The organism is Kribbella sp. NPDC048837, assembly GCF_055586945.1.
In genome coordinates this window covers 164,135-221,805 of the sequence record NZ_JBVJHF010000002.1, presented here as the reverse complement: position 1 = coordinate 221,805, position 57,671 = coordinate 164,135, and the positions used below count along the sequence as shown (strand labels likewise).

Genomic DNA, 57,671 nt, shown 5'->3' with positions numbered 1-57,671 from the left:
GCGGATGATCAGCGAGACCGAGACCCCGGCCGGCAGCCGCAGTTCGCCGATCTCGACGCCGGCCAGGCGGGACTCGCTGGGCACGTACACCTGGAGCATGTCGGCGCCCAGGGACTCCAGCGGCGCCACGTCGATGTCGACCTCGTGCGCGGCGTTGTCGTCGAGCACGTTCAGCCGGCGCGCCAGCCAGGGCAGCGACGGCCCCTGCAGCAGCGTGAAGAGCAGCACCAGCACGAACACCACGTCGAAGATCCGGTCCGCCTGCGGCACGCCCTCGGCGAGCGGGATGGTCGCCAGCACGATCGGCACCGCCCCGCGCAGCCCCGCCCAGGAGATGAACGCCTGCTCACGCCACGGCACCCGGAACGGCGTCGTCGACACCGCGACCGACAAGAACCGGCCGACCACGGTCACCGCGATCCCGATCACCAGCGCGAGCAGTACGTCGTTCAGCCGGAAGCGGCCCGGCGACGCGAGCAGCCCGAGCATCACGAACAGCCCGATCTGCGCCAGCCACGCCAGCCCGTCCACGAACGACCGGGTGGCCATCCGGTGCGGCAGTTCCGCCCGCCCGAGGACCAGCGAGGTCACGTAGACCGAGGCGAACCCCGACACGTGCAGCAGCACCGAGCCACCGGCGTACGAGATGATCGCCAGCGACAGCACCGCCAGCGGGTAGAGACCGGCGGAGCCGAGCGCCATCCGGCGGATCAGGCCGACGCTGATCCACCCGATCACGAACCCGAACAGCGCGCCGACGACGAGCTCGTAGATCACCAGGCCGCTGAAGTGGAGCAGGCCCTTCTCGCTGACCTCGCCGGTGCTGACCAGGGTGACCAGCAACACGGTCGGGGCGTCGTTCAGACCGGACTCGGACTCCAGCACACCCCGCAACCGCGGCCGGATCGGGACTCTGCGCAGGACCGAGAACACCGCGGCCGCGTCGGTCGGCGACGTGACGGCCCCGAGCAGTACGGCGATCTGCCAGTCCAGGCCGAGGACGTAGTGCGCCACGCAGGCGACCACCCCGACGCTGATCGCGACCCCGACGGTCGCCAGGACGACGCCCAGCGGCATCACCGGGCGGACCTCGTTCCACCGGGTGGTCAGACCACCCTCGGTCAGGATCACCACCAGCGCGGCGAACCCGAGCGCGTGCGCCAGCTGCGCGTCCTCGAAGTGGATGTGCCCCGGCCCCGACTCGCCGAGCACGAGCCCCATCCCCAGGTAGATCAACAGCGACGGGAGCCCGAGCCGCCCGCTCAGCCGGACCGCGACGATGGCGACCAGCAGCACCGCCGCCCCGGCGAGCAGGATCCGATCGAGCTCCGAAACGTCCAACGGTGGGCCCCCTCGTCGCGGTCAGGTCCCGAGCAAGGTCCAGAGAGACGAAAACCCTGACGCATCACACAGCATCAGGGTCTCCGGCTATCTTCCACCCTCGAGGGGCGGTTGGCGGTGGCGGAGGGATTTGAACCCTCGGACGGGGGTTGCCCGTCACGCGCTTTCGAGGCGCGCTCCTTCGGCCGCTCGGACACGCCACCGCCGCAGAGGCTATCAAGGTCTGTGCCCGATAAAGAAATCGCGGAGCCGCGCGCCCGCCTCGTCGGCCATCACGCCGCCCACGACTTCCGGCCGGTGGTTGAGCCGCCGGTCCCGGACGACGTCCCACAACGACCCGACGGCGCCCGCCTTCTCGTCGTACGCCGCGAAGATCAGCCGCTCCAGCCGGGACAGCACGATCGCGCCCGCGCACATCGTGCACGGCTCCAGCGTGACGACCAGCGTGCAGCCGGTCAGCCGCCACTCGCCGACGTGCCGGGCGGCCTCCCGGATCGCCAGCACCTCGGCGTGCGCGGTCGGATCGCCGGTCAGCTCCCGCTCGTTGTGCCCGCGCCCGATCACCTCGCCGTCGGCGTCCACCACGACCGCCCCGATCGGTACGTCGGGCAGCGCCTTCTCGCCCTCCGCCAGCGCGAGGGTCATCAACCGCGCCCACTCGCGCCGCAGCGCCGGACTAACCAATGGCCTCGATCGCCTCGTGGAACTGGTTGCCGAACCCCAGCGCCTCGGCGATCTCCTCGAGCATCTCCTCCGGGTAGAGGTCGACGTCGTCGCACAGCGCGCCCAGGTCCATCGCGCTCAGGCCGAGATCCGCGATGATCGCGAGGTCGCCGGCCGGGACCTGCTCGTCGTCGTCATCGGCGAGCGGGATGTCGAGCTCGTCGACCACCTGCCGGGCCAGCGGCCACTCGGTCGCGGCGGTCACGTCGGAGATCAGCAGCCGGGCCCGGCCACCGAGCACGCGGAGCAGGATGAAGAAGTCCTCGTCGACCGAGATCATCCCCAGCACCCCGGCCTCGCCCGGGTAGCGCCGCAGGGCCGACACCAGCGTGGACAGGTCGGGCTCACCGCGCAGCACCAGCGGTGTGACGGTCCAGACCCCGTCCTCGGTGTAAGCGGCGACCGCGAAGTCGAGATCGGTGGTCATCGGCCCAGCCGTGGCATCAGACACCGGTTCATCGTCGCAGACTCCCGCCGGACACGGGAGGTATTCGTGATCTCGACGCGGTATCGGTACCACCAACGATCAGTGATGGTACGTCGCTCTCCGCATCGCCTCGCGGAGCTGCCGGACCCGGGCCCGTCGGGGTGCGATCCGGTCCCGGAGGGCGCGGGCCTCCTCGAGCTCCCGCAGGAACGCGGCCCTGCGGCGGAGGCGGTCGAGCTGCTCGGGCGTCTTGGCCGCGTTCTCGGTCATCGGCGTACTCCCTGGTGGGCTAGGCAGGGCAGATTCCGGTGCACCTTCGAGTCTGGCAGCGAGCGCGCTTCCCCGCGCCGAATCGCCGACGGTACCGTTCGGGCTTATGCAGATCCTCGTCGTGGACCACCCGCTCGTCGCCCACAAGCTCACCGCGCTGCGGGACGAGCGCACGGACTCACCCACGTTCCGTCGGCTGACCGAGGAGCTCGTCACGCTGCTCGCCTACGAGGCGACCCGGGACGTCCGGACCGGTCCGGTCACCGTCCAGACCCCGGTCGCCGAGGCCCAGGGCGTGAAGCTGACCGCGCCGAAGCCGCTGGTCGTGCCGATCCTGCGGGCCGGCCTCGGAATGCTCGAAGGCATGTCCCGGCTGCTGCCGACCGCGGAGGTCGGGTTCCTCGGCATGGTTCGCAACGAGGAGACGCTGACGGCCTCGACGTACGCCGAACGGCTGCCGGAGGATCTGTCCGGACGGCAGTGCTACGTGCTCGACCCGATGCTGGCGACCGGCGGGACGCTGGCCGTGGCGATCCAGTTCCTGGTCGAGCGCGGCGCCGACCACATCACCGCGATCTGCCTGCTCGCCGCGCCGGAAGGGGTCGAGCGGGTCGAGCGCGAGCTCACCGATCTCGACGTACCGTGCAACCTGGTCATCGCCGGCATGGACTCGCACCTGAACGAGAAGGGCTACATCGTGCCCGGCCTGGGCGACGCCGGAGACCGCTTGTACGGCGTCGCCCAGTAACTCGCCTACACCAGTCCCGGTACGCCGGGAGCCCGAAAAAACTTCTGCGAACTACTCATCGATTGATGTTAGAAGCTGCCCGGGAGGTCGGCCGACTCGAGCGAGACGAGCTGCGCGGGGGTCGGGGAGGTGAGCTCGGACAGCCGGTGGGCCTGGCGCTCGGTCATCGCCTGGAAGATCTGGCGGGCCGAGCGGCCGTTGCCGAAGCCCTCGCCGCGGGGCAGTTGCTCGAACAGCTCCGACAACGCCGTCCGCGCGTCGCCCGACAGCTCGTACTGGTGCTCGCGTGCCTGGTACTCGACGATCGCGACCAGCTCGGCGGCGGTGTAGTCGTCGAACAGCAACGTCCGGGTGAACCGGGACGAGAGACCGGGGTTGGAGCCGATGAACCGGGACATGTCGTTGACGTACCCGGCCACGATCACCACGAGGTCGTCGCGGTGGTCCTCCATCAGCTTCACCAGCGTCGCGATCGCCTCGGCGCCGAAGTCGTTGCCGATGCCAACCGGTGCCAGCGAGTACGCCTCGTCGATGAACAGGACGCCGCCGAGCGCCTGGGTCACCGCCGCGGTGGTCTTCGGTCCGGTGTGGCCGACGTACTCGCCGACGAGGGCGGTCCGGTCGACCTCGACCAGATGGCCGCGGCGCAGCAGGCCGAGCGCCTTGAGCACCCGGCCGTACAGCCGGGCCACGGTGGTCTTGCCGGTGCCGGGGTTGCCGGCGAAGACGAGGTGCCGGCTCAGCGGCGGCGCGGGCAGTCCGGCCTCCTGCCGCATCCGGACCGCCTGCATCAGCTTCACCATCGACTGGACGTCGCGCTTCACCCGGTCCAGCCCGACCTGCTCCTCGAGCTCGGCCAACACGTCCTCGAGCGTCTCGTCCTCGGGCGGCATGCTCTCGTCAAGCATCCCGACCGGGGTGACCGCGGGTGCACCGGCAGCGGCCACAGCCTGGCCGACCATCGGTACGCCGTCGACTGTGCAGTCCTCGAAGACCGGATTCGCCCCGTCCTCCTGACCGATCGACTCGACGCAGTCGCGGATCCGCAGATGCTGGAAGACCGGTGCGGACGCCTTGCTCAGATGGAGCGCCGGGTACTTCGTCCCGGTGACGTCGCAGTCGGCGTACGTACCGGCGGCCCTCTCGGCCAGGAAGATCCCGTTCTTGGCGACCGCGGACACCCGCAGCGCCCGCACGGCCGGCGCGGCGCCCGACCAGACCACGAGGCCGGAGCCGTCGCAGTCCACGATCGTCGTCGCACCGATCTCGGCCGAGCCGCCGGCGCCCACCACGATCCCGGCCGCCTTCGAGCCACTGACCCGGACCGCCTCGATGCTGGCGAGTCCCTCACCCGCCACCTCGATCCCGGTCCCCACGGTTCCGCTGACCGACGAGGCCCGGAAGCCCGTGGCCGCGGTGGACTTCAGGTGGACCCCGGTGCCGCCGCCGCTGATCCGGCAGTCCTCCGCTTCCGCGGTCGCCGCATCGACCACGGACACCGCGGTCAGTCCGACGTCGCTGATCCCGCACCTGGTCAGCTCGACCCGCGACGAGGCCGTTGCGTGGACGCCGTGCTCCGCGCCCTCGCGGACGAGACAGTCCGTCAACCGGGCGATCGCCGTACCGGTCAGATGGACGGCGCTGTACGCGGGGCGGTCGAAGCGACTGTCCGTCAGGGTCGCGGTCGCGGAATCCGAGACCAGCAAGGCGTTCGCGCCCGCGTCCGCGACGATGCAGCCGGCCGCGGTCAGGTCTGCCTGGTCCTGGGCGACGAGCCCACTGGCCCGCGCGTTCCGGACCCGGCAGTCGGTCAACTCGGCCTTCGCCGTCCCCGCCGCATGGACCCCCGGCCCACCGGCCTGCTCGATGCGTACGTCGGTCAGCGCGGCGGTCGACGCGTCCTCGAGAAGCACCCCGGCCAGGCCGGTCTGCCGGATCACCCCTTCGGTCGCTTCGAGCCGGCTCGCACCACGCAACCGGAAGCCGTACCCCGAGGTCGCGGTCAGCCGCAGCCGGGACGCCTCGAGAAAGGCGGCCCCGGAGAGGACGACGCCGATCCCGTCGATCGTGTCGATGACGGTGTCCTCGAGCTTGGCCCGGACCCGGCCGGACAGGTGGACCGCGGCCAGCCGGCCCTTCTCCAGTCGCGACCGGCGCAGCATCAGCGTGGTCACGCCGTACCCGGTCAGGTCGGAGCCCTGCTCGGTCCCTTCGTTGCCTCGGGCATGGATCCGGCCGGTCACGACGCAGTCGTCGAGCAGCAGCCCGGCGCCGGGGGCCACCCCGATGGCCGGCGTACTGCCGTCGTCGCCGGCAGCGCGAACCACCAGACCCCGGAGGGAGCACTCGAGCCCCTCTGCCACCACCGCGGGCTCGCCCGGTCCGCCGGTCAGGGTGACACTGCCCTGCCCTTGCTCGGCGATCACCGCGACCGAGCGGTCCAGCCGGACCTGTTCGGCGTACTCGCCGGGGCTGACGACGATCACGTCGCCGGGCGATGCGGCCCGGACCGCCTCGGAGATCCGGCGGAACGTTCCCCGGCCCTTCGGGGCCACGTAGCGATTGGTCATGCTGCTCCTTGCGGGCCCGGGGGCACCAACAGCCCGGACGTCGTCGTCACCGGCTGCGGAACCGTGATGTTGCCCGGCAGCACCAGCGGTGACGTGGGCGACTGGTACCAGGACGGGTTGATCGAGGCTCGGTAGGCACTGGTCAGGAACGAGCTCTGGATCGACTTCTCGAAGACCCGGAACGGCAGCTGCAACCAGAAGTCCGCGAACCCCTGCCGGTGGAAGAACCTGGTCCCGCCGATGCCGGTGGCGAGGTTCTTCACCAGTGCCGTGCTCACACCGGTCGTCAGCGTGGCCACGGCGTTGATGCCGCCGTCGCCGACCGCTTCCCAGCCGGTCAGCTTGACCGTCGTACCGTCGGCGTTCGAGACGCCGAAGATCGCCGCGTTCATCGTCCCGTTCACGAAACCGGACAGCACCGACGGCGCGAGGTTGAACGCGAAGTCGAAGGTGCCACCGCGCCAGCGGGTCGGCCCCTCGTTGCCGCCCCACTCGTTCGACCAGAACTTGTCGTGGTTCATCGGCCGGCGGTTCCAGTGCTTACCGCTGTCGACGTTGGTCAGCCCGAGCTTGAGGTTGCGCAGCGACCCGCCGAGCTTGGTCTCGGTCAGCGCGGTCCCGACGCCGGTCTTGATCGTCGAGCTGACCGCCGCGTTCATCAGTGACTTGAGCGCGTCCTTGCCGGTGAACGGCTTGTTCTGCGCGGCCGAGACGATCGCGTTCACGATCAGGTTCGCGGTGAACTCGAGGACGAAGTCCTGGGCGAACTCCAGCATCGCCTTCTGCGCGACGACCTTCCAGTACGGCGTGTATCGCGCCTCGCGGAAGGCGGCTCCACCCGGCGGCGTGATCGTGGTCCCGTGCACGGTCCATTCGGTGTTGTTCAGCCACGGCATCCGCTGGGCCTCACGGACCCGCCGGCCCCAGCCGCGCAGCTCGGTCAGCGCCCCGCGGAAGTCGTACTCGTTGCCGGTCAGGTGCAGCCGGCCGTCCCGCAGTTCGAAGACCAGCCCGTTGTCCGCGCGCTCGCCGAGCAGGTTCCCGTTCCGGTCGTAGAGCTTCCACTGCCCGCGCCACGCGTCGGTCTCCAGGAAGTTGTTGCCGGACGGCTTCCGGTCCCGCACGACGGAGCCGTGGTCGAACTCCTTCCAGCGCCGCAGGTCTGTGATGCCGTTGTCCAGGTGGTACTCACGGATCCGGATCGGCCCGCCCTCGACGTGCAGTGGCGTTTCCCGGACGACCTGGCCGGTCCCGGGCAACTGGTCCCGGCTGTAGACGGCGCCCCGGGCCCAGTCCGCCTGCCAGCCACCCTCACCAGTGCTCCACACCCGGTGCAGCGATCCGCCCACCTGGTTTCCGAACTTGTCGAACTCGCCGCTCCGCCAGCCGTTCGCGGTCCACCACGACTCGACGTACCGGCCGCCGTCCAGCATCCGCCGATCGCGGACGAGGTTGCCGGCGGCATCGAAATCACGGAACGAGTCGTCCCAGGACAGCGAGTCGTCGGTCGACCCGCGGAAGTACTGCCGGTCGCCCCCACGACCGCCGATCGCGGTGCCGTTCACATCGACCTCTCGCCAGGTCCAGCGGGCCGAGTCGGACGCGCCGGTGCCCTGGACGAAGACGCCGTCGCGGTCCGGGCTCCTGCTGGACAACCCGGTCAGGTTACCGTGGGCGTCACGCTCGTTCCAGACCGTCCGGATCGCCGGATCGGGGTACTCGCGAACCACACCGGCCGGCCCGCTCTCCCGGACCACGACCCAGTTCCCGTTGACGTGCTGGACGTCCTCCCAGCCCTGCGCGGTGTTCACCCGCCAGCCACGGTTCGCCCCGGCCTCCCAGGGCATGCCGCCACCCGGGTGCGGGACCGCCGGCTGTCCGGCGTGGTCCCCGACCTTGATCTTCGTCCCGTCGCCGAGCGTCCCGGACGATCGCACGAAGTTGCCGTGCGCATCGATATCCACGGAAGCGCCGTCCATCCCGACGTACCGGGTGCCGTGCTGGTTGCCCTTCGACCAGCTGTAGACCTGGAAGCGGCCGTCGTCGGCGAAGTGGGCGGCCGATCCGCCCGGGCGCGGATTGTCGAAGATCCGGCCGTCCCGGATCCAGACCGGCGGCCGCTGCTCGCCCTGGCGGATGACGGTCAGCAGCTCGTTGCCAAGGTTGACCGCACTGCCGGAGTCCTTGCCCTGCCGGGCGTGCTGCACCCAGGTGTCGGCCCTGGTCACCGTGTTGTCCGCGGCGCGAGTCACCGTGTACTCGCGGTACTGGCCGGCCGTCTCGGGCAGGTGCCAGGAACCCCACTTCTGCTGCGCGACCACGGTCTCGGCACGGCCTCCGACGGTTCTGGTGAACGTGTCGGTCCAGCCGTCCCCGATGCGCTCCAAGGTCCGGTTGCCCTGGGCAATCACCGACGCGTGGTCGTCGTACCGGTGCCACTGCCAACTGCCGTCGGCCTGCTTGGTCCCCAGCACATGCCCGGTCCCGCTGTGGTACTTCTGCAGACCGTCCCGGTACTCGCGGACCGTGTGGTACGAGCGGTCGACGTCACGCCAGCCGGAGCCGGCGGTGTCGAAGTGCCGCGTTCCCCAGCCACTGACAGCGCCGGCCTGGTCGTACGTCGTCCATCCCGTACTGCGGTCGAACCGGCCGAAGCCGAGCGTGTCGGTCTTCCGGAAACTGTCCAGGACCGACCCGTCCGGCAACCATCGCCGTTCGAACACCTCGACCGGCTTCCCGGTCGAGCTGAGCAACTTGATCCGACCCTTCCCCGCTCCCGACACATCCACCCGGCCGTGGTGGAAGGCACCGTCGCCGACCGCATTGGTGCCGTCGACTCGGGTCCAGGTGTTGTCGGCCCGGTTGACGACGTACGTGAACCCCGTCGGGCGGTTGCCACGGACAACCGGGAAACCCTGCTCGGTGAGTTGGCCGGTGCGCGAGAACTGGTGGTACTCGCCGTTGCGCGGACTACCGGGCAGGTTCAGTTCGAGCCGGACCAGGCCGTTCGCATCCATCGTGACGTGATGCGGTGCTGCGTTGGCCGCCGTCCAGGTGACGGCGCCGTTCTGGTCGCGGGTCACCCGGCCGCCGGCGATGCCGAGCGCGTGACCGTCGAGGTCGGTGACCTCCCGGAGCACCTGGCCCTGCAGGTCGAAGACATCATGTCCGCCCGGCCGGGCAACGATGACCTCGCCGGCCACGATGTTCGCGGGCCGGGCGGCGATCGGCTGGAAGTTCCCATCCAGCCGCTGGGCCGTGGTCGCGGCGATCTCCAGGAAGCCTGTCTCGCCGGGCAGGTTGACGGTGTGCCCGTGAGCCCGGAAGGCGCCGTCCCCGTTGTAGAGCTGATAGTTGCCGTTGTCCATGACTCGGTAGCCGCCGCCATGGCCGTGCTGCACCACCGGACCCGGCGTACCGGCCGGGTCGTGCAGCGTGAGGTTGTTGTTGACGTCGTGGATGACGAGCCGCTGCGCCGGGTTCCCCGGATCCGCGAGGGGAATCCGGCGATCCAGGTAGCTGCCGTGCTCGTCGAAGGTCCGGGCGATCCCGTTGGCCTCGGTGATCCGGAAGCCGTCGTCGAGGGTGGTAATGGTCCCCGACAGCTGCGCGCCGGCGTTGTCGGTCAAAACCGGGTGCATGCCGTTCCCACGGAACAGGAAGACCTGCTGCCCCGGGTACGCCGGATCGGTCGCCCGGACCCCGGTTCCGGTCTGGACTCCGTTGCGTCCGTACCAGGTGACGCCGACGCCGTCCTCGCTGATCCGGATCTGCCCGTTGGTCAGCAGGTCGGCCCGGGTGTTCGGGATCGGCGTACCCTGCAGGTCGACCAGGCGGATCCCACCGTTGCCGTCGCCTTCGGTGAACAGGGTGCCGCGCGGGTGGATCGGGTCGGTGAGGGCGCGTCCGTCACCGAGATGTGCGCCGTCGACGCCGTACCGCTGCATCTGTCCGTTCGGCCCGGTGACGCGGAAGCCGCCGTCGCTCAGGTCCTGGACCCTGTACTGCGTTGCGTTCGGTCCGGCCACATGGGTCTGACCACCCGCCGGCCGGACCACGGTGTGTTCGCCGAAGGCACCGGCCAGCGGGTGCTGCTGGACGACCGGCGCGTGTACCGGGTTGACGACGACCGGCTCGCGGGCCCAGGACGGTGGTTGCGGGAGGCGGACGAACAGGTCGCTGTCGTTGAGGACCTTGCCGCGGAGCTGGGCGGCGAGATCCCCGAGCTCGGTGCTCTTCCACGGGCCCTTGCTGAACTCGGTCCGACCGCCGTCGATCTTGACCGACACGGTGCCCGCGTCCAGATCCTTGCTGACGTGGACGTTGAGCTGGTCGGCGTACCCCGGCTTCGTCACCGTCAGCGTGGTGAGGTTGCCGTCGGCACTCTTCGTGCTCGTGACGGTGACCTTGTCGAAGCCGTCCCAGCGGTTGATCGACCCCTGACCGAACGCGTCGACGAAGTCGTCGTACGCCGTGGTGATCGGCAGGCCTGGTGACGGTTCGGACAGGAACTCGCCGATCCGTCCGGGTGGAATCTGCTCGGCCTTCACCGGGATGAGCGTCAGGCCGTCTTGGACCCGGTTCGGGCCGGTCCGCCGCAGGACGGTGGGCGCCAGGGTGACTTCCCACTGTCCCTGGTTCCAGGCCCGCGCCTCGTCCGGGCCCGGGTGGTAGCCGTCGGGGTAGGACATCGCCAGCTTGCCGTGCCCCGCCGGTACGTCGATCTCCAGCACGAACCGGTTGCTCGCGGCACTGTTCTGGGCCCACTCGTGCTGGAAGGCCAGATTGTTCGAGGTCGAGCTGGGCAGCCGCTCGATGAACTCGTCCGCCTGCGCCGCGTGCGGATCCAGCGCCACTCCGCGGTAGAGCGTGGTCTCGCCGTCCGGTCCCTTCAGCAACAGGTCCCGCGTGACCTCGTTGAAGGTGTTGACCTTCGCGGCCAGGTCACCGTCGGCCAGGGCGGACGGCTTGACGTAGCCACCGAACCCGCGCTTCGACGTGAAGACCGCGTCGTCCGTCACGTCCATCAGCAGTTGCTCGACCCGCTTGTCCTGCGCCGCCGCGGTGAGGTGTGCGCGGGACAGGTCGACCTGTGCGTGCCAGCGGGTCAACTGGTCGCCGGTCAGGTGCGGCGGTGGCACCGGCGTACCGAGGTCCCGGGTGGCAGTTGAGGCCAGGCCCTGGAAGTTGCCGCTGCGGTCGTAGTGCAGCGGCCCGCCGGGACAGGCGATGATCAGGTCGTCACCGCTCGCCCGCATCGGCCAGGATCTACCCGCATCGTCCAGTACGCCGTCCAGTTGACCGGCGGCACCCCGGAGGTCGACGAAGTGGCCGGCCAGCGGGCCATCGGCCAGCGTGAAGGTCTCGCCGACCACCGACGGCCGGAACCCGGGCCGAACCGTCCAGGTGTGGATGACGTCGCCGCCGGGCGCGCTGAGCCTCTCGACCACCACCAGCCCGTCCGCCGGCGGCTGCATCCGGAACAGGTCCGAGGCCTCGCTGAGCTGGAGGTTCTGGCCTTGCCGGACGACCTGCAGGCCGTCCGCGCCGGGCAGGTCGAGCCCGCGGCCCGGACGTCCCGAGCCGCCGAGCAGGCCGCGGTGGTTGCTCAGGTCGATCGAGCGCAACTGCCCGATCGAGGCCGCGGTCGCGTCGGCGTTCAGCCCGTGCTTGGCCTCGAAGACCGCCTTGACCTCGTCGAGCTGCTGCTGCGCGAGGTGGATCTCGTGACGCGCGAACTCACCGGCCGACGGCCCGGTCGACGGCCCGTCCGTCCGGCCGACGTCGGACCCGAACTCGCGCTTGACCGCGTCAAGCTCGAGCTGTGCCTTCTCGACGTGAGCCCAGTCATCCATCCGCTGGAAGGCGACCGCGTCGCTCACCGCGTCGGCCTTGAACACCTGTGCCTTCGTCCACGACCATGGCTGCTGCATCGCTGCCGGGGCCGGCTCGGGCTTCACCGGGATGGCCCGCGGAGGCTCGCTGGGCTTGTGGAAGACGCCGGCCTTCCCCGCGAGGTCGCTGTTCCAGGACGCTACGGCCGACTGGTTCTCCAGCTTGCCCTGCGCGTTGTAGTGCCACTGCGTGCCGTCCTTGCCGAGCACCTGGACCCCGCCGGTGTCGAGCTGACGGACGGCCAATTGCTCGGGTACGACGTTCCCATCGAGTGACGTGATCCGGAACTGGCCATCGGGCTGCTTGACCAGCACCCGGTCGTCGATCCGCGGCAGCCCGTCGGCCTTGGTCAGCCGTACGCCGTGGTCGATGGCCACACCACTGCTGTCGAACCGGGTCGTCGTACCGGTCGAGGTGTCGGTGAACCGCACCGCACCACCGTTCAACGGATCCAGCCGGCCGTTCGGACCGCCGCCGTGCAGGTTGAAGGTGGTCATCCCGCCGTCGAGCCGCTCGATCTTGACCACCGCCCCTGGGTGATCCGGCAACCCGGTCAGCGGGATCTCGGTCTTGCCAGGGCTACTGCTGCTGAACGAGTGCCCACCAGCCTGACCGTTCGTGTGCACCGTCGTCGGCTGGATCGGTACGTCGGCTCTGGGCACGGTCACCGGCTGGACGTGAACCGCCGGCGGGCTGCCGTGGAGCAGGTCGAGGGCGGCGTTCACCCGGTCGACGGTCGGCGCCGCGACGGAATGGACCGAGCCGTGCGCCGACCCGGCGGGCAGGTTCACGATCTCGTCGATCGACAGCCGGATGTGGTTGGCCTGGAAGCCGTGCGAGACGCCTTCGCCGATCGAGGTCGCGAAGTGCGGGGACACCGCCGGGGCGTTGTTCCGCAGGCCGCTCCCGACCAGGTCGCTGATGTTCGTCGACTGCGGTGCCGCGACGTGCAGCGAGCCGATGGTGGTCGCCGGCTGCGACACGTGCACGGTCCCGTTCAGGCCGTTGGGTGACGGCTGGCCGACATGCGGGGAGGGGATACCGGTGACCACGTTGCCGACGGTGCCCGGCGTACCGGTGACCACGTTGCCGACGGTGCCCGGCGTACCGGCGGTGGACGGGACGTGCACGCCGCCGGTCGTCACCGTGGTCGGGGTGTGCACGCTGATGCCGATGTTCTGCGTGCCGAGGTTGTTCATCGGCGCCAGGTGAATCTCGTCGATCGCGGTGAAGGCCTGGCCGGCGTGGAAACCGGATCCGGTCGCCATGCCGAGATTGTTGATATGGACCGACGGGATCCGGACCTCGGGCGCGGTCAACTGCTGCAGGAAGGCCTTGCCGATCGACGTGCCGGCGCCGGTGTCGATCGGGATCGCGCCGATCCCGCGGCCGATCGCGCTGACCGTCGGCAGGCCGAACACGTTCTGGGCAAACACCCCGCGGCCGAACACCCCGACCTTCAGCGCCTTGGCGAACGCCTCGAAGTTCGTCATCCCGAGGGCCCTGAAGGCGCGGATCTCGTCCGCCGCGACCGGCAGGAAGATCCGGGTCCACTGCAGCCCACCGAAGTGCGCACTGATGAACTGCCCGACCGGGGACCTGGTGAAGCCGTTCCACGCCGACTTGAAGCCGGTGATGATCGAGCCCGGCCGGAACCCGGTGAGTCCGGCCTTGAACGAGGTGAACGCGCCGAGCGAGATCCTGCCGAAGTTGTTGACGAAGTTCCCGGCCGCGATCGAGAAGTTCCGGATGTTCTGGACCACGAACAGGCCGGTCTCGCGGATCGCGATCGTGGCCAGCATCGGCATCGCCTTCAGCCCCGCCAGCAGGCCGTTGATCAGGAAGTCCCTGCTGAAGACGGTCTTGAAGGTGTTCACCAGGCCCTTGACCCCGGCGACGATGCCCTTGGCGATGCCCTTGAGGATGCTGAAGATCGGCAGCGCCTTCGTGGTCGGCGCGATCAGGCCGAGCCCGGCCAGGAACAGGTCGAGGAAGGTGGCGTCGCCGTTCGCGACGTCGACGATGGTCTTGATGAACAGGGCCAGGTTCACGCCGAGGGCGAGCAACGCGATCGGGCCGCCGAAGATCAGCGCCGGGATGATCAGGATGATCGCCAGCCACTTGAACGCTTCCCAGAACGCCTCGCACTCGGAGATCGGCAACTGGATGTCCGAGACACCGTTGATCCGGCCCGCGTACGTCGACGCCTGCTCGGACTGGTCCCGGCCGGCCTGCTCCGCGATGCCCTTCTGCCGCTCCCGCTCGGGGTCGTCCTCGGCCAGCCCGCGCCCGGCCGCCAGGGCGGCGTCCGCCGTACGCTGCTTCTCCTCGACCACACCGCGCCAGTCGCGCAGCGCCTGCGCCGAGGTCTCGAAGGCGTTCGCCACGTCCTCGACGTGCCCGCGCAACCGGCCGTCCACCTTGCCGCGCAGGGCGTCCGCGGTGGCACCGACGAACACGCTGTCGTTGTTGGTGTTCATCACCGTCTCGATGGCGGTGAAGATCTCCCGGGCCTTGCCGCCGAGCTTCTGCAGCACCTCGGCGAGCTGACCGATGGTCTCGGGCTCCCCCGGAGTCGGGTCCCCGCCCAGCCCGATCGCGTTCCAGTCGCCCGGCCGTGGCATGCATCCCCTCCCAGAGTGATCCGGCGCCTCCGTACTGACCACGCCGGACCTGCCCTCCGGGTTCAGATCGGAGTGAACCCGATCGGGAGCTGCGGCGTGGTCAGTACGGAACCGTCCACCGTCAGGAGGGGTTGTGCCGGACAGACTGAAGATGGACTACAACCTGCTCAACGACGCCAAGCGGGACCTGGAAGAACTCGCGGGCGACATCAAGCCGACGCTGGACGACAGCCTGTTCAGCACCCTCGCCTACCAGGGCAACAGCTCCGACGTCCTCGGCAGCGCCGACATCGCGACCGCGATCACCGACCTGCACACCAACGCCGAAGGGACGATGACCAAGGCCGAGAAGGGCCTGAAGGAGCTGGCCAACTCGTTCGGCTCGGTCGGCGAGGCGTTCCTGCAGTTCGACGCCGAGATCTCCCAGGGGATGAACGCGACCAACAGCAACCTGGCGCTGTCGAACTACTACCGGGACAAGTCCCAGTGGGACTACTACCTGAACCACAAGAAGGACTGCGAGGGTCCGGGCGAGAAGCCGGACTTCTGCAGCGCCACCAACCCCGGTGACCCGCCGCTCGACCAGGTGATCAAGACCGACCGGGGCACCATCCACACCCATCTGACCGTCGACAAGGACGGCAACGTGACCCAGGAAGACACCACGGTCACGTACGACGGCAAGACCTACACCTCGGTCACGACGTACGGGGACAACCGGCACCACATCGTCACCGACAGCACGTATCCCGACGGCAGCACGGTGCACAACGACACCCAGCTGCAGAACGACGGCAGCGGCACGATGAAGACCACCAACAGCGACGGCACCTGGAGCGAGTTCACCCGGGGCCCGACGAAGTCCGACGGCTCCCCGGCCGACTGGGTCGAGACCCCGGCCAGCGTGGCAGCCAACGCCGATGACGACGACGACGAATAAGGAGCCCACCTGATGGCCTACGACGGCATCAACCTCGACTACGGCAAGATCGTCGAGGTCACCAACCTGATGACGAATGCGCACGACCAGATCTCGCCGATGATCGAGAACCTGCGGACCCGCGTCAACACGCTGGTCGACGACGGCATGGTGTTCAAGCAGTCCAGCGAGGTCATCCGGAACACCTACAACAACTTCGACACCAGCCTGAAGGCCGCGGTCAAGGGCATCCAGGACTTCTCGGACATGTTCACCAGCATCAAGAAGAACGCCGAGGACTTCGACCAGGGCATCAGCAACAGCCTCAACCAGGCCAAGTAGCACCCCGGTCAGGGCCCCAGGCAGTTGCCTGGGGCCCTTTTTCTATTCGGGCCGCAGCACGGTGAGCGGCACCTGCACCGCGATCGGCTGCGCGCCCGGCCCGGTGGTCCAGGCCCGGCCGACCCGCGGAACCGCGCGGATGATGTTCGGACCGAGGCGGACACCGATCAGCTCGCCGTCGCTGAGGGACCGGGCCTCGAGCAACAGACCGCGCCGGGCCCGCCGCGCCGCCGACGCCCAGCCGCTCATCCCGGACTGGAAGCCGTCCGTGGTGGCACCGACGACGAGTGCGACGCCCTGGTCGCGGCCGGAGACGACGATCTCCTTCAGCAGCTTGTCCGCGGCCGCCGTCAGCACCAGGTCGGCATCGTCGATCATCACGACCTTCGGCCCGGGCAGCTGCTCCAGCGTGGCGCGCAGCACGTCCTCGGCCGGGTCGGCCTGGCTCATCAGGACCGCCTGGGGATGCCGCTGCAACATCCGCAGCGGCGACTCGCGCGGGGTGATGACGACCAGGGACGAACCACCCGCGAGCAACGAGACCGCCAAGCAGGACAGGGCATTGCTCCGTCCCGTCCCCGGTGCGCCGAGGACGGCGTACGACGAACCCACGCCGGCGAGGTCGACTCCGACCGCACCGCCTTCGTCCCCACCGAGGCCGATCAGGCCCCACTGCGCACGACGGTCCGGCTCGAGCACACGCTCGTACGCCTCCGCGAACTCGATCGACGCGGGCAGCTCGGCAACGGTGAACGGCCGTCGCGCGGCCGCGACCTTGGCGTCGCGTTGGCGCGCCTCGGCGGCGATCGCCCTGATCGCGTCGACCTGGTCGGATCCGCCGCCGGCCGCGAGGACCGCGACCTGCGTCTCGGTCGCGGTCAGCACATGCCACCCGCGACCCGGCTGCACCATCGCCGGCACCTTGGTCAGCCGCAGCCCGGCCGCCTGGTAGTCGGTCCGATCGGCCTGCCGCAGCAGCAGCTTGTGGTCGTTGTGCGAGGCCAGCCGGCCGCCGAGCAGGGACCGCTCCGAGGTGGCGATCAGATGGATACCCAGACCACCACCCTCGCGCAGCAACCGCATCACGTCTTGCAGCAGCTGACCGTGGTCGTGCTCGTCGAGCATCACCGACAGCGCGTCCCAACCGTCGATGAACACCAGCACGTGCGCCGGGCGCTCGGCCTTCGGCAGCACCTTGCGCAGCTCGTTCAGGCCAGTGGCGTTGTGCTTGCCGGCCAGCTCCTGCCGTTCACTCAGCTCCTGGTTCAGCCGCCGCAGCAGCCGGCTCAACCGCTCCATGTCGTGCCGCGAGACGACCGCACCGCAGTGGGGCAACGTCTCGAGCGGAGCGAGGCCACCACCGGCGGCGTCGATGCCATAGATGTGTACGTCGGCGACGCTGAGCCGCTTCGCCGCCGACCCGGCCATCGTCCGCAGGGCCTGCGTGCGCCCCGACCGCGGCGCGCCGATCACATACAGGTGCCCGAAGGTGTCGAAGTCGAGCCCCGCGACCCGCCGCTGCTGCAGCGCCGGGATGTCCTCGAGCGCGTAGGGCACGAACATCTCCGTGTCGCTGGTGTCCGGCAGGTCGTCCAGCAGGATCTGCGGTTCCAACGCCGGCTGCCACGGCTGCGGCTGGGCGGCGAAGTCGTCCAGTTGATCGGCCGCCGTCCGCAACGCTTCCACCAGCACCTGCAGATCGGTGGCCGCGAGCTCAGCAGCGGCCTCCTCGGCCGGCTCCGGGGCGGCCGCACGATCGACCGGGCGACCGAGTTCGGTCCACGGCAGTTCGGTCACGTGCACACCGGCCGGATCGACCGGGCCGGTCGGCACGGCCGCGTTGACCCGCTCGGCCCCGACCCAGGCCGTCTGGAACAGGTCCGCCAACCGCGGACCCCGCCGGATCAGCGCCCGCCCCGGGTTCGACGGGCTGATCGACGCGGCTTCGTTCACGTCCACGACGTCCTGGCTCTCGGACTGGTCGGTGACGCGCAGGGCGATCCGCAGGTTCGTGTTGGCCCGGATATCCGCGGTGACCACACCGGCCGGGCGCTGGGTGGCCAGAATCAGGTGGATCCCGAGCGATCGGCCCCGCTGCGCGATCCCGATCAGACCGGGGACGAACTCCGGAATCTCCTGCACCATCGCGGCGAACTCGTCGATCACCAGCAGCAGGCGCGGCAGCCTGGCCATGCCGGGATCGACCGCCCGCTTGGCCTGGTAGTCGAGCAGATCCTTCGCGTCCACAGCAGCCAGGATCCGCTCCCGCCGACGTAGCTCGGCCTCCAGCGACTCGAGGACGCGCTCGACCAGATGCGCGTCGAGGTCGGTGACCATGCCCAGCGTGTGCGGGAGCCCGGCGCACTCCTTGAACGCGCTGCCGCCCTTGTAGTCGACCAGTACGAACGTCAGCTCGTCCGGCCGGTTCACGACCGCCAGTGACGCGACCAGCGTCTGCAACAACTCCGACTTCCCGGATCCCGTCGTACCGGCGATCAGGCCGTGCGGGCCGTCGGCAACCAGGTCGATGGTGAACTTCCCGTCGAAGTCGGTGCCGAGGACGAACGACGTACTCGCGGGCCGGCGCCGCCACCGGGTGACCGGCTCCTCGGCGGTCGGCGGCTCGAGGTCGAGTTCGTCGAGCAACTTCACCAGCTTCGGCAGACCGGCGTCGTGGTCCGGGCTGATATCGCGGACCGGCGCCAGCGCGCGGGCGATCTGCTCACACCACTGTGGCGTGACCAGGTCCGCGCGGACAGCCTTCTGGTCCGGGATCCCGGGCCGGCGGACGGTCAGCGTCTCGGCTTCGGCAGCGACCACCGCGCTGCACTCCTGCGGCAGGAGTCGCTCGTCACGGTCGAGGCAGACGGCGTACACACCGACCGCGGGTCCCTGGTTCAGCACCTGGACGAAGCCGGGTACGTCGCGCAGCCGCCGCGAACCGTCCGCGATCACGACGATCTCGGTCTCGACGGGCTCCGGGGTGCTCGACGCCGACGCGCGCCGGTGCCGGCCCTGGACCTGCGAGACCAGCTCACCGATCCGCGCCGCGGTGGTCGCGTCGTCGTTGGCGATCAGCACCGCCGCCGGCGCCTTGTCCGGCCGCAGGTGCGGCAGCCATCGCACCCAGTCCCAGTCCGCCGCGGTGTCCGGCTCGGCCAGCACGACGATCCGCAACGCCTGCGGCGAATGCAGTACGGCCGCCTGCACGGTCAGCCAGCGCGCCAGCCCGCGGATCGTGTCCGCCGGTCCGGCGAGACCGAGGACGCCGTGCCCGCGCAGCGGCACCGCGATCGGCGCGTCCGGGATGGTCCAGCGAATCGTCCGGTGGTTGTCCTCGCGGCCCTGGTCGTCGAGCTCCTTCAGCGACGACTGGTCCGCGGTACCGACGCGCAGCAGCAGGTAGTCCGGATCACTGCGCCGGCGCTCCCACAGCCGGCTCCCGGGCCTGGTCGCCAGCTGGGCGATCCGCACCGGGTCCGGCGCGGTCAGGTTGCGGATCAGGCGCTCCCGGGTGACCGCCTCGGAGATCTCCTCCTCCAGCGCCGCCTTGCGGGCGAAGTACCGCCGGCGGGCCTCGATGTGGTCGGCCCGGTTGGTCCGCCGGCTGGTGAAGAAGTTCATCCCCATCATCATCGGGCTGAGCATCGTGAAGACGAGGAAGTAGTACGAGTTGAACAGCCCGACCATGACGAGTCCGAGCACGACCGGCGCGAGGACGACGGGCCACGGGAAGGGACGCTTCTGCGGCGGCGAGGGCGGCGGTGGCAGCCGGACCCTCTCCTCGTCCAGGTGCGGCGCGAGGCGCGGCGGCCGGTTGTAGTCGAGCGTGAACCCGTCGTCGGCCAGTCGTACGGCGGCCATCGGCTCGAGCGAACCGCCGCAGCGCAGCAGCACCGGTCCGACCGCGAGATCCTCGTCCGGCGGCCACTCGTTCACCTGACCGATCGGGACGTCACCGGGATCGACCACCGCCGGCTCGTGCGCGGTCTCGTCGTCGCGAACCCGGATCGCGCTGGTCGCCGCATCGTCCTCCGGCGGACCGATCCGCCGACTGGTGACCGCACCGGCCACCTCCTCGGTCCGATGCCAGTACGCCTCACCACTCGGCCCCACGGTGACCCACAACCCACGCGCCGGTACGCCGATGCCTTCGAGCCGGATCGCACACAGCGGATCCGCACCGATCTCGTGGCTCCCCGGACCGACCCGCCATACACGTCCGGCCTGCGGCCCGGAGACCGCGTGCAGTTCCACCACGACCGGCGCAGTCCCGGTCGGAGCACCTTGCAGCAGATCGGGTACGTCGACCGGTCCGCCGACCCCGATCACGCCGCCCTCACGAACTCCCGACTGGGCGAGTGGTGCTCCCGCGTCCAGGCGCCGGCGTCCGAGGAAGAGCGTCGTACCCGGTTTGCCCAGGCCGTCGGCGAGGCCGGCGACCGACAGGCCGCGCGGGATCCGGACGAGCCGGTCGGAGCGACCTCCGGAACGGGAGTCGACCGTGGTCAGGTTCAGCTCCATGACGCCGCCTCACCTTGCTTGACCGCGGAGACACCGATCGGGCCGGCCGGTAGCTCCAGATCGCTCAGGTCATCGGTACTCACGGTCGGGATCCCGCTCTCGAACTCATGCGGTGGCAGCCGGCGGATCGACCGGGCCACAGCCTTTGCTAACGGCAACGGATCGATCCGTAGCCAGGACGCGCCACCGTGCAGCCGCAGGCTCTGGTCCGGCAGCGCCTCCAGCAACCGGCTGCTGCCGCGGGCGACGCCGAGGCTCAGCATCCGGCGCCCGGCCGGCAGCGGCCCGGGCAACGGTCCGGCGCCGACCACGAACCAGGCCCCCAACCGTCGCGCAGCCTCGTCCAGCGGCATCCCGTCGTGCCGGGAATGGATGCCTTCGGCAACTTCGATCGCGCCGACCGGCAGCCGGACGTCGAGCTGGGCGGCGATCGCCTGGACGACCGCGCGCGCCGTCCGGTCCACGCCGTACACCGAGAGGATGCGTGGCCCGGTGAGCAGGTCGAGCATGACGACGGTAGCGCCGGCGCTGTCCGCGCCGAGGCAGACCAGCAGTGGGCTCTCTTGAGCTTCAGCGCTCTCCGGAAGCTCGGCGCGATCGATCCACCACAACCGTGGGTCCTGCGCGTCCGCGGTCCAGGGCTCGGGCGGCTCGAGATCGGAGGCACCTGCGACCAGCACACCGATCCGGTGCTTGGCCAGGGCAACGGCGTACGGCGCCATGCCCGGGCTGATGTCCGCCGCGGCGATCATCGCGCGCTCGGCCTCGGCCCAGCCCGCGCTGTCGCGCAGGACTTGCGTGAGCAGGCGCAGACGGCGGCGATACCGCTGACGGGCCGCGATGGGTTCGGCGAACGCGCGAGCGGTTCGCTTGATTTCGCGGCCGATCCGGCCGAGCAGCTTCCGCCAGCCGCCGAGCCGCCGGACCAGCAGGTTGATCAGGATGATCAGCAGCAGGGCGAGACCTGCGTACCCGATGAAGGCCCGGACACCGCCGCCACCGAAGCCTGTGGTCATGCGGCGGCTCCGGCCCAGTCGCCCCGGTCGAGCTCGGCCCGGATCAGCCGGACCGCGTTGTGGGCGCGCGACTTCACGGTGCCGACCGGAACGCCGAGCAGCGCCGCGACCTCCTCGCCCGGATGCCCGAGCAGGTGCACGCGGGCCACCACCTCGCGGTGCGCCGGGGACAGCCGGCGCAGCACCTCGACCAGGACGCGCCGGTCGATCACCAGCTCGGCCGGATCGGGCTGGCTGATCGCCTGCTCGAGCTCGGTCGCGCCGAGGCCGACCGGTACGGACCGGCCGGCCCGGCGGTGGTGGTCGACGACCAGGTTGCGGGCGACCCGGAACAGCCACATCCGGACCGGCCGGTCCTGCCAGTCGATCCGGTCGGACAGCTGCCAGGCCCGCAGCAGGGTCTCCTGGACCACGTCCTCGACGGCATGGCTGTCGCGGCCGAGGATGCTGGTGACATACCGGCGAAGACTGTCCCGTTCGGCCAGACAGAGCTCGATGACGGTCGTCCGGCGAGCGCGCTCGTCGATGATGGATCCCCTCGTTGGGCGACTCGGCAGGAGGTCAAAATAGATTGGGAACGCTCTCATCACGAGAACGCCGAGTGAACACCGCGCAACAGTGCGGTCTCATTCGGTGATCGGGACCCGGCGCGCGGGCGCGGTTTGACGAGGGCGGTGCGGCCGGGTGATTCTCTGCCTCGGACCCGCTCTGCCGTCCCCCTTCCGTCCCGAGCACAGGAGCTGACGTGCGGTCACCCCGAACCCCCGGCCGGCCGGTTTCGTCGACCCGCTTCGCGGAGACGTTCGCGCGGCGGCCCGGCGTCCCCAGGATCACCCGGCTGCCCGACCGGCGGGCCTGGTCCACCACCGCGATCGTGGCGGCTTTGGCCGGCGGGATCGTCCTCGGCGCCTCGGCGATCACGGGCGGCGGCGGATCGGAGCCGACGTACGCCGCCGACGTCGCTCTGGGTACGCCGAGCCGGCCGACCGCGACGCCGACGGTCACGGTGACTCCTGCGCCGGTCTCCGGTCCGACGAAGACCACGACGGTCAAGCCGGGCCAGGTGGTGAAGACAGTGGTCATGCCCGGAGTGACCGTCACCGTGCCGCCGGCCACGGTGACCGGGAAACCACCGCTGGTCCCGAAGCCGCCGAACTCGACGGTCACCGCGACCACGACGACGAAGACGACTGCTCGGACGACGACCACCACAACGGCGACCGCGAAGCCGCCGCTCACGACGACCTCCGCGCCGCCGCGAGTGGCGACCACCAACGGGCCACCACCCGAGGCCGCCGCCGGCGCGGTTCCGGTGCAGAACTACGGATCCAACCGCTGCATCGACGTTCAGAATGCGACCGACGGCGTCGGCCGGGACGGAACGCCTTTGCAGCTCTGGGATTGCGCAACGACGGCGAACCAGCAGTGGACCTTCCAGCCCGACGGCACGATCCGGTCGATGGGCCTGTGCATGGACCTCGCCTGGGCGTCGACCGCCGAAGGCACTCAGGTCCAGCTCGTCAACTGCAACGGCGGCTGGGCCCAGAAGTTTGCCCTCAACAACAACCACGACCTGGTCAATCCGACCGCCGGCAAGTGCGTCACCGCCGACACCACCGCGAACGGCGGCCGGCTGACCCTGCGCTCCTGCAACGGCGCCACCAACCAGAAGTGGCACAAATCCTAAGAACTAAAAGGCATACGGGTACGGCGACCAGTCGGCCGGGCGCTTCTCCAGGAACGAATCGCGACCCTCGGCGGCCTCGTCCGTACCGTAGGCCAGGCGAGTCGCCTCACCGGCGAACAACTGCTGCCCGACCAGCCCGTCGTCGATCAGGTTGAAGGCGTACTTCAGCATCCGTTGCGCGGTCGGCGACTTCGCGCAGATCTTCTTGCCCCACTCGAGCGCGACCGCCTCGAGCTCCGCGTGCGGCACGACCTTGTTCACCATGCCCATCCGGTACGCGTCCTCGGCGGAGTACTCGTCGCCGAGGAAGAAGATCTCCCGCGCGAACTTCTGCCCGACCTGCCGGGCCAGGTACGCCGATCCGAAACCGCCGTCGAACGACGCCACATCGGCGTCCGTCTGCTTGAACCGCGCGTGCTCCGCGGATGCCAGGGTCAGGTCCGCGACCACGTGCAGGCTGTGCCCGCCACCCGCGGCCCAGCCCGGGACGACGCAGATCACGACCTTCGACATGAAGCGGATCAGCCGCTGCACCTCGAGGATGTGCAGCCGGCCGGCCTTCGCCGGGTCGATGCTCTCCGCCGTCGTGCCTTCGGCGTACTTGTAACCGTCCTTGCCCCGGATCCGCTGGTCGCCACCCGAGCAGAACGCCCATCCGCCGTCCTTCGGTGACGGGCCGTTGCCGGTCAGCAGCACACAGCCGACATCGGTCGACATCCGCGCGTGGTCCAGCACCCGGTACAGCTCGTCCACCGTGTGCGGCCGGAACGCGTTGCGCACCTCGGGCCGGTTGAACGCGATCCGCACCACCCCGGCGTCGACCGCCCGGTGATAGGTGATGTCGGTCAGGTCGAACCCGTCCACCTGTTTCCAGGCCGACGCGTCGAAGATCTCGGAGACAGTCACCCCGCGAGCATATTTCAGGGCTTCGCGGTGCTCTCCCGCAGGACGACCTCGGCCTTGAAGGTCTCGGTCGTCGGCTCGCCGCCCTCGATCGCGAGCTCGAGCGCTCGCCGGCCCATCTGCTCCAGCGGCAGCCGGACCGTCGTGAGCCCCGGCCACACGTCCCGCAGCGTCGCGATGTCGTCGAACCCGGCCACACCCAACTGGCCCGGTACGTCGACCCCGCGCGCCCGCAGTGCGGACATCGCACCGACCGCCATCACGTCGTTCACCGCGAACACACAGTCAACATCGGCGTGGCGATCGAGCATCACCTCGGCCGCGGCGTACCCACCATCACGGGTGAACTCGCCGGCCTCGATGTCCACCGGCTCCAGCCCCGCCTCGGCCAGACCCTCGACGAATCCGATCCGCCGGTCGCGCGCCGTCGCCAGCGTGTCCGGTCCACTCAGTACGGCGAACTTCCGCCAGCCGAGCGCGACGAGTTCGCGGGCCAGCGCGGCCGCGCCGGAACGGTTGTCCGGCTCGATCGTGTGGGCCGGCATCCCGGACTGGCTGACCAGCGCCAGACCGGCGCCGGAATTGAGGAACGTGTCGACCTCGGTCGCGGTCCGGGCCAGGCTCTCGGCGTCGGTCCGCCGGCTGCCGATCATCACCGCGGCCCGCGCCCGCTGCGCCCGTAACGACGACAGGTAAGCGATCTCGCGCTCCGAGTCCCGGAACGTGCTGGCCATCATCACCAGGAGATGGCGTTCGTCGGCGGCGCGCATCACGCCGTTCGCGATCGCCGCGAAGTACGGGTCCTCGATGTCGTGGACCAGGATGCCGACCACGTTCGTCGACGACTTCGCCAACGCCTGCGCCTGCGCGTTCGGCGTGTACCCGAGCTCGTCGGCGGCGGCCTTGACCCGCTCCTGCAACTCGGGACGGGGAACCCGGTCCCCGCCGTTGAGCACGCGTGAAGCGGTCGCGACCGACACGCCCGCGCGCTGTGCCACGTCCAGCAATGTCACCGGTGCTCGCAGATTCACTGGCCTACCCTTTCCTGCTCTCCCCCCGGGGGTGGTGGCGGTCACCTTATCGGAATCAGTGTCTCGTCACGCTGCGTACTGGGGAAGTGCTTGCCAATCTCGGCAGAACCTGGCTTTGCGGCGCGGGAGTGACTAGCCTTCCCAGCCATGACGACCGTCCGCGCCAGGGTGACGATCCTGGTCTCGTCCACCGTGCTCAGCCTCGCGACCGTGACCGGTCCCGCCGTGGCTGCCCCGATCCCGGACGACCCCTCCGGCGTGCCCGTTCCGGCCGCCGCACCGAGCGTGCCGGCGCACGTGGATCCGGCGACCAGGAGCACCCAGCCGGTGTACGACTACTCGGCCGCGATCCGCGAGTCCGTGTACGTCGACACGACGATGGACACCGACTCCGACGGCAAGGACGACGTGATCGCGGTCGACATCGTCCGGCCGGTCGAGACCGCGCTGAACGGCGTCCGCATCCCGGTGATCATGGACGCGTCGCCGTACTACTCCTGCTGCGGACGCGGCAACGAGAGCGAGAAGAAGACCTACGACGAGAACGGCGTCATCCAGAAGATGCCGCTCTACTACGACAACTACTTCGTCCCGCGCGGCTACGCGATGGTCGGCGTGGACATCGTCGGCACCGGCCGTTCGACCGGCTGCGGCGATGTCGGCGGCAAGGACGAGATCGACTCCGTTGTCGACGTCATCGATTGGCTCAACGGCCGCAACACCGCACACACCGCCGACGGGCGGCCGGTGAAGGCGACCTGGACGACCGGCGCGGTCGGCATGATCGGCAAGTCGTACGACGGAACGCTCGCCAACGGGGTCGCCGCCACCGGGGTCAAGGGCCTGAAGACGATCGTGCCGATCTCGGCGATCTCCTCGTGGTACGACTACACCCGCTCCGGCGGCGTGCCGTACTCCGACGACTACATGCCGTGGCTCGGCGGCTACGTCGGCCACGACAGCCCCGCGTGTGAAGAGGTCCGCGCCGAGCTCGGTGACAACGACGATGACGACACCGGCGACTACACGGCGTTCTGGGCCGAGCGCGACTACCTGAAGAACGCGAGCAAGGTGAAGGCGTCCGTCTTCATGACGCACGGCCTGAGCGACTACAACGTGCAGACCAACCACTTCTCGCAGTGGTGGGCCGCACTCGCCAAGAACAACGTGCCCCGCAAGCTGTGGCTCGGCATGGAGGATCACGTCGATCCCTTCGAGTTCCGCCGCGACGCGTGGGTGGACGAGCTGCACAAGTGGTTCGACTATTGGCTGCAGGGTCTGCAGAACGGCGTGATGAAGGAGCCGATGGCCTCGGTCGAGACCTCGCCCGACGTCTGGCGCGACTACAAGACCTGGCCGGCCGTGAACCGCCCCGTCTCCGTCCCGCTCGCCGCCGGCAAACTAGGGGCCCCGGGCAAGGGATCCGTCACGATCACCGACGACCCCGACCTGACCGAGGACGACATCGTCGCCGACCCGACCGACGTGATCGCCGGCCGGCAGATGTTCCTGTCCGCGCCGCTCCCGGTTCCGGTCCGGATCAGCGGTACGTCGTCGGTCACCCTGCGGATCAAGTCCGACTCGGTCACCACCCCGGTCACGGCCCGCCTGATCGAGTACGGCGAGGCCGAGCGGTACTCCGGCATCCGCCGTACGGACGAGAGCACCTGCGAAGGCTCCAGTACCGACTACGACGACAGCTGCTACTACACGGTCGAGAAACTCACCCAGCAGAGCGACCACGGCATCGTCAGCCGCGGCTGGATCGACGCCGCCCACTCGAAGTCGCTGAGCACGCCGACACCGCTCACCCCCGGCAAGTGGACGACGGTGACCGTCCCCCTCCGCGCCCAGGACGAGATCATCCCCAAGGGCCGCATCATCGGCCTCGCCATCACCCTCTCCGACACCGAGTGGACCAGCCCCAACGACACCGGCGCCACCATCGACATCGACCTGGCCGGCAGCAAACTCAACCTCCCCCTCACCTCCGGCAAACTCACCGCCCCCACCAAACTCACCCCCATCACCGTAGACATCACCACCCCCACCCAACGCCCCGACCTCCACGACCCCACCAACTGATTCCTTCCCACGCGACGGCTATCCTCGCTGTCGCTCGCCGCCGCCGCTCCACCCACCCGACGTTGCGCGCTGATCGCGCTTCGCCGAGAACACCGTGCTGACGTCGATTCGCAGCCGGTGAGTCGACCCTGGCCCCACGGCCCCGAGTGCCGGCGGGAGGCGACGATGGACCACATGGCCGAGGTGGTTCATGGAAAGCACCCAGCAAGTCGGCCTGCGAACTACCGAGCGACTGGTCGAGGTGTGAGCCCTACTTGGTTTCGGCTACATAGTGCATGGGGTCGCCGAAGCCCAGGTCGGTGATGCCGGCGGTGTAGAAGGCGCCGATCAGGAGTGAGCGGCGGTGGGCGGCGAAGGTGAGGACGTGGGCGACCATGCCGCCGTACGTGAAGACGCGGGGTGGTTCGCACGTCGTGTCCACGAAGCTCTCGTCGAAGCGGCCGTCCTCGTTCAACTGGTTGACCAGGGCAACGAAGCGGGAGCCGGCGAGCGCGTGCCGGTCGCGCAGTTCGGGGATCGGCGTGACCACCTGCCGCCCGCACTCCGGCACCTGGAACGGCCGGTCCTCCACCGACGCCAGCCACATCTCCTCCTGCCAGACCAGCCGGTCCAGCAGGTACCGGATCGAGATGTCGTCGTCGATCCCTTCCACCGACAGCTCGATCGGCCGGTCCAGCGTCGCCGCGTCCAGCCGGGCGCCGCGCTCGATCATCTCGCCGGTCAACCAGACGTGATGCTCGACCATCCTGACCAGTACGTCCATCCCTCGCACCTCTCTCCGTGCCGGCAGGCGCAAGCCCGCCGGTGGCTGAAAATGAACCCCGCTCGGCGCCGCCAGGAAGAACACCCGCGACGCTTCCCGCCGCCACTCCCGTGGCGACATCCCGTAAGCCCTGGCGAACGCCCGCGTGAACGCCTCGTGCGACCCGTACCCGGCCTCCACCGCGACATCCAGTACGGCGACCTGCTCGGCCAGCAACCGGTACGCCGCCCGCTCCAGCAGCACCCGCCGCCGGAACGCGAACGGCGACTCTCCCGCCGCCGCCCCGATCACCCGATCGAAATGAAACCGCGACAGGTGCACCCGCCCCGCCAGCCCGGCCCCGTTCACCCGCTCGTCCCCCGCCAGCCCCTCGGCCACCACGGCAACGAACTCCTCGAACACATCCGCCATACCCCCACTGTGCCCCGCCCAGCCCCCACCGCACTTGATCGAAATTGCTGAACCCCGCTCGCGCCGCCGATCCACGCCCCTCCGGCCCCGGCCAGCACCTCGACCTGTCGGTCCCCACCTCGCGCATGACCCGGATCACGGTGTGCCTCGGGTATCCGGACCGGCGGGACCACGGTGCAGTCACGCGGGCGGCAGCCCGCACACCGACGGGGGATGGGAGCGGCTAGCGGCAGGACCCTCCCCCAACCAGTTGCTCGCGCTCGCGATCCCGCCTTGCGCAGATGCCGGAGCGCGGTGGGCTCATGTGTCACGGATCGGCGGGACCACGGTGCAGTCACGCGGGCGGCAGCCCGCACACCCAGGGGCGGGTGGGAGCGGCCGGCGCAGCACGCGACGGAGGAGCGCGCGTAGCGGGCGCGTGGGCGAACCACATCCGCCGGGACCACCTTGCCCGTGATGTGTTGTGGAGTACTCCGCAGTGTGCAGTAGTGTGGTCGGTAGAGCACCGGGAGGGCGGTCTGAGGGGTCCGGCCTTCCGGTGCGCCGAGGGAGGTCCGATGGACACGAGCCAGTTGCTCAAAGGCGTGCTGGATCTGGCGGTGCTCGCGGTGCTGCGGGACGCCGACGGATACGGGTACGACGTGCTCCGGCGACTGCGGGCCGCCGGTCTGGAGGACGTTGCGGACGCCTCGGTGTACGGGACGTTGCGGCGGCTGTTCGCGGCCGGCGCGCTGACGTCGTATGTGCAGCCGAGCGAGGAAGGCCCGCACCGGAAGTACTACGGGCTGAACAAAACCGGCCGCGAGCTGCTCCAACAGTCCACCAAGACCTGGAACCACTTCGCCGACACCATGTCGGTGTTGCTGCTGGAGAAGGAGGCCGCGTGAACAGCACTCTGACCGGAGCGGTCGCGATCTACCTGGCCCAGGTGCGGGCCGAGCTCAGCGATCTGCCGCCGGGCGAGCTGGCGGACGTGCTCGACGACGTCAGCGGTCACCTCACCGAGGTGGCCGCCGAGTTCGAGGGCGAGCCGACGATCACGGCCCTGCAGGAGCGACTCGGCACCCCGCAGCAGTACGCCGACGAACTGCGGACCGCGGCCGGCTATCCGCCCCGCACCCAACCGGTCGGCGCCGCCCACCTCGAGGCCGGCTGGAAGGCATTGCGCTGGGGCCTGATCGCGGCCACCGCCGGACCGTTCTTCATTGCCATCGGCATCTTCGCCTGGGACGAGAACGCGACCGCGTTCTTCGGCCTGCTCGGCTTCGCGGTGCTGTTCGGCGGTGCGTTCCTCGGCGTCCGGGCGTTGCGCGGCCACGACCCGCGGATCGTCCTGGACACCCCGCGCGGCACCAAGGGCGCGGCCGCCATCCGCAGCTGGATCGACCAGATCCCGCCGCACGCCCGCCGCGAGCTGGTCAGCATCGGCCAGCCGGTCTGGTGGGTCGCCCGCGGCGTGATCGGCGCCGGTGGGTTCTTCGCGCTCTTCGGCGCCGCCTCGGTCACCGTGGTCGGCTCGATCGCCGGTGCCGCGATCTCGATCTGGATCGGCCGCAAGACCCAGCAGGACCGCCGCTGGCTCTGGTACGTCGTACCGCTCAACGTCGTCGCGACCATCGCGGTCCCGGCCTTCCTCGCCGCGGCGTACGTCGGGACCTCGTTCACCGTGTTCGGCCACTACAACGACTACCGGGGCAGCGAATCGCGATACAACCCGCCGTCGAACGGCCTCACGCTGAACGGGAACCAGATCACGAACATCTACCCGTTCGATGCCCAGGGCAAGCAGGTCGACGTCCGCCTGTACGACCAGGACGGCAACCCGATCAGCCTGGACCTCCAGGACTGCGCGGCGAACTACGGGTCCACCACGCGCGACACCACCAGCAACCTGTTCCCGCAGGCCGTGGTCAGCCCCGACGAGAACGGCAACGCCGACCCGGAGAACTGCAAGGACACCACCAAGGCCCCGTTCGTCGCCCCGCCGGCCCCGGCGATCCGGACGACCCCGACGCCGGCACCCAGCTCGGGCCCGACCGACAAGCCGGCGGCGCCGACCGCGAAGCCGACTCCGCCCATCGCCAAGCCGTCGACCCCTGGCGTAACCCTCACCGTCGCGCCCAGTCGTTAGAGGTGCGCGGCGGCGACGGGTCGGTAGGTGTAGCCGAGTTTGTGGTAGACCGCGATGGCGGCGGGATTGTCGGCGTCGACCATCAACGCGGCGCGGCCGTGGCGCTCGACCAGGTCGGCGGTGACGAAACCGCAGACCCGCCGGGACAATCCTTTGCCTCGGGCAACGGGATGCGTGGCGACGCCGGCCAGGAACCCGACCTCCGGCGCGCTCCAGGCATCCGCCGCGACGCTGAGCAGTTGCCCGCCGTCGCCGGTGATTGCGGCCCAGCGACGTACGCCGGTCCGACCGGGCCACGCGTAGGACTCCGGGGACGCCTCGGTCAACAGGTCTTCCACGCCGGCGTCGCCATCAAGCCAGGCCGGACCTCCCGCACTCATCAAGTCACCGGATGACGACCGATCGTCCGGCGGCGACACCGAGGGACGTTGGTGAGTCGGGGACGTCCGCGTCTCCATCCAGCCGAAGGCGGCCGAGAACTGCAGCCCCGGCACCCGATCGGCGAGTTCACGCACCAGCTTCTCGTCACCGAACGGGCGGAAGCTCGAACCCACCTCCGCGAGTACGCCGGTGGCGAGGTGGGCAGCGAGTTCCGGCGGCCCGGCGACCGCGAGCCGGTCGCGCTTCGAGAGGTCTGGTGACGCGACGGCCACCGCGTCCCCGTCGTACCAGGCTCGGACGCCTCGGCCGAAGCCCTGAGCGGCCCAGACGATCAGCGGATCGTCTCCACTGGCTTGGATCAGGTCGGCAGTGGTTTGGATCTCGCGCACCGGGTCATTGTCGCTCAGCCCGTTGGAGGGCGTACGGGGCGAGGTGGTGGTAACCGCGGACCGAGACGCGGCGGAGGCGGCGGAGGCGGTACTCGGGATGGCCGTCGAGGGCGGCGGCCAGCTCGCGATCGGCGAGGACGCGGCCGGGTTTGCATTCCGAGGTGAGCCGGGCGGCGAGGTTGACGACTTCGCCGTACACGTCGCCGAGGCGGATCAGGATGGTGCCGTAGGAGAGGCCGATCCGCAGGTCGGGCAGGTCCTCGGCCGCGGTGACCGCGTCCTGCAGTGCCAGGGCGACGGCCGCGCCCTGAGCCGCGGTGTCGGTGACGAACAGCACCTCGTCACCGATCGACTTGATCACGCGGCCGCCGTTCAACGCGACGACATCCGCCGCCATCCCTTCGAACCGCTCGATCAGCTGACCGAGCTCGGCCTCCGTCAGCCGCCGGGTCAACCGGGTGAAACTGACGATGTCGGCGAACCCGACGGCGCGTACGCCGCGTGCCAGCTCATCCGATCCGGCGACCGCTCTCCCGGCCGCCGCAGCTAAGTGTCGCCGCCACACGTAGGTCTGCAGCCGCTCCATCGCCGGCAACAGCAGACCGGCGACCTCGATCGCCTCGTCCGCGGACAGCTTCGAACTCGCCAGAAACTCCAAGAACATCGAGGACTGCCAGGACGCCAGCCGGGACTGCGTCTGGCCCAGCTTGCGAGCCAGCGACGACTCCATCTCCGGATCAATGAAGTCGTCGTCCTCGAGCGCCGCCACCAACCGCAGCGCCTCGACATCATCATCCGTGAACGCAACCTCGTCATCCGGCACCGTCGCGAACCCCAGCGCATGCCACATCCGCTCAGCCCGCGCGATCGAGATCCCCGCCCGCTCCGACACCTGAACCCGCGTGAACTTCCGCTCCCCACCCAGCAAAGCCCGCTCGAACGCCCGCTGCAGCGGCCCCAGATCCACCTGCCGACCGTCCGCTGTCTCGCGGGTGGGTGGGTGGTGGGGCGTGACCGATCGGGGGTTGGCCGGGGCCGGGGCGGGGGAGCTGGGGGAGGGCTCGGGCGGGCCGGGCGGCCGGGGGTCAGGAACCACCGCGGCGCTCGGCGATGGTGGCGTCGATGGCGTCGCGGAACGCGGGCAGGCGACGGGTCAGGTCGTCGAACTTCTCCCGGGTGAAATGCAGCAGCTGCAGCCGCGACTTGGCCGTGACGGTTGCCGTCCGCAACGTGTTCTTCCGGACCGCGACCTCGCCGGCGATGTCACCGGGGCCGAGCTCGGCGATCTCCTCGCCCTTCACCCGGACCGCCGCCGTACCGCTCAGGATCAGGTACGCCGCGTCCGGTGGGGTCTGCTCCAGGATCAGCGACCAGCCGGCCGGCACCGAGACCTCTTCGCCGGCCCGGAAAACGTCCCTGATGTCGCGTCCGGACAGATCCGCGAACAGCGGCAGGTCCCGCGGGGATGTCCTACCCAGTGCCACGTCGATCCTCCGAGCCCGCCGGGCCACCCCGGCGATCAGCCGATGTTTCCAGTCAGTAACTCTAACGGCTGACCACCGCCGGGGTCACCCGCACCCACCGAACCGCCGTCCTCGTCATCCGTTGCCCAGTGCACGTACCCGCCCTGCCGCACCCCGGTGGTGGCGGAGATGAGGAGGAGTGGCGGGTGGTGGCGGTGGGGGGCCAGGTGGGGGTGGCGGGTTACTTGGGCGCGGGTGGGGAGGGGTTCGTCGAGTCGGGTCAGGCGGAAGGCGTGGTGGTGGAGGGTTCTGAGGATCGAAGCGATGGTGCGGTGGTACTTGATGACGTGACGCGAGGCGGACGGCGAGTGCGCCCTCGCCGCAGCCCAGGTCCACTGCCCGGAGGCCGGTGACCGGTGGCAGAGCGGCGTTCATCGCGGGGATCTCGAGTTCGTCGTTGATCCCGAGCCCGGTCCGGCGCAGTTCGCGGTAGCCGCGGAGGAACGAAGGATCGTCGTACAGCTCCGCGCCCTTCACAGCCATCGCTCCAGATCGTGGATGTCGATCATCGGAAGCTCCCACCGGAGCGCGAACTGCTCCAGGTCGGCCGCACCAGCCATCACCCCGTCCGGACGCATCACCTCGCAGCACACCCCGACCGGCGCGAGCCCCGCCGCGACGCACAACGCGACCGTCGCCTCGGTGTGCCCCTGACGCTCGGCCAGCAACCCCGGCCGAGCCGCCAGCGGAAACACATGACCCGGCCGGAGGAAGTCGCTCGGTACGGCGTCCGCCGACGCGAGCCGGCGGATCGTCGCAGCCCGTTCCGCCGCGGCCACCCCGGTCCCCGGCGACGACGCGAGATCCACCGGCACATGCATCGCCGTACCCTGCCGGTCCCCCTCCCCCGGGATCGGCAAGATCTCCAGCCGCTCCAGTACGTCGGCCGCACACGGGACCGTCGTATGCCCACAAGCCTGCGTGAGCAGGAACCTCATCGCCTCCGGCCGGAACCGCTCACCGGCGAAGACCACATCACCCTCCCCCTCGGCGGTCGGGTCCCAGACAACGACCCCGCCACCGGCCGCGATCTGCGCGACAACCTTCTGTACGCCGACCTCGCCGCTGAGCTGCCCAGCCCACGGCAACTCCGCGACCGCCCGCAGCAGCGAGGGACCATGACCATCGCGCGCCATCCGGACGAGCAGGTCGGATTCGAGATTCACCCGGTCGCCCGCAGCCAGGTCGCCGAGCTTCGTCTTCTGCAGCGTGTTCGGCACGAGTACGAAGGAGAACCGGTCCTTCAGCACCTCGGCGATCGTGATGCTGACGCCGTCGATCCCGACCGACGTCTTCGCCACCAGCCGGGCCAGCAGTCGTTCGGACGGTTTGATCCAGACCCGGTGCCCGGTGGGCTCCAGGTCGACCCGCACGACCTTCCCGACGGCTTCGACGTGGCCTTGGAGGAGGTGGCCGTCTATGCGGTCGCCGGCGGCCACCGGCAGCTCGACGTGCATCGTGGTTCCGGGGATCAGCCGGTCGAGGGTGGTACGGCGCCGAGTCTCGTCGGTGACGGTGACCCGGAGTTCGCCCGCGGGCGCCGGCTCCGCGGTGAATCTGACCCCGTCGAGACAGACCGCGCCGCCTGGCAGGACCGCCAGGTCGGTCTTGATCCGCAGTACGTCGCCGTCGGTCTCGACAACCGTGGCCGTGTGCTCGATTCGTCCTGTGAACATGCTTCGCTCTCCGTGGCTCGTGTCGCGGCCAGGGACCGGGGTGGTCCGAGCTGAAGCGGGGTATCACCGCATGGCCCCGGTCGCAGCCGGGTCACTCCGCCGCCCGGCGGAGCCGACGGGCCCGGGATCGCTCCCGACCGTCACACCGTGGAATCGCACCAATCGGCAGTAAACCACACCCCGGTGCCCGAGCTCGGGGGCTAGACCTCCGCCGAGCGACGTCTGCGGGTACGACGAGGCCCGGTACGACGGCGTACCGGGCGCCGCGGTCCGACGAGGCGAGGGCCGGCCAGGCGGTCCTCGAGCCGGCGGGCCTCGCGGCGGATCGGCTGAGCGACGTACTCGCCGAGAATGACGCCGGAGGCAAGAGCTACTCCGATGGCAACCGCGGTCGCGAGGCTCACGATGCCGAGCAGATCGCCGAGGCTCATCAGCTCGTACAGGCCCTTGTAGATCGTGAGTCCCGGCAGCAACGGAATCGTCCCCGACACGACGACGACCAGCGGCGGCACCCCGGACCGCCGGCCGAGCGAGTAGCTGCCGAGCCCCACGACGAAGGCCGCCGCCGCGGTCGACCAGGCCGGACCGAACGACGCCCGCGTCATCAGCGTGAACACCAAGGAGCCGAGCCCGCCCATCACGGCGACCGGCAGCAACGCCCGCAGCGGTGCGTACGACGCGTAGGCGAAAGCAACCGCCATCAGCGCACCGGAGCCGACCATGATCGGCAGGTTGGCCAGCTGGATCGTCTGCGCCTCGATCCCGACGTGCAGACCGAGCTTGAGCCCGATCGCGAGACCGAGCGAGACGCCGGCGATGATCCCGCCGGTGAGCAGCATCGCCTCGAGGCTGCGGGCCGCCGCGGTCACGTAGTACCCGGTGATCGCGTCCTGGACCGCACCGGTCAGGGCGATCCCGGCCAGCAGCATGATGATGCCTGCGGCAACGACCAGGGACGGTTTCACCGGTGCGTGCACGGCGTACAGGATCACCGCGACCGCGGTGGCGACGAACGCGCCGGCCACCTGCTGGTAGAACGTGGGCAGCCGCTGCCGGCTGAACCACCGGTTGTTCAGGTCGATCACGACCGCGGTGACGACCGCGACCAACGTGATCAGCCAGCCGCCACCGAGCAACAGCGTGGCGCCGCCGGCCATCACGCCCCAAGCCAGTACCGCGCTCCAGCGCGGGTACGGCGGACCCGCGGATGTCAGCCGGGCCAGCTCACGGCTCGCCTCGTCGCGGGTCACCTCGCCCTGGGCGAACCGCCGGACCAGCCGGTCGACGTCGGTCAGCCGGGAGAAGTCCTGCGACCGGTACCGGACCACGCGCATGTGAGTCTCGGGCGCGACGTCCGGCGCGGCCTGGTACGAGATCGCCATCGAGGTGAAGGTGATGTCGACCTCGCACCCGCGCAACCCGCCGGCCGCGGTGACACCGAGCATGGTCGCGGTCGCGTCCGCCGTCCCGGCGCCACTCGACAGCAGCACCTCCCCGACCCGCAGGGCCAGGTCGATGGTCCGGTAGACCTCCCGCTGCTCGTCAGGCTCCATCTACGCGCCGAGCAGGCGGTGGGCCATTGCGAGGTCGGTGATCAGGATGTTGACCCAACCGCCGAGCAGGGCGGCCCGGATCGCGGAGAACTTCCGCTCACCGCCCGCGACGCCGATCCGGCGCGGCACCGCCAGCAGCTCCTTCGCGGTCACGCCGATGACTCGCTGGTCGAAGTTCGAACGCACGTGCTTTCCCTCTTCGTCGAAGAACCGGAAACAGACGTCCCCGACCGCGCCGAGCCGGCGGAGCTCGTCCTGGTCGGCCTCGGCGACCGCGTTCCCGCTGCGCTGCAGCAGCGGCGAAGGTTCGAGGCTGCCGATTCCGACCAGTGCGTCGGTGAGCTGTCCCCACGTGCCCAGAACGTCCTGAACGGACACGTCGTTCATCATCGCGCGCCGCACCGCGGGCGTCCCGACCAGGCCCGGCGCGGGCAGGTAGACCGGCATCGCACCGGTCAGCTCGGCGAACCGCGCGGTCAGCCGGGTGGCCTGCATCTGCACCGCCGCGTCACCGAGACCGCCGACGATCTGGACCACTTTGTCCACCACCGGCACGCTCTTGCGTGGCATCCGGTCGACCGCGCTGATCAGCGTCTCGCTCCAGGACGAGATCCCGATCACGTGCCCGCCGGTCAGCGTCATGTCGATGTACGCCGCCGCCCCCGAGCCCAGCGCCGGCAGCACCTCGTCGCCGACCCCGAGCGTGTCGACCACGACCGCGTCCCGCAGGCCGTACCGGGCCTGCAACTCGTCCTCGAGATCGCTGTGCACGCCGCTCGGCATGGTCACCACGGTGTGCACGATGCCGACCTCGACCGCCTGTTTCAGCATCCGGGACACCCGCGCCTGGGAGAGGTTCAGCTCGGTGGCGATCCGCGGCTGCCGGATGCCCTTCTCGTGGTACATCCGGGCCACCTTGGCCAGCAGCCGCAGCTCGTCCAGCCCCGGCTGACGCACCGAGCGGTTGCCGTTCGCCACGAGAACCCCCTTCGACAGAACCAGATCTGGACTATAGGTCAGGCAGGTCGTGTCTGATGCACAGGTAGACCCGCGGACTACCGCCCGGATCGGGGATCACCGCCGACGGCGAGTCGCGTTTGCCGGTCGCCACCACCGAGCCGTCGCGGGGATCCACGATCGTGTAGTTCAGCGGCACCGTGTCGTCGAAGACCGGCACCGTCCCGCCGTGCTCGCGGTAGATGATCAGCAGACCGTCGGCCCCGCGCAGCGCCCGGCCCGAGATCACCCGGGTCCAGTCCGGCACCAGGTCCGTCGTCGGCAGCCCGGCCAGGATCTTCCCGAGCAGACCGACGTACGTCGATCCCTCGAAGCCGATCGCCTCCCGCCAGCCCGCGCCCGGGGCGAGGAAGAAGTCGGAGTGACCGGGCTCGTCGGGATGCAACCGCCACTGCCACAGACTGCCGGCACCGTAGACGACGCCCATCGTCCCGCCCGCGCACAGGTTGCTCCACGCCTCGTGCCCCTGCCACCAGCCGGCTCCCACGCCGGTCCGGCCGGTGTTCTCGTACGTCGGTTCGCCGTTCGCGACCGCCCGTACGGGTTCGTTCCGCCACATGTCCGCCACGCGTTCCGGCACGTGTTCACCCGTGTGTCCGGTCTGGCACCACTGGAAGTCCAGCCAGTCCGCGTCCTGGTGAGCCCGCGCGTGGATGTGTGGCCGGTAGTGGATGCCCGTCGGCTGGCCGTAGCAGTCCGCCGCGTGGACCTCGGCGCCACCCGCGGCGACCTGCGGCTCGAACCCCGTCCCGTCCCCGCCGACCAGGTAGATCGCGGGCTGAGCGCCGTACCGGGCGACGAGGTAGCGGCAGTACGCGGCGTACTCAGCCGGCGGTACGACGGTGCCGGCGACGTCGAGGCCCTTCCACCCGAAGCCCTGGAACACGGGCTGCAGGACCGGGACCAGCCCGTGCTCGACCAGGATCGTGAGCAGCTCGTCGAGGTACTGGAAGTACGCGAAGTTCGGCTCCCGCAGATGCCCGTCGGCGAGATCCTCGAAGGCCACGTCGAAGCCCTCGTCCTGGGTCCGGTCGCGCGGCCCGACCGCGCGCATGTCCGGCTGGACGGTCATCAGCAGGACCGCGTTGAACCCCTTGGCCTGCCGGTCGGCGGCGTACTCGCGGACCTGCTCGGGCGTCGCCCGCCACGGCAGCGCCCACGCGGTGTCCGCGACCAGGATCGCGGGCGTCCCGTCGGCGTGCACCAGGCTGCGGCCGCCGGGCGCCATCCGCCAGAACCCGTGCCGGTAGAACGGATTCGGCTCGTCCTCGGCGACCCCGACCGTGAACTCACCGCCCGACCAGGTCCAGCGACCGGGTTCGGGGGCCGCGAAGCGGACCTTCCAGGTATCGCCGCCGTCGGCGAACACCGGACGCCGCAACCGGAGGCCGCTCTCGTGCTCGAACTCCACCCACTCCTCCGCGGAAGTCAGCGAGAGTTCGATCGGACGCCAGACGACTGAGATGGACATGACACTCCCGAGGGGGGTTCGGACCGATAAACTGACCGCTGAATCTGCAAGACCACACGTGCTCTGGGGTCGGTGAAATTCCGAGCCGGCGGTGACAGTCCGCGACCCGTGCACCCGCGAGGGTGTCCGGTTGACCTGGTGGAACTCCGGGACCGACGGTGAAAGTCCGGATGGGAAGACGCACGTGGCAGTCTTCGCGGTGCCCGTGCGACGCCTGCCGTCGTGCGGTCTCGTGGAGCTTGTCGTTGCCCCGGAGTGCCATGCCATGTCACGCCGAGAGGACAGCGACCGTGAGCACCGCGACCACTTTGGACACCATTCAGCGAGCGATCGACGAGATCGCCCTCGGGCGACCCGTCGTGGTCGTCGACGACGAGGACCGCGAGAACGAGGGCGACCTGACCTTCGCCGCGAGCCTGGCCACCCCCGAACTGATGGCGCTGCTCGTCCGCCACACCAGCGGGTACGTCTGCGCGCCGTCCGCGGCCGAGATCCTCGACAAGCTCGAGCTGCCGCTGATGGTGCCGCACAACCAGGACAGCCTGCGGACGGCCTACACCGTCTCGATCGACGCGAGCACCGGCGTCGGCACCGGCATCTCGGCCGCCGACCGGGCCCGGACCGTCCGCGTGCTGGCCGACCCGGCGGCCCGGCCCGCGGATCTGATCCGGCCCGGTCACATCCTGCCGCTGCGCGCGGTCGACGGCGGGGTCCGGCAGCGGCCCGGTCACACCGAGGCCACCGTCGAGCTCGTCCGGCTCGCCGGACTGCCACCGGTCGGCGTGATCGGCGAGCTGATGAACGACGACGGCACTCTGATGACCGGCGCCGACCTGCGCACGTTCGCCGATACCCATGGCTTCGCGATGATCTCGATCGCCGACCTGGTCACTTACCTGTCGTGACCAGCCGCCGGGCGGCGTCCGCGATGCCGTCCGGCGAGAGCCCGTACCGGTCCAGCAGGTAGCCGGCCGAGCCCGTGGGGGCGAACTCGGGGAACCCGAGGATCGACACCCTGGCCGGATGATGCTGGACGACGGTCTCCGCGACGGCCCCGCCGAGGCCGCCACCGGACACCGCCTCCTCGGCGGTCACGATTCCGGCCGTCTCCCGCGCGGCCGCGACCACGGCGTCGATGTCCAGCGGCTTCACCGTCGGCATCGACAGCACCCGGGCCGAGATCCCCTCCTCGGCGAGCCGTTCGGCCGCGGCGATCGCCCGCCACAGCACGGTCCCGTTGCTGATCAGCGTCACGTCGCCACCATCGCGAACCGTGATCGCCCTGCCCAGCTGGAACTCGTAGTCGTCGGCGTACACCTTGGGCACGCTCATCCGGCTGACCCGGATGAACACCGGCCCGTCCGAGGCGGCCGCCCACCGCAGCGCCGCCGCGGTCTCGATCGGGTCGGCCGGCACGATCACGGTCATGTTGGCGATCGCCCGCAACCAGGCGATGTCCTCGACCGAGTGGTGCGTCGGGCCGAGTTCGCCGTACGCGACGCCCGGGCTCATGCCGCAGAGCTTCACGTTGGTGTTCGAGTAGGCGACATCGGCCTTGATCTGCTCCAGCGCGCGGCCGGTCAGAAAGCACGACGCGGCCGAGACGAACGGGATGCGGCCTCCGTTGGCCAGGCCGGAGGCGACCCCGACCATGTCCTGCTCGGCGATGCCGACGTTGATCAGCCGGTCCGGGAACGCCTTGCGGAAACTGTTCAGCTTGCTCGACCCGACCGAGTCGTTCACCACGCCGACGATCCGGTGGTCCGCGTGCGCGAGCTCCGCCAGGGTGTCGACGTACGCGTCCCGGCAGTCGTACCGCGGCTGGTCGGCGATCGAGGGGCTGTGGACGACGGTCATGCCGGCTCCTTGGCATATCTGGGAACAACAGCTTCCAGCTCGGCCAACGCCTGCTGGTACTCCGCCTCGTTCGGCACGCGGTGGTGCCAGGCGACGTTGTTGCTCATGTACGAGATCGGGTGGCCCTTGTGCGTGTGGGCGATCACGAACGTCGGCTTGCCCGGCCGGAACGGTACGGCGGACAGCACGTCGAGCAGCTCACCGTGGTCGTGGCCGTTCACCTCGACCACCGCGAACCCGAACGCGGTCGCCTTCTCGGGCAGCGGATCGAGGTCGTTGGTCTCCTTGGTGGTCGCACCCTGCTGCAGCCGGTTCCGGTCGACGATCACGGTCAGCCGGTCCAGCTGATACTGCGAGGCCGCCATCATCGCCTCCCAGTTGCTGCCCTCCTGCAGCTCGCCGTCCCCGACCAGCACATACGTACGGCGCAGCGAGACGTCGAGCTTGGCCGACAAGGCGTGCCCGACCGCGATCGGCAGCCCGTGACCGAGCGGACCGGTGTTGGCCTCGACGCCGGCCACCTTGTTCCGGTTCGGGTGCCCGTTGAGCGCCGACAGCGGCTTGAGGAACGTCGCCAGCTCCTCGACCGGCAGGATGCCGAAGGCGGCGAGGGTCGTGTAGAGCGCGCCGGCGACGTGGCCCTTGCTCAGGATGAACCGGTCCCGCTCGGGGTCGTCCACCGTCTCTGGTGAGATGTCGAGCACCGCGCCGTACAGGGTGGCCAGGATGTCGATCGCGGAGAAGTCGCCGCCGATGTGGCCGGCGCCGGCGTGATGGACCAGCTTGAGGTCCTGGATCCGGATCTGCTTGGCGGCCTCGGCGATGTGCGCGATCTGCTCTGCGCGGCTGGTGTGGATCGGCAGCCGCCCGAGCACCGGCATCGTCGCGTGCTCGACTGTGAGAGTCATGCGAGCTCCGACATCGAGCTCAGCAGGACCTTCTGCACCAGCCGCTGCGCCGCCAGCGCGTCGTGCGACGCCTGCGCCGCGGCGAGCGCCTCGTCGTCCAGGACGTCGAGCGCGTGGTGGATCGCCTTGAGGAAACGGATCGCCTGCTTCGCGGCCTCGACACTGTCCTCACGGAACGGGAACTGGTCCAGCTGCCAGACACCTTCCCAGTTGTTCTTGCGCAGGGTGTGGAAGAACTCGAAGGTCTCGACCAAATGCACCGAGCCGACGACCATGTCGTCGTCCCAGCCGCGCAGGTTGTCGTTCACGTCGATCGCGAACAGCCGGCCGTAGTCGATCGCCAGCTGGGCCGCGTCGGCGGGCGTCTCCTGGCCGTAGAGCGAGTGGCCGAAGTCGAGCAGGATGCCCAGGTTGGGCAGGCCGATCTTCTCGATCCCGAGCAGCGTCCGTGCGACGTTCGGGAAGATGATCTTGACCCGGGGCTCGCGCGGCTTGTACTCGATCACGAAGTTGATGTCGGGGTGCGCCGAGACGAGCTCCTTCAGGCCGTCCAGGGCGAGGTTCCAGATGTCGTGGTAGTTCACCTGGAACGGGTAGTCCCAGCCGTCCTGGCCGGGCCACAGCTTCACGTACGAGCAGCCCAGGTCCTTCGCCAGTTCGGTTGCCTGGTGCAACAGTTCGAGCGCCTGCTTGCGAACTGCGGGGTCCGGGTTGGTGAGCGACCCCTTGACGAAGTCGCGGGTGTAGATCTCCGGGGTGATCGCGATCGCCTTGAGATTGTTCCGCTTCAGGGCGTCCTTGACCTCGTCCAGCGTCCCGTCGTACCCGGCGAACGGCCAGTTCAGGTCGACCACGGACAGGTCGCCGACGGCGCCGGCCCGGTCGATCTGCTCGAGCAACCCGACCGGCGGCCCGTAGCCGTCGGTGGCATAGCGGTCCTTGTAGGTCGCGAAATGCCAGATACCCGCGCCGAAGACCGGCATGTCAGTCATCGTCATCTCTCCTTCATATGTGGTCAGCCCTTGGTGGCGCCGGCGGTCAGTCCGCCGACGATCCAGCGCTGGAGCAAGGTGTACGCGATCAGGATCGGCACCACGGCGATCAGGATGCCCGCCGCGAGACCGGTGTTGTTGTTGGCGAACTGGCCCTGGAAGTTCAGCAGCCCGACCGGGATGGTCTTGTGCGCGTCGGAGTTCAGCAGGATCAGCGCGAACAGGAACTCGTTCCAGGTCGCGACCGCGTCCAGGATCGCCACCGTCACCAGGGCCGGCAGCGACAGCGGCAGGATCATCGTGAAGAACACCCGCCAGTCGCCGGCGCCGTCCACCTTGGCCGCCTCGATGATCTCGTCCGGGATCTGCCGGAAGAACGACGCCAGCACCAGCACCTCGAACGGGATGCCGAAGGCCAGGTACGGCCCGAGCAGCCCGAACAGGCTGTCGGTCGCGCCGGCCGAGCGCATCATGATGAACACCGGGACGATGGTGATGTAGATCGGGATGGTCAGCCCGAGGAACACCGTGAACATCACCGTCCGGCGGAACTTCATCCGCAGCTTGGCCAGCGCGAATCCGAGCATCGCCGAGAGCAGCACCCCGAGCGGCACCTTCATCACCGCGAGCAGCAGGCTGTTGCGGTACGTCGTCGCGAAGTTCCCGATGTCCCAGGCGTCACTGAAGTTCGACCAGGTGAAGGCGTCCGGCCAGGACAGCGGCCCGTTACTGATGAAGTCGGACAGCGGCCGGACCGCGGTGATCACCAGCAACGCCAGCGGCGAGACCCAGAAGATCGCCGCCACCGCGAGCACCAGCGTGATCACCAGCCCCCGGCGCCCCTTCGGCTTCTGGCCGGCGGAGTGCGCTTCGACCGTGTCGACCGGGACTTCGACCCGAGCAGGCGCGATCGAGGTCATGTCGCCTCCTTGGTTTGCGAGCGTACGTACGGGATTCCGACGGCGATCGCCACCAGGGTGATCACGACCGCGATCGCGGTGCCGTAGCCGGCTTGGTAGTACTGGAAGACGTTGAAGTACATCCACGTCCCCATCACCTGCGTCGACGTCCCGGGTCCGCCGTACGTCATCGCGTAGATCATGTCGAAGACCTTGAACGAGTCGATCAGCGAGAGCGCCAGCACGATGTAGTGCGCGGGCCGCAGGCTCGGCATCGTGACGTGCCAGAACTGCTGCCACTTGGTCGCGCCGTCGACGGTCGCGGCCTCGTAGAGCTCGTTCGGGATCCCTTGCAGCGCGGCCAGGTAGAGCAGCATCGGGAAGCCGGTGCGCAACCAGATCGCCGGCACCATCACCGCCCACAACGCCGTCGAGTCCTGCCCGAGCCACGGCTGGGCCAGGCCGTCCAGGCCGATCAGCCGCAGGAACGAGTTGATCGCGCCGTACTGCGGGTTGTAGAGCCAGCCCCAGATCGAGGCGATCGAGACCAGCGGCAGCACCGCCGGGGTGTAGAACACCAGCCGCAGGATCGGCTTGCCGTGCACCTTGCCGTTCAGGGCGATCGCGAGCGCCAGGCCGATGATGGTCGGCACCGCGATCGTCACCACGGTCCAGATCAGGTTGTTCCGGACCGCGGTGACGACGACCGGGTCGCTCGGCATCTTGACGTAGTTCTCCAGCCCGACGAACTTGTACGTCGCGCTCAGGCCGTCCCAGTTGGTCAGGCTGAACCAGAGTGATGACAACGCCGGGTACACCAGGAACGCGACGTACACCACCAGTGCGGGCAGCGCGAACAACCAGGGCGACCACCTGCCACCACGTTTGCCCTTGGCTACTTGGGGTTTGGAGAGCGCGACTGTCGCCATGGGTCAGCTCTTCGCCCAGGCGGAGACGATCTCCTGCATCTTCTTGGCCGCCGCCTCCGGCGTCACCGAGCCCTGCAGCAGGTCGCTCTGCACGCTGAAGTACTGGTCGGCCTGCTTCTTCGGGAACGCCTGGTCCTGGATCGTGTAGAACGGGTTGCCGCCGTACTTCTGCGACCACTCCGCCGACAGCGGCAGCGTCTTCGGGTCCGGCTCGGCGCCCTTGACCGTGGAGGCGCTGACCTGCAACGCCTTCTGCGTCGCGGGCTGGACGATGAAGTCGATCAGCGCCGCGGACCTGTCGGCGTTCCCGGTCTTGGCGTTGATCATGTAGCCCTCGACGAAGCCGGAGTGCCGGGACGGGGACTGGTCGGTCGGCAGCTCGAAGTTGCCGAACGCGGCCGGGCTCTTCTTCGCCGACAGGATCGCGGCCGCCTCGGTCCACGGCCCGGTGATCGTGTACGCCGTCTTGCCCTGGACGTACGCCGGTTCGATGTCGGCCGGGTCGAGGCCGAGGGCGCCCTGCGGCAGCCACTTCTTGTCCTGCCACTTCTTGAACAGCGCGAACGCCTCGACCACCTCGGGCCGGTCCCAGCTCTCGGCGCCGGTCAGCAGCTTGTCGTGCAGGTCCGGCCCGGCGGTGTGCTCGAGCAGGTACTCGAACAGCCGCATGATGTCCCAGCCGTACTTCCCGCCGAGGCCGGCCGGCGTCACACCGACCGCGACGAGCTTGTCGTTGAGCGCCTCCAGCTCGGCGTACGTCGTGGGCGGGGCGCTCACGCCGGCCTTGGCGAACAGCGACTTGTTGTACCAGGCACCGATCCCGAGGGAGACGAACGGGACCCCGGACTTCACGCCCTCGAACGTCATCCCGGAGATCGCCGCGGTGTTGATCTTCGAGTCCCAGCCGTACTTGGAGTAGTACGGCGACAGGTCGAGCGCCTGCTTGGCCTTCGCGAACGGGCTGCCGATCTGACCACCCCAGATCCGCCAGACGTCGGGGCCTTTGCCGCCGAGCAGTTCCGTGCGCAGCTTGTCCGGGTACACCGCCGCACCCGAGCCGGGCAGGCTGTCGACCGTGGTCGTCGTGCCGTTCTGCTCGTCGAACTTCTTGATCTGGGCCTTCAGCAACCCGATGGTCTCGTCACCCTCGTAGGTGAACAGCCGCAGGTTGTTCGAGGCCGCGGCCGTGTCGCCACCGCTGGTGGAGGCGCCTCCCCCGGTGCAGGCGGACAGACCGACGCCGACCGCGGCGGCGGACGTGAGGCCGAGGAATCCTCGACGGGTGAAGGTGTTCATCAGACACTCCTTTGACGGGCGAAGCGGCGGATCTTGGCGAACATGTCTTCGAGCAGGAAGCGGACGTCGACCTGTTCGACCACACTGATCGGGTTGTTCGTGCCAGGCAGGTACCAGCCGTCGACGCCGAACCGCGGGGCCGGCCGGACGCGCAGGTTCCCGCTGTTCGGGTAGAGCATCAGCGCGATCGCGGGCGAGTCGCCGAGGGACCGGGACTCGATCGGCTCGCCGTGCCAGGTCGCGTTCCACTCGTGCAGCTGCTCGATCAGGTACTTGCCCAGGGGACCGGCGTCGCCGATCTTCTCGTCCAGCTCGGCGTACCCGACCGACACCTTCGTGTAGACGTCGCTGGGCACCTGCCAGACGGTGATTCCGGAGCCGAACACCACGTTGGCGGCGTGGATGTCGTTGGACAGGTTGAACTCGATCCCCGGGTACGACGTGTGCCCGTAGTACCCGCGCCCGCCGATCCAGATCACGATCACGTCCCGGTGCACGATCTCCGGGTCGAGCAGGATCGCACTCGCCATGTCGGTCAAGGGGCCGAGGAACGACACGAACAGCGGGTCGTCCTTCGAGGCCAGCTTGGACTCCTCGATGATCAGCTGGGCGCCCGGCGAGTCGAGCGGGGTCTGCTCGTCCGGGATGCCGGTCGTCGCGCCGTTCGCGACCGGGACCTGACCGGTCAGGTCCATCAGGTCCAGCAGCAGGTCGATCTCCTCGCGGGACTCCTGCATGCTGCGGTCCGACCGGCGGGTGCCGAAGTGCGCCGCGATCAGGCCGCGGATGTCGAAGGTGGGCGACAACAGCCCGTGCACGATCGCGAACTGATCGTCCGCCTCGTTCTTGGCATCGGTGTTGATGATGACCCGCCGTCTGCTCGGCTTCACCCTGACGACCTCCTTGGCTTCTCCGCCCCACTCCGCCGCCGAAGGCGGCCAGGGTTCGGGTTTGGTGGGTTGTGTTTGAATAGATATTCACTAGTGCATAACCTGTCGCCATGAGTGTCACCACGACGCTAGAGTCCCGTCAAGAGCTCGGTTGAAAGTTCATCGGAAGGGGACTGCGATGGCCGGAGCCGCTGTGCTGGCGATCGACCAGGGCACGACCAACTCGAAGGCGGTCCTGGTAGGCGCCGACGGCGGCGTACTCGCGACCGGATCCGCGCCGGTCGGCCTCTCCACGCCCCAGCCCGGGTGGGCCGAACAGGACGCCGACGAGCTATGGAACAGCGTCCTGCAGGCGATCGCGACCTGCCTGTCCGGCGCAGGGCGCGTGGAGATCGTGGGGATCGCGTTGTCCACCCAGCGCGAGTCGGTCGTGGGGTGGAGTCGCGAGGGTGCGGCCGTCGGCCCGGTCATCGGCTGGCAGGACGTGCGGACCGCCTCGTGGTGCGCATCCCTGCCGCCGTCCGTTGACGCCGCGGCGCGCGCGAGGACCGGCCTGCGGGTGGATGCGATGTTCTCCGCCCCGAAGCTGCACTGGTTGCTGACCGAGACGGGAGCCGATCGTGTCGGCACCGTGGACTCCTGGCTGATCCATCGACTGACTGGTTGCCGTGAGCATCTGACCGACGCCGGCAACGCCGCAAGGACCTTGCTGTACGACGTTCTCGACCTGGACTGGTCCCCGGAGCTGCTGAACGCCTTCGGCGTACCGCGGTCAGTCCTGCCGGAAGTGCGCCCGTCGAACGGTGGCTTCGGGGTGACGTCCGGGGTGCCCGGGGTGGCCGACGGGATCCCGATCGTCGCCGTACTCGCGGATTCGCACGCGGCGATGTACGGACAGGGGTGCACGCGGGCCGGGATGGTCAAGGCGACGTACGGGACCGGGTCGTCGGTGATGACACCGGTCGACGGGTTCGTGGCGGACGGATGCACGCTGGCCTGGCTGACGGACAAGCCGCTGTACGCGCTCGAAGGGAACATCGTGTCATCGGGCGCCGCGTTGGCGTGGACGGCCGGGATGCTGGGGCTGCCGGACGTCGGCGCGCTGATGGAGCTGGCGGCGAGCGTGCCGTCGGCGGAGGGGGTCGTACTGGTGCCGGCGTTCGCGGGGCTCGGTGCACCGCACTGGGACCGGAATGCGCGCGCCGCGATCACGGGGATGAGCAGCTCGACCAAGCGAGCCCATATCGCCCGCGCCTGCGTAGACGCGGTCGCTCACCAGATCTGCGACATCACCGACACCATCCCCGGCACGCTCACCAGCCTGCGCGCCGACGGCGGCGCGACCGTCTCCGGCCTCCTCATGCAGACCCAGGCCGACCTCCTCGGCCACCCGGTCGAAGCCGCCGACGTCCCCGAGATCTCCGCCCTCGGCGCCGCCGAACTCGCCTGGACCACCCTCGGCGAAACCACCAACTGGTCGGACAAACGCACGTACCGCACGTTCGACCCCGCCATCACCCCCACCGAACGCACCACCCGCCGCACCACCTGGTCCGCCGCCATCACCTCAGCCCGCACCACCTGACCCACCCAGCCCGCCCCCGCCCTCGCACGGCACAAACCTCCAGCTGAGGGGCAACTTGTGGGGCTCGGGGTCTACTTCGATGTAACTCGCTGGAGTTGACCGGTTGTGGTCGGACATCGCTTTCCGTTACAGGTTGACTCGTCGTTTCGGCCCACCTAAGGTTGCGATCACAGGCTGCGGAAAGCCCTTTCCAAGGCTGTGAGTGAGGGAGGCCCGCCATGTGCGAGTACGAGCCGGGCGCCGCCGTGGGGCTACCCGGCGGAATCGGCGTCTCGTTGCTGACGGTGTACGACGGCGCGGCCCCCGACGGCCTGGTCGGCGGCACGCCGCACGTGCACCTGGCCTGCTCCGAGGGGTACTACGTGATCGCCGGCTCCGGCGCGGTCCAGACCCTCACCCCGAAGGGTTTCACCGAGACCCCGCTGCAGGCCGGCACCGTGGTCTGGTTCGACCCCGGCACGATCCACCGACTCGTCAACGACGGCGGCCTGCAGATCCTCACCCTGATGTCGAACTCCGGCCTCCCCGAAGCCGGCGACGCCGTACTGACGCTGCCGCCGGAGCACCTCATCGACCGCGAGACCTATCTCGCGGCGACCAGCCTCACCGGCGACGGTGAGGTCCGGACCGCGTCCGCGATGGCCCGGCGCAACCTCGGAGTCGAGGGCTTCGCCGTACTGCGGAAGTCCTTCGAAGCCGACGGCCCGTCCGCGCTGGACGAGTTCTACGCGGCCGCGGTCCGGCTCGTCCAGCCACAGCTCGCGGACTGGCGGAAACGCTGGGAGCAGGGCGCCCGCCGCCTCGCCGACGAGACCGGCGCCGCACTGGGCGCGCTCGAGGCGGGTACGGCGCCGCACCTGCAGACCGCCGAACTCCATCGAATCCCCGCCCCCACCGAGCTCGGCCGGCACGGCATGTGCGGTCGCCTCGACGTCTACGACATCACTTCGTGAGAGGCAGAACTGTGAACGAGCGACGCATCGGCATCGTGATGAACGGTGTCACCGGCCGGATGGGCCTGCGCCAGCACCTCGAGCGGTCCATCGTGGCGATCCGCGCACAGGGTGGCCTGCCGGCCGCCGACGGGACGATGATCATCCCCGAGCCGATCCTGGTCGGCCGCAACGAGATGAAGCTGCGCCGGATCGCGGAGCAGTACGACCTGACCCGGTGGACCACCGACCTGGCCGAGGCCCTGGCCGAGCCGGACGTCGAGATCTACTTCGACTCCCAGCTGACCCAGCTGCGCGAGAAGGGTGTGCGCGCCGCCGTCGAGGCCGGCAAGGCGATCTACTGCGAGAAGCCGATCGCCGAGAGCCTGGAGGCCGCGGTCGACCTGGCCCGGCTGGTCCGTGACGCCGGGCTGAAGAACGGCGTGGTCCAGGACAAGCTGTCCCTGCCCGGCCTGCGGAAGCTGAAGCGGCTGGTCGACGGCGGGTTCTTCGGCCGGATCCTCTCGGTCCGCGGCGAGTTCGGCTACTGGGTCTTCGAGGGCGACTGGCAGGAGGCGCAGCGGCCGTCTTGGAACTACAAGTCCGAAGAGGGCGGCGGCATCATCGTCGACATGTTCTGCCACTGGCGGTACGTGCTCGACCAGATCTTCGGCCCGGTCAAGTCCGTCTACTGCCAGGGCGCGACCCACATCCCGACCCGGGTCGACGAGAACGGCCAGGAGTACACCGCCACCGCGGACGACGCGGCGTACGGCGTCTTCGAGCTGGAGGGCGGGATCGTCGCGCAGATGAACTCGTCCTGGGCGACCCGGGTGTTCCGCGACGAGCTGGTCGAGTTCCAGGTCGACGGCACCGAGGGCTCGGCGGTCGCCGGGCTGCGGAACTGCCGCGCGCAGCACCGGTCCGCAACACCGAAGCCGGTCTGGAACCCGGACCTGCCGGCCACCGAGAAGTTCCGCGACCAGTGGGCGACGGTGCCGGACAACGAGGTGTTCGACAACGGGTTCAAGGTGCAGTGGGAGATGTTCCTGCGGCACGTGGTCGACGACGCGCCGTTCACCTGGGACTTCCTCGAGGCCGCGAAGGGCGTGCAGCTCGCCGAGCTGGGCCTGCAGTCGTGGCGCGAGGGCCGCAAGCTCGACGTCCCGCCCCTCGACCTCGAGGGCCGGCCGTGAAGCTGAAGCTACCGTCGGCCGGCGGCCTGGCGACCTATCAGCTGGTCGGCGAACCAGTTGCTCAGGGCACCTATGAGCCGGCTCGCTCGCGGCTGGCGTTCGCGGCCGCGCATGTTGTCGCCGACCCCTTGGGCGACAACTCGCCGGGCGCGCCCGCGGTCGTCGACTGGGAGCACACGCTGGAGTTCCGCCGGCACCTGTGGTCGCTCGGGCTGTCGGTCGCCGAAGCCATGGACACCGCCCAGCGGGGAATGGGCCTGGACTGGGCGGCGACACAGGAACTGATCCGCCGCTCCGCAGCCGAGGCTCCCGACGGGCGCATCGCCGTGGGCGTCGGCACAGACCAGCTCACCGCTGCGCCCCAACCCGCCGCCGGCTCCGACCGGTCCTCCCGCGGCTCTCACTCGTTGGAGGCGGTGACCGCGGCGTATGAGGAGCAGCTTGCACTGGCAGAGGAGGTCGGGGCGCAGCCGATTCTGATGGCCAGCCGGGCGTTGTGCGCGGCGGCGACCTCACCTGACGACTACCGCAAGGTGTACGACCACCTGCTGAGCCAATCGTCTCGCCCGGTGATCTTGCACTGGCTGGGGTCGATGTTCGACCCGGCGCTGGACGGCTACTGGGGTAGCGACTCGCTCGACACCGCCGCCGATGTCGTCGTCGATCTGATTGCCGACAATACGACCAAGGTCGACGGCATCAAGGTCTCGCTGCTCGACGCCTCGCGTGAAGTTGCCCTGCGCAACCGTCTGCCCGAGGGCGTCCGGCTGTACACCGGTGACGACTTCAACTACCCCGAGCTGATCCGCGGTGACGCCGACCAGCACAGCGACGCACTGCTCGGGATCTTCGCCGCGATCGCCCCGGCGGCCGCGGCCGCGTTGAAGGCGCTGGACGATGGTGATCTCGACACTTACGAGCGGGTGTTCGCGCCGACGGTCCCGCTGGCCCGGCAGATCTTCTCGGCGCCGACGTACTACTACAAGACCGGGATCGCCTTCCTGGCTTGGCTGAACGGGCACCAGCCCGGGTTCACGATGGTGGGCGGCCTGCAGACCGGGCGGTCGCTGCCCCATCTCGCGGACACGTTCCGCCTGGCGGACCAGGCCGGCGTACTCACGAATCCCGAGCTCGCGGTCGAGCGGTTCCGGCAGCTGCTGCGCGTGGGCGGGGTCGACGCATGAACCGCTACAGCCTGAACCAGGCGACCACGAAGTACTGGCCGCTGGAGGACGTCGTCGCGGCCAGCGCCAAGGCCGACCTGGAATGGATCGGGCTGTGGCGCGAGCCGATCCAGGAGTACGGCGTCGACAAGGCCGCGCGGTTGGTCGCGGATGCCGGCCTGAAGGTCTCCTCGCTGTGCCGGAGCGGCTTCTTCACCTCGACCGATCCGGCCGAGCGGAAGGCGAAGATCGAGGACAACCGACGCGCGATCGACGAGGCTGCGACAGTCGGTACGTCGGTGCTCGTGCTCGTCAGCGGTGGACTGCCGGCCGGGTCGCGTGATCTGGACGGCGCGCGTTCGATGGTCCGTGACGGGCTGGCCGAGCTGGCGCCGTACGCCTCCGAACGTGGCGTGAGGCTGGCGGTCGAGGCGTTGCACCCGATGTTCTGCTCCGACCGGTGTGTGGTCTCGTCGTTGTCGGGTGCGCTGGATCTTGCCGAACAGTTCCCGGCGTCGCAGGTGGGCGTGATCGTAGATGCGTATCACCTGTGGTGGGACGCGGACGTCTACCGGCAGATCGAGCGGGCGGGTGAGCGGATCCTGTCCTACCAGGTGAGCGACTGGGTGGTTCCGCTGCCGGCGGACACGCTGCTCGGGCGCGGCCTGATGGGCGACGGCTCGATCGAGCTGCGCCGGCTGCGCGAGGCCTGCGACGCGGCCGGGTACGACGGGCCGATCGAGGTCGAGATCTTCAACCAGAAGCTGTGGGACGCGCCGGGTCAGGAGGTCTTCGACCTGGCGCTCGCGCGGTATCAGGAATACGTCGTCTAGTTACTGAGGAGCTGTCTGCATGACTATTCCCGCCACCGGTATCGGGATGCACCTCTACACGATGCGGGACGTCCTGGCCGAGGACTACCCGGGGACGCTGAAGCGCCTCGCCGGGATCGGCTACCAGACCGTGGGGGTGAGCGGACGGTTCGACCACAGCGCCGAGGAGATCCGCTCCTTCGCGGACGACGCCGGACTGTCGATCGTGCTCGAGCACGTCGGCTACAGCCGGATGACGGACAACTGGTCCGGCGCGCTGGCCGACGTCCACACGCTCGGCGGCCAGTGGATCGTCGTACCGTCGATTCCGTCCGAGCTGCACTCCGTCGAGGGATTCCGTACGGCGGCCGCCGCGTTCACCGAGGCGGGCAAGGCCGCGCGTGACGCCGGGCTGAAGCTGCTGTTCCACAACCACGGGCGCGACTTCGACGAGGTGGACGGGCAGATCCTGTTCGACATCCTGCTGGAGGTGGACCCGGAACTGCTGGGCTTCGAGTTCGACCTGTACTGGGCGGTCGACGGCGGTCAGGACCCGGCGAAGTACTTCCAGGAGCACCCCGGGCGGTTCCCCGCGCTGCACGTGAAGGACATGGCCGAGGACGGCTCGTGGGAGGACGTCGGCGCCGGCAAGCTCGACTTCGCGGCGATGTTCGCGCACGCGTCGGAGGGCGGTGTCGAGCAGTGGCTGGTCGAGCACGACAAGCCGGGCGACGCGTGGGCGTCGGCCGAGCGGAGCTACCGCGGGCTGACCGAACTGCGGTTCTGACAGGGCATTCGAGTCGCCGGGTGTGACGCCTGTGACAAACGCTTAACCGGATCAGATTTCCGTACAGGTGCTCACGCCTGGTGAGATCGGCCTATTCTCGACGCGTGCCCAACGAGCCAACGGTCCGGCTGACGGCCATCCGCCGCCTGTACGAGGTGAGCGCGCGGATGGGTGCCGGGCGGAGCCTGGCCGAGACGCTGCAGGCGGTGGTGGACGGCGTCGTCGACGGGCTCGGCTTCGGCATCGCCCTGCTGAACCTGCGGCACGCGGACGGGAAGTTCGAGGTGATCGCGGTCGCCGGGTCCCCGGAGGCGCGGGAGGCCCTGCTCGGGACGGTCAGCGCGGCGGACATCTTCGACGCCGAGTTCGCCATCGCCGACAAGTGGGGCAAGCTGCGCTTCGTGCCGCACGAGCGCCTCCCGGAGGGCGAGGTGGTCGGCTGGGTGCCCGACGTACCGGTCTCCGATGATCCGGCCGCGTGGCATCCGCTGGACGCGCTGTTCGCGCCGCTGTACTCGCCGGACGGTGAGCTGGTCGGGATGCTGGCGGTCGACCTGCCCGAGGACCAGCGCCGGCCGGGCCCGATCCACCGGGAACTGCTGGAGATCTTCGCCACCCAGGCCGGGCTGGCGATCGACAAGGCCCGGCTGACCGATCAACTGCGGGCCGAGAAGGCGCGGCTGGAAGCCAGCGAGGCCACCTTCCGGATGGTCTTCGAGGGCGCCGGCAACGGAATGGCGACGATCGCCTTCGACGGACCGGACCAGGGCCGGATCCTGCGTGTCAACGACGCGTTCTGCCGGATCACCGGGTACGCCGCCGAGCACCTGGTCGGCACCCGGATGGTGGACTTCCTCCGCGACGAGGAACCCGACCAGACCCGGCACGAGCTCGAACAAGTTGCTGCTGGCAACGGAACGTACCGGTTCGAGCGGATCTTCTCCCAGCCCAGCGGGAACGAGATCTGGCTCGGCGGGACGGCCGCGATCGTCGGGCAGGGCGACGGGCAGCCGCGGATCCTGCTGATCCAGATCGACGACGTGACCGCGCGCAAGGACGCCGAGCGCGAGCTCCGGCACCACGCGGCCCACGACCCGCTCACCGGCCTGCCGAACCGGCGCCTGCTCCAGCACCGGTTCGCCTCGGTCCTCGAGCGCACTCGCGCCTCCGGCCGGCCCGGCGCGTTGCTGTTCTGCGACCTGAACCACTTCAAGCTCGTCAACGACGGGTACGGCCACGAGGCCGGCGACCGCGCCCTCCGCGAGATCGCCGGCCGCCTGACCGCCGGCGTCCGCCACGGCGACACCGTGGCCCGCCTCGGCGGCGACGAGTTCGCCGTCCTCGCCGAAGACATCGCCGGCGACGACCTGGCCGCCCTCATCACCCGCGTCGAAGCCGCCGTCAGCCGCCCCCTCCCGAACATCGCCGTCAAGGTCACCACCAGCATCGGCACCGTCCCCATCACCCCCGACGCCACCGACCTCGACACCCTCCTCCACGAAGCCGACCGAGCCATGTACGCGGTAAAACACCGCCGCCCGTAACTCCACCAAGCTGCAACCGGCCAGCTCCGCACCTCCGCCGAGATCCGTGGCCCGGTCTGCGAGGTTACGAGCCCAGTGCTGTGAGGGCTTCGTCGGTGAGGCGGTAGACGGTCCATTCGTCTTGGGGGGCGGCGCCGAGGGACTTGTAGAAGTCGATGGCGGGCGTGTTCCAGTTGAGGACGGACCATTCGAGGCGTTCGTAGCCGTTGGTGACGCATTCCTGGGCGAGGGCGGTGAGGAGGGCTTTGCCGAGGCCGGTGCCGCGGGTTTCGGGGCGGACGAAGAGGTCTTCGAGGTAGATGCCGTGGACGCCGCGCCAGGTGGAGAAGCTGAGGAACCAGATCGCGCAGCCGGCCACCTCGCCCTCGTGTTCGGCGACGTGGCAGAAGACCGCGGGGGCCGGTCCGAAGAGAGCGGCCTGCAATTGGTCCGCGGTCAGGCGGCACTCCTGCGGCGCGCGCTCGTACTCGGCCAGGCCGTAGACCAGCTCCACGATCGCCGCGACGTCGTCCGGGCGCGCACGTCGTACTCGTTCGTCGGTTTGCATGCACCTATCGTGCCGGTTGCTCTGGCTATCGAGCATTCCCGTTAACTTACCCACCAACTGCGAGACACCCGTCGGCGGAAGGCTGACGGCAGTCCTTCCGCGTGGTCCCCTTCGTCCAGACCCAGGGCGGTCAGCGGCGGGTGAAGAGGCCGAGGGCGTCGTAGGCGATCCAGGAGCCTTGGTCCTTGAAGAGTTCGAGGATGTTGGGTCCGGGGTGGAAGAGCGCCCTCGGCAGTGGTCGTTCGAGGTAGGAGGGTTTCAGGGGGGAGCCCGGATAGGTGCTGTCGGCAATGGTGGAGCCCTTGGTGGCGCCGTTGGCGAAGGTGAGGCGGTCGACCTCGGTGCCGTTGACGGTGAGGAGCGCGGAGGCGGCGAGGCTGGCGTGGCTGTCGATCAGCCAGAGGGCCAGGTCGAGATCCTGCTCCGGTACGGCGGTCAGCTCGAAGCGGAATGTGGCCCGGTGGTTCTTCGAGCCGGCCCACTTGTCCGCGGGACCCGGCAGCAGGTACGACCAGTCCGCCGACGGGGCCGACGTACCGAAGGTGTAGTCGACGTCCGACGGGAAGCGGGCCGGGTAGTCGGCGTACCCCTTCGGCGAGAGGGCGAGCTCGGAGCCCTTGCCGTCGAAGGTCCCGACCGACGCGACCGGGACGCCGGACACCGTGACGGACGTGAGGTTGGCGACGGCAACGGCGTCGGACGGACGCGATCTGTTGCCTGCGGCATCGACTGTGATGATGCGGTAGGACCGGGTGACACCGGTGAAGCCGAGGCCGCGGTGCACGAAGTGCGGGTAGACGGTCTTGCCGATCAGCGTGCTGCCGGCGTACACGGCGTAGTGGTCGACGACGGTCGCCCAGGAGACCGGCTTCCAGTCGAGCGTCACGGTGCCGATCGCGCCGGCGCCGCGCAGGCCGGTGATGGCGGGTGGGCGGTTCGTCACAATGCCTCCAGGCGGGGAGCGTCGACGGGGGAACGGAAGGCGGCGACCACGTGCGGCTCGGCGTTCGCGTCCGCCTGGATGTACGGGAAGGTGACGAACTCCGCGGTCAGCTCGGAGCGGGTCAGGGTCGTGTATACGTATCCACGGCGTGCGTTGTAGAGCTTCACGTACGGGTGCTGCAGCCAGTCCTTCGCATACGTGTCCGTGTCCGTGCCGTCGCCGTTGGATCCGATCGAGGAGCAGACCAGCTCGACGCCGACCGTTCGTGAGTCCGGATCGGCGAAGTCCAGCTTCAGCTCGGAGGCCACGTGCCGGTGTATGTCGCCGGTGAGCATCACCGCGGTCCCGGCCTGGCTCATCGCCTCGATCACCCGGCGCCGGTTGGCCGGGTAGCCGTCCCACTGCTCGGTCCGGTCGTCGGTGACCGCGGTGAGGACGACTCCGCCGGCAACGATGTTCCAGGCCGCGGGCGAGTGCCGGAGTCCGTCGTACAGCCAGGCCTCTTGCTCGGCGCCCAGGATGGTGCGCTGCTCGGACACGCGATCGGCCTCGCTGACCGGCAGCGGGTCGCGGTACTGGCGGGTGTCGAGCAGGTGGACCCGGGCCAGCGAGCCCACGTCGTACCGGCGGTAGAGCTGGCCGTCCGGGCCGTGCGGGAGACTGTTCAGGGCGACCGGCAGGTTCTCGTAGAAGGCGCGGTAGGCGACGGCCCGGCGATGCACGAAGAGCTCCGGCGGGATCCCGTACAGCGAGTTGGCGGCGCCGTAGTTGTTCTGTACCTCGTGGTCGTCCCAGACCACGAACCACGGCGCGGCAGCGTGCGCCGCCTGCAGGTCCGGGTCGGTCTTGAACAGGCTGTACCGCAGGCGGTACTGCTCGAGGGTCTCGATCTCGACACCATGTTCGGGACCGACCGTGACGCCCGCGCGCCAAAGGTTGTCACCGGCAACGATCCCGTACTCGTAGATGTAGTCGCCGAGGAAGAACACCGCGTCCGGCGAGCGGCGGGCGATGTCCTTGTAGGCCGGGAAGTAGCCGTGGTACCAGGCCTGGCAGGAGGCGGTGGCGAAGGTGAACTGCTCGCCGTTCACCGGCAGCGTCTTCGCCCGGCCGACCGGGCTGATCTCCGTGCCGACGCGGAAACGGTAGAAGTACTCGCGGCCCGGCCGGAGCCCGCGCACCTCGGGGTGTACGGCGTGCGCCAGGTCGGGCGTGGCGATCGCGAGCCCACGGCGTACGACGTGATTGAAGAGGCTGTCCTCGGCCACTTCGTACTGCACGGGCACGTGGTCGGCGCGCATCCCGCCATGGCCGTCGGTGGCTAGCGGGGTCGGGGCCAGCCTGGTCCACAGCACGAATCCGTCCGGCCGGGGATCGCCGGACGCGACACCGAGTGCGAAGGCACCGGAAGGGATGGGTCGCGCAGGCGTGGCGTCGGCACTGGCCGGCGCGGCGACGCCGATCGCGACTGAGGCGGCACTCAGGCCGGTCAACTGGAGGAAAGTACGGCGGGAGGGAGGAGGCACGGGCGGACTCCGATCCAGGGGAAGGCTGAAGTGCGTCACATTCTTACGTAAGCAGCGTTCGAAAGGTAACCCCTTGACATGCATTCAGCGCTCACGGTGCTGAGTCTGTGCGGATATTCCTGTTGGAATCCGCGGTCCGGGCGAGGGAGGTTGGAGGCATGGCAGCTGACACGAACAAGACCCGCCGGATCGGTGCCGTCGAGGTGTCCGCGATCGGGCTCGGCGGCATGCCGATGTCGATCGAGGGCCGGCCCGACGAAGCCCGGTCCATCGCGACCATCCACGCCGCGCTCGACGCCGGCATCACGCTGATCGACACCGCCGACGCGTACCACCTGACCGCGACCGACGTCGGTCACAACGAGACCCTGATCGCCAAGGCCCTGGCGTCGTACGGCGGTGACACGTCGAACGTGGTCGTCGCCACCAAGGGCGGCCACCAGCG

The 57,671-nt window shown here is 69.6% G+C and carries 45 protein-coding genes, 1 tRNA gene and 1 riboswitch (2 of these 47 running past the window's edge); of the genes, 16 read left to right on the top strand and 30 right to left on the bottom strand.

The features are described 5' to 3' along the window. The 5 genes from ACZ6O0_RS08990 to ACZ6O0_RS08970 form a co-directional block, all read right to left on the bottom strand. Positions 1–1,341: the 5' portion of a potassium/proton antiporter gene (locus tag ACZ6O0_RS08990; RefSeq protein ID WP_465764291.1), read on the bottom strand. Its footprint begins 171 nt before the window's first position; only the first 1,341 of its 1,512 coding nucleotides appear in the window; the start codon lies at positions 1,339–1,341; its stop codon lies off the left edge, out of view. A 112-nt stretch (positions 1,342–1,453) separates the two neighbouring features. Beyond that, positions 1,454–1,544 (bottom strand) — tRNA-Ser (locus tag ACZ6O0_RS08985). A gap of 13 nt (positions 1,545–1,557) precedes the next feature. Continuing rightward, on the bottom strand, positions 1,558–1,986 hold the full coding sequence (locus tag ACZ6O0_RS08980) for a nucleoside deaminase (protein WP_465764290.1): 429 nt from the start codon (positions 1,984–1,986) through the stop codon (positions 1,558–1,560). 31 nt (positions 1,987–2,017) lie between these two features. Beyond that, the gene (locus ACZ6O0_RS08975) at positions 2,018–2,515 is read right to left on the bottom strand and encodes a tRNA adenosine deaminase-associated protein (protein ID WP_465764289.1); all 498 of its coding nucleotides are present in this window, start codon (positions 2,513–2,515) and stop codon (positions 2,018–2,020) included. Positions 2,516–2,590: 75 nt separating this feature from the next. Next, positions 2,591–2,761, bottom strand: a complete 171-nt coding sequence (locus ACZ6O0_RS08970; RefSeq protein WP_465764288.1) for a hypothetical protein — start codon at positions 2,759–2,761, stop codon at positions 2,591–2,593. 106 nt (positions 2,762–2,867) lie between these two features. Here ACZ6O0_RS08970 and upp point away from each other — a divergent pair, with 106 nt between their 5' ends. Continuing rightward, positions 2,868–3,509, top strand: coding sequence for a uracil phosphoribosyltransferase (gene upp, locus ACZ6O0_RS08965; RefSeq protein ID WP_465764287.1), 642 nt, complete (start codon positions 2,868–2,870; stop codon positions 3,507–3,509). A 68-nt stretch (positions 3,510–3,577) separates the two neighbouring features. Here upp and ACZ6O0_RS08960 read toward each other — a convergent pair whose 3' ends face one another. After that, complete coding sequence (locus ACZ6O0_RS08960; protein WP_465764286.1) at positions 3,578–6,079, bottom strand: right-handed parallel beta-helix repeat-containing protein; 2,502 nt, start codon at positions 6,077–6,079, stop codon at positions 3,578–3,580. Continuing rightward, positions 6,076–14,598: an RHS repeat domain-containing protein gene (locus tag ACZ6O0_RS08955; RefSeq protein ID WP_465764285.1), complete on the bottom strand. Its 8,523-nt coding sequence runs from the start codon at positions 14,596–14,598 to the stop codon at positions 6,076–6,078. The genes ACZ6O0_RS08960 and ACZ6O0_RS08955 overlap by 4 nt, the downstream gene beginning before the upstream one ends. A 133-nt stretch (positions 14,599–14,731) precedes the next feature. Between ACZ6O0_RS08955 and ACZ6O0_RS08950 the strand changes: the two genes are divergently transcribed. Together ACZ6O0_RS08950 and ACZ6O0_RS08945 are read left to right on the top strand one after the other, a co-directional pair. Beyond that, complete coding sequence (locus ACZ6O0_RS08950) at positions 14,732–15,538, top strand: hypothetical protein (RefSeq protein ID WP_465764284.1); 807 nt, start codon at positions 14,732–14,734, stop codon at positions 15,536–15,538. Positions 15,539–15,550: 12 nt separating this feature from the next. Further along, positions 15,551–15,859: a hypothetical protein gene (locus ACZ6O0_RS08945; RefSeq protein WP_465764283.1), complete on the top strand. Its 309-nt coding sequence runs from the start codon at positions 15,551–15,553 to the stop codon at positions 15,857–15,859. Positions 15,860–15,901: 42 nt separating this feature from the next. Here the strand turns inward: ACZ6O0_RS08945 and ACZ6O0_RS08940 are convergent, their stop codons facing one another. Genes ACZ6O0_RS08940 through ACZ6O0_RS08930 form a run of 3 tightly spaced genes read right to left on the bottom strand, consistent with a single transcriptional unit; the run spans position 15,902 to position 21,986 of the window. Next, positions 15,902–20,383: an FtsK/SpoIIIE domain-containing protein gene (locus tag ACZ6O0_RS08940; protein ID WP_465764282.1), complete on the bottom strand. Its 4,482-nt coding sequence runs from the start codon at positions 20,381–20,383 to the stop codon at positions 15,902–15,904. Next, entirely contained in the window at positions 20,374–21,399 is a 1,026-nt protein-coding gene (locus ACZ6O0_RS08935; protein ID WP_465764281.1) for a hypothetical protein, read from the bottom strand. Before ACZ6O0_RS08935 ends, ACZ6O0_RS08940 begins: the two co-directional genes overlap by 10 nt. Further along, on the bottom strand, positions 21,396–21,986 hold the full coding sequence (locus ACZ6O0_RS08930) for a sigma-70 family RNA polymerase sigma factor (RefSeq protein WP_465764280.1): 591 nt from the start codon (positions 21,984–21,986) through the stop codon (positions 21,396–21,398). The genes ACZ6O0_RS08935 and ACZ6O0_RS08930 overlap by 4 nt, the downstream gene beginning before the upstream one ends. Before the next feature lie 158 nt (positions 21,987–22,144). Between ACZ6O0_RS08930 and ACZ6O0_RS08925 the strand changes: the two genes are divergently transcribed. Continuing rightward, positions 22,145–23,086 carry a ricin-type beta-trefoil lectin domain protein gene (locus ACZ6O0_RS08925; RefSeq protein ID WP_465764279.1) on the top strand — a complete coding sequence of 314 codons (942 nt, stop codon included), beginning with the start codon at positions 22,145–22,147 and terminating at the stop codon, positions 23,084–23,086. A 3-nt stretch (positions 23,087–23,089) separates the two neighbouring features. Here the strand turns inward: ACZ6O0_RS08925 and ACZ6O0_RS08920 are convergent, their stop codons facing one another. Next, on the bottom strand, positions 23,090–23,992 hold the full coding sequence (locus tag ACZ6O0_RS08920) for a 1,4-dihydroxy-2-naphthoyl-CoA synthase (RefSeq protein WP_465764278.1): 903 nt from the start codon (positions 23,990–23,992) through the stop codon (positions 23,090–23,092). A 14-nt stretch (positions 23,993–24,006) separates the two neighbouring features. After that, positions 24,007–25,020: a LacI family DNA-binding transcriptional regulator gene (locus ACZ6O0_RS08915; protein WP_465764277.1), complete on the bottom strand. Its 1,014-nt coding sequence runs from the start codon at positions 25,018–25,020 to the stop codon at positions 24,007–24,009. Positions 25,021–25,167: 147 nt separating this feature from the next. Here ACZ6O0_RS08915 and ACZ6O0_RS08910 point away from each other — a divergent pair, with 147 nt between their 5' ends. Next, positions 25,168–27,105: a Xaa-Pro dipeptidyl-peptidase gene (locus ACZ6O0_RS08910; protein ID WP_465764276.1), complete on the top strand. Its 1,938-nt coding sequence runs from the start codon at positions 25,168–25,170 to the stop codon at positions 27,103–27,105. 250 nt (positions 27,106–27,355) lie between these two features. On the opposite strand, the gene ACZ6O0_RS08905 is transcribed toward ACZ6O0_RS08910, so the two are convergent. After that, complete coding sequence (locus ACZ6O0_RS08905; protein WP_465764275.1) at positions 27,356–28,279, bottom strand: helix-turn-helix domain-containing protein; 924 nt, start codon at positions 28,277–28,279, stop codon at positions 27,356–27,358. A gap of 557 nt (positions 28,280–28,836) precedes the next feature. On the opposite strand from ACZ6O0_RS08905, the gene ACZ6O0_RS08900 reads away from it, so the two are divergent. Then, complete coding sequence (locus ACZ6O0_RS08900; RefSeq protein WP_329483504.1) at positions 28,837–29,166, top strand: PadR family transcriptional regulator; 330 nt, start codon at positions 28,837–28,839, stop codon at positions 29,164–29,166. Next, on the top strand, positions 29,163–30,410 hold the full coding sequence (locus ACZ6O0_RS08895) for an HAAS signaling domain-containing protein (RefSeq protein ID WP_465764274.1): 1,248 nt from the start codon (positions 29,163–29,165) through the stop codon (positions 30,408–30,410). Before ACZ6O0_RS08900 ends, ACZ6O0_RS08895 begins: the two co-directional genes overlap by 4 nt. Here ACZ6O0_RS08895 and ACZ6O0_RS08890 read toward each other — a convergent pair. The 7 genes from ACZ6O0_RS08890 to ACZ6O0_RS08860 all read right to left on the bottom strand — a co-directional run bounded on the left by ACZ6O0_RS08890 (position 30,407) and on the right by ACZ6O0_RS08860 (position 38,420). After that, a complete protein-coding gene (locus tag ACZ6O0_RS08890; protein ID WP_465764273.1) occupies positions 30,407–31,180 on the bottom strand; it encodes a GNAT family N-acetyltransferase in 774 nt (257 codons plus the stop codon). The two genes, ACZ6O0_RS08895 and ACZ6O0_RS08890, sit on opposite strands and share 4 nt — an antisense overlap. A 4-nt stretch (positions 31,181–31,184) precedes the next feature. Next, a complete protein-coding gene (locus tag ACZ6O0_RS08885; protein ID WP_465764272.1) occupies positions 31,185–32,147 on the bottom strand; it encodes an adenylate/guanylate cyclase domain-containing protein in 963 nt (320 codons plus the stop codon). A gap of 118 nt (positions 32,148–32,265) precedes the next feature. Continuing rightward, the gene (locus ACZ6O0_RS08880) at positions 32,266–32,664 is read right to left on the bottom strand and encodes a cyclic nucleotide-binding domain-containing protein (RefSeq protein ID WP_465764271.1); all 399 of its coding nucleotides are present in this window, start codon (positions 32,662–32,664) and stop codon (positions 32,266–32,268) included. Positions 32,665–33,176: 512 nt separating this feature from the next. Further along, on the bottom strand, positions 33,177–34,379 hold the full coding sequence (locus tag ACZ6O0_RS08875) for a 3,4-dihydroxy-2-butanone-4-phosphate synthase (RefSeq protein ID WP_465764270.1): 1,203 nt from the start codon (positions 34,377–34,379) through the stop codon (positions 33,177–33,179). A gap of 200 nt (positions 34,380–34,579) precedes the next feature. Beyond that, a complete protein-coding gene (locus ACZ6O0_RS08870) occupies positions 34,580–35,932 on the bottom strand; it encodes a threonine/serine exporter family protein (RefSeq protein WP_465764269.1) in 1,353 nt (450 codons plus the stop codon). Then, positions 35,933–36,910, bottom strand: a complete 978-nt coding sequence (locus ACZ6O0_RS08865; protein WP_465764268.1) for a sugar-binding transcriptional regulator — start codon at positions 36,908–36,910, stop codon at positions 35,933–35,935. A gap of 31 nt (positions 36,911–36,941) precedes the next feature. Further along, complete coding sequence (locus ACZ6O0_RS08860; protein WP_465764267.1) at positions 36,942–38,420, bottom strand: glycoside hydrolase family 140 protein; 1,479 nt, start codon at positions 38,418–38,420, stop codon at positions 36,942–36,944. A 54-nt stretch (positions 38,421–38,474) separates the two neighbouring features. Next, positions 38,475–38,608: riboswitch (FMN riboswitch) on the top strand. Between the two features lie 102 nt (positions 38,609–38,710). Here ACZ6O0_RS08860 and ribB point away from each other — a divergent pair. Then, positions 38,711–39,325 carry a 3,4-dihydroxy-2-butanone-4-phosphate synthase gene (ribB, locus tag ACZ6O0_RS08855; RefSeq protein WP_465764266.1) on the top strand — a complete coding sequence of 205 codons (615 nt, stop codon included), beginning with the start codon at positions 38,711–38,713 and terminating at the stop codon, positions 39,323–39,325. Here the strand turns inward: ribB and ACZ6O0_RS08850 are convergent. The 7 genes from ACZ6O0_RS08850 to ACZ6O0_RS08820 are packed head-to-tail and all read right to left on the bottom strand — an operon-like array spanning position 39,309 to position 46,191. Further along, the gene (locus tag ACZ6O0_RS08850; protein ID WP_465764265.1) at positions 39,309–40,277 is read right to left on the bottom strand and encodes a transketolase family protein; all 969 of its coding nucleotides are present in this window, start codon (positions 40,275–40,277) and stop codon (positions 39,309–39,311) included. The two genes, ribB and ACZ6O0_RS08850, sit on opposite strands and share 17 nt — an antisense overlap. Beyond that, the gene (locus ACZ6O0_RS08845) at positions 40,274–41,185 is read right to left on the bottom strand and encodes a transketolase (RefSeq protein ID WP_465764264.1); all 912 of its coding nucleotides are present in this window, start codon (positions 41,183–41,185) and stop codon (positions 40,274–40,276) included. The genes ACZ6O0_RS08850 and ACZ6O0_RS08845 overlap by 4 nt, the downstream gene beginning before the upstream one ends. Then, the gene (locus ACZ6O0_RS08840; protein ID WP_465764263.1) at positions 41,182–42,177 is read right to left on the bottom strand and encodes a sugar phosphate isomerase/epimerase family protein; all 996 of its coding nucleotides are present in this window, start codon (positions 42,175–42,177) and stop codon (positions 41,182–41,184) included. The genes ACZ6O0_RS08845 and ACZ6O0_RS08840 overlap by 4 nt, the downstream gene beginning before the upstream one ends. A gap of 23 nt (positions 42,178–42,200) precedes the next feature. Further along, positions 42,201–43,097 (bottom strand): carbohydrate ABC transporter permease, encoded by an 897-nt coding sequence (locus tag ACZ6O0_RS08835; RefSeq protein WP_465764262.1) that lies wholly within the window; start codon positions 43,095–43,097, stop codon positions 42,201–42,203. Next, positions 43,094–44,005, bottom strand: a complete 912-nt coding sequence (locus ACZ6O0_RS08830; protein WP_465764261.1) for a carbohydrate ABC transporter permease — start codon at positions 44,003–44,005, stop codon at positions 43,094–43,096. Before ACZ6O0_RS08830 ends, ACZ6O0_RS08835 begins: the two co-directional genes overlap by 4 nt. 3 nt (positions 44,006–44,008) lie before the next feature. Next, positions 44,009–45,301, bottom strand: a complete 1,293-nt coding sequence (locus ACZ6O0_RS08825) for an ABC transporter substrate-binding protein (protein ID WP_465764260.1) — start codon at positions 45,299–45,301, stop codon at positions 44,009–44,011. Then, positions 45,301–46,191, bottom strand: coding sequence for a nucleoside hydrolase (locus tag ACZ6O0_RS08820; RefSeq protein ID WP_465764259.1), 891 nt, complete (start codon positions 46,189–46,191; stop codon positions 45,301–45,303). Before ACZ6O0_RS08820 ends, ACZ6O0_RS08825 begins: the two co-directional genes overlap by 1 nt. A gap of 178 nt (positions 46,192–46,369) precedes the next feature. On the opposite strand from ACZ6O0_RS08820, the gene ACZ6O0_RS08815 reads away from it, so the two are divergent. The 7 genes from ACZ6O0_RS08815 to ACZ6O0_RS08785 all read left to right on the top strand — a co-directional run bounded on the left by ACZ6O0_RS08815 (position 46,370) and on the right by ACZ6O0_RS08785 (position 54,210). After that, positions 46,370–47,776: an FGGY family carbohydrate kinase gene (locus ACZ6O0_RS08815; protein ID WP_465764258.1), complete on the top strand. Its 1,407-nt coding sequence runs from the start codon at positions 46,370–46,372 to the stop codon at positions 47,774–47,776. Positions 47,777–47,994: 218 nt separating this feature from the next. Further along, positions 47,995–48,729, top strand: a complete 735-nt coding sequence (locus ACZ6O0_RS08810) for a cupin domain-containing protein (RefSeq protein ID WP_465764257.1) — start codon at positions 47,995–47,997, stop codon at positions 48,727–48,729. 11 nt (positions 48,730–48,740) lie between these two features. Next, entirely contained in the window at positions 48,741–49,904 is a 1,164-nt protein-coding gene (locus ACZ6O0_RS08805; RefSeq protein WP_465764256.1) for a Gfo/Idh/MocA family protein, read from the top strand. Beyond that, a complete protein-coding gene (locus ACZ6O0_RS08800) occupies positions 49,901–51,088 on the top strand; it encodes a dihydrodipicolinate synthase family protein (protein WP_465764255.1) in 1,188 nt (395 codons plus the stop codon). The genes ACZ6O0_RS08805 and ACZ6O0_RS08800 overlap by 4 nt, the downstream gene beginning before the upstream one ends. Further along, positions 51,085–51,900 (top strand): sugar phosphate isomerase/epimerase family protein, encoded by an 816-nt coding sequence (locus ACZ6O0_RS08795; protein ID WP_465764254.1) that lies wholly within the window; start codon positions 51,085–51,087, stop codon positions 51,898–51,900. Before ACZ6O0_RS08800 ends, ACZ6O0_RS08795 begins: the two co-directional genes overlap by 4 nt. Positions 51,901–51,919: 19 nt before the next feature. Beyond that, positions 51,920–52,666 (top strand): sugar phosphate isomerase/epimerase family protein, encoded by a 747-nt coding sequence (locus ACZ6O0_RS08790; protein ID WP_465764253.1) that lies wholly within the window; start codon positions 51,920–51,922, stop codon positions 52,664–52,666. A 104-nt stretch (positions 52,667–52,770) separates the two neighbouring features. After that, positions 52,771–54,210, top strand: a complete 1,440-nt coding sequence (locus ACZ6O0_RS08785) for a sensor domain-containing protein (protein WP_465764252.1) — start codon at positions 52,771–52,773, stop codon at positions 54,208–54,210. Positions 54,211–54,274: 64 nt separating this feature from the next. Here ACZ6O0_RS08785 and ACZ6O0_RS08780 read toward each other — a convergent pair whose 3' ends face one another. The 3 genes from ACZ6O0_RS08780 to ACZ6O0_RS08770 form a co-directional block, all read right to left on the bottom strand. After that, positions 54,275–54,757: a GNAT family N-acetyltransferase gene (locus ACZ6O0_RS08780; RefSeq protein ID WP_465764251.1), complete on the bottom strand. Its 483-nt coding sequence runs from the start codon at positions 54,755–54,757 to the stop codon at positions 54,275–54,277. Positions 54,758–54,887: 130 nt separating this feature from the next. Next, positions 54,888–55,700, bottom strand: coding sequence for a polysaccharide lyase family protein (locus tag ACZ6O0_RS08775; RefSeq protein WP_465764250.1), 813 nt, complete (start codon positions 55,698–55,700; stop codon positions 54,888–54,890). Further along, positions 55,697–57,193 (bottom strand): alkaline phosphatase D family protein, encoded by a 1,497-nt coding sequence (locus tag ACZ6O0_RS08770; RefSeq protein WP_465764249.1) that lies wholly within the window; start codon positions 57,191–57,193, stop codon positions 55,697–55,699. Before ACZ6O0_RS08770 ends, ACZ6O0_RS08775 begins: the two co-directional genes overlap by 4 nt. A gap of 191 nt (positions 57,194–57,384) precedes the next feature. On the opposite strand from ACZ6O0_RS08770, the gene ACZ6O0_RS08765 reads away from it, so the two are divergent. Then, positions 57,385–57,671 carry the 5' end (the start) of an aldo/keto reductase gene (locus ACZ6O0_RS08765; RefSeq protein WP_465764248.1) on the top strand. The gene runs 592 nt beyond the window's last position, so 287 of the gene's 879 nt are visible here — the first part of the coding sequence; the start codon lies at positions 57,385–57,387; its stop codon lies off the right edge, out of view.

What these genes read in the sequence shown, in the direction of transcription:
- ACZ6O0_RS08980 (WP_465764290.1), bottom strand. Translation starts at nt 1,986, where the DNA reads ATGACCCTCGCGCTGGCGGAGGGCGAGAAGGCGCTGCCCGACGTACCG.
- ACZ6O0_RS08970 (WP_465764288.1), bottom strand. Translation starts at nt 2,761, where the DNA reads ATGACCGAGAACGCGGCCAAGACGCCCGAGCAGCTCGACCGCCTCCGC.
- upp (WP_465764287.1), top strand. Translation starts at nt 2,868, where the DNA reads ATGCAGATCCTCGTCGTGGACCACCCGCTCGTCGCCCACAAGCTCACC.
- ACZ6O0_RS08960 (WP_465764286.1), bottom strand. Translation starts at nt 6,079, where the DNA reads ATGACCAATCGCTACGTGGCCCCGAAGGGCCGGGGAACGTTCCGCCGG.
- ACZ6O0_RS08955 (WP_465764285.1), bottom strand. Translation starts at nt 14,598, where the DNA reads ATGCCACGGCCGGGCGACTGGAACGCGATCGGGCTGGGCGGGGACCCG.
- ACZ6O0_RS08945 (WP_465764283.1), top strand. Translation starts at nt 15,551, where the DNA reads ATGGCCTACGACGGCATCAACCTCGACTACGGCAAGATCGTCGAGGTC.
- ACZ6O0_RS08940 (WP_465764282.1), bottom strand. Translation starts at nt 20,383, where the DNA reads ATGGAGCTGAACCTGACCACGGTCGACTCCCGTTCCGGAGGTCGCTCC.
- ACZ6O0_RS08935 (WP_465764281.1), bottom strand. Translation starts at nt 21,399, where the DNA reads ATGACCACAGGCTTCGGTGGCGGCGGTGTCCGGGCCTTCATCGGGTAC.
- ACZ6O0_RS08930 (WP_465764280.1), bottom strand. Translation starts at nt 21,986, where the DNA reads ATGAGAGCGTTCCCAATCTATTTTGACCTCCTGCCGAGTCGCCCAACG.
- ACZ6O0_RS08910 (WP_465764276.1), top strand. Translation starts at nt 25,168, where the DNA reads ATGACGACCGTCCGCGCCAGGGTGACGATCCTGGTCTCGTCCACCGTG.
- ACZ6O0_RS08905 (WP_465764275.1), bottom strand. Translation starts at nt 28,279, where the DNA reads ATGGCGGATGTGTTCGAGGAGTTCGTTGCCGTGGTGGCCGAGGGGCTG.
- ACZ6O0_RS08900 (WP_329483504.1), top strand. Translation starts at nt 28,837, where the DNA reads ATGGACACGAGCCAGTTGCTCAAAGGCGTGCTGGATCTGGCGGTGCTC.
- ACZ6O0_RS08875 (WP_465764270.1), bottom strand. Translation starts at nt 34,379, where the DNA reads ATGTTCACAGGACGAATCGAGCACACGGCCACGGTTGTCGAGACCGAC.
- ACZ6O0_RS08870 (WP_465764269.1), bottom strand. Translation starts at nt 35,932, where the DNA reads ATGGAGCCTGACGAGCAGCGGGAGGTCTACCGGACCATCGACCTGGCC.
- ACZ6O0_RS08860 (WP_465764267.1), bottom strand. Translation starts at nt 38,420, where the DNA reads ATGTCCATCTCAGTCGTCTGGCGTCCGATCGAACTCTCGCTGACTTCC.
- ACZ6O0_RS08850 (WP_465764265.1), bottom strand. Translation starts at nt 40,277, where the DNA reads ATGACCGTCGTCCACAGCCCCTCGATCGCCGACCAGCCGCGGTACGAC.
- ACZ6O0_RS08845 (WP_465764264.1), bottom strand. Translation starts at nt 41,185, where the DNA reads ATGACTCTCACAGTCGAGCACGCGACGATGCCGGTGCTCGGGCGGCTG.
- ACZ6O0_RS08840 (WP_465764263.1), bottom strand. Translation starts at nt 42,177, where the DNA reads ATGACTGACATGCCGGTCTTCGGCGCGGGTATCTGGCATTTCGCGACC.
- ACZ6O0_RS08835 (WP_465764262.1), bottom strand. Translation starts at nt 43,097, where the DNA reads ATGACCTCGATCGCGCCTGCTCGGGTCGAAGTCCCGGTCGACACGGTC.
- ACZ6O0_RS08830 (WP_465764261.1), bottom strand. Translation starts at nt 44,005, where the DNA reads ATGGCGACAGTCGCGCTCTCCAAACCCCAAGTAGCCAAGGGCAAACGT.
- ACZ6O0_RS08825 (WP_465764260.1), bottom strand. Translation starts at nt 45,301, where the DNA reads ATGAACACCTTCACCCGTCGAGGATTCCTCGGCCTCACGTCCGCCGCC.
- ACZ6O0_RS08815 (WP_465764258.1), top strand. Translation starts at nt 46,370, where the DNA reads ATGGCCGGAGCCGCTGTGCTGGCGATCGACCAGGGCACGACCAACTCG.
- ACZ6O0_RS08810 (WP_465764257.1), top strand. Translation starts at nt 47,995, where the DNA reads ATGTGCGAGTACGAGCCGGGCGCCGCCGTGGGGCTACCCGGCGGAATC.
- ACZ6O0_RS08795 (WP_465764254.1), top strand. Translation starts at nt 51,085, where the DNA reads ATGAACCGCTACAGCCTGAACCAGGCGACCACGAAGTACTGGCCGCTG.
- ACZ6O0_RS08790 (WP_465764253.1), top strand. Translation starts at nt 51,920, where the DNA reads ATGACTATTCCCGCCACCGGTATCGGGATGCACCTCTACACGATGCGG.
- ACZ6O0_RS08780 (WP_465764251.1), bottom strand. Translation starts at nt 54,757, where the DNA reads ATGCAAACCGACGAACGAGTACGACGTGCGCGCCCGGACGACGTCGCG.